Raw genomic sequence first — 51,511 nt, 5'->3', positions numbered from 1 at the left:
CGGGGGGCCCGCGGACGGCTGCCCCCCGGCGGCGGGAGCCCCGTGGGGGTATGCGGCGGGCGCGCCCGCGGGGGCGGCCTGCTGATGACCGGTGCCCGGGGGAGCGCCCTGCGGCTGGGCGTGCGGGGACGGCGCGGTCCCGGCCGGAGGTCGGGGCGCGGCGGACATGCCGTGCGGGCCGGGCGGGTGAGCGGCCGACGCCCCGGGCGTCCCCTGCGGCTGGGCGTGGGAGGCGCCTCCCGGACCGCCCGGGTGTCCGCCGGGGGCGGCGGGACCCGGTGCCGGAGAGCCCTGCGGGCCCTGCTGCGGGGGCGCGCCGTGCGCCTGCGCCGGGGGAGGCGGGGCGCCGGGCTCCTGGCCGGGCGCCGCGGGTCGGGTGCGGATGGTGACCGGGCCCTCCGCCGGGGCGCCGCCCCGGTGGGCGCCGTGGCCGTGGGCGCTGGGGCCCTCCGGTTTGGGGGCGTTGCTGTCGGGCTTGCGCACGGCCGCGAAGCGGAGGCGGACGTAGTCGGCGACCCAGCCGGACTCGCGGCGCAGGGCCGGGGCGGCCAGCTCGTTGATGCGGGCGAGCAGGGGCTCGACGATGTCCGGCGGGACCTCTTTGAGCGCGCTGGCGGCGAACACCCGGACCCAGTCGGCGGCGCCGTTGGGGCCCTCGGTCATCCGGGTGGGCCGGTCGAAGTACTCCAGCAGCCGGACGGTGAACCCGGCCTTCTCCAGCCGGGTGGCGTACTCGGCCGGTGTGGGGAAGTACCAGGGCAGTTCGGGCTCGTCCAGACCGAAGATCCGCCAGGCGGTCTGCATCGCGGCGATCAGCTCGGCGCAGTTGCCGGCCCCGCCCATCTCGGCGACGAACCGGCCGCCGGGACGCAACGCGGCGTGCACGGCCTTGAGCACCGCGTCCGGGTCGCGGGTCATCCAGTGCAGCGCGGCGTTGGAGGCCACCGCGTCGTACGGCTCGCTGGTGGTGAAGGTGTGGGCGTCACCGACCGCGAAGTTCAGGTCGGGATAGGTGGCCGACGCCTGCGCGATCATCTCCGGCGACCCGTCGATGCCCAGCACCGTGGCGCCGCGCTCGGCGATGGCGGCCGCGAGCGTCCCGGTGCCGCAGCCGAGGTCGATGATGCGCTCGTCCGGCTGCGGATCGAGCAGGTCGACCAGCGGAGCGCCGTGCGCGGAGACGTATCCGAAGGCGGAGTCGTACGTCGCAACGGCCCAGTTCACGCTCGTAACTTAGCCGACCGGAAAGCCGTTCGACCGGCGGTTGCCGCAGGGTATGCATCACTCCGCCGCAGACGTTACGCCGGGCTTCCGGACGGGAACGTTCGGTCGCCTCCACCCGGTCGGGGGGGCCTCGGGCCGGCCTCGGTACGGTGCCGGCATGGGGACGAACGGCGCAGTGTCCATCACCGGCCGGGAGGAGCCCGCCGGGCTGACGCTCCGCACCTCGGGTCTGTCGGCGCGCGGCCTGCCGGAGATCGCCGTCACCGGTCTGCCCCCGTATCTCGGCCGGGCGTGGGCGCGGATCCTCGCGGTGCTGGCCGTCCGGCTGGCCGCCGCCGTCCGCTCCGGCGGTGAGGTGCCCTCGACCCTCGCGTTCACCCCCGGGGATCTGCGAGACGTGGTGGGGGAACGGTCCACCGGGTGGAGCGAGACGGTCGTCGGCCTGCGGCGCGACGGCGAGCACCTGGCCCCCGTCCCGCCCGAGGACTTCGGTGGGACGCTCGATCAGTGGCGGCTGGACCTGGCCGTCCGGCTGTTCCCCGCCGCCCGCAGCTGACGCGCGGGCCGCCCGGCCGCCGTTTGAACGTAATCCTAGAATCGCGTTCGAGCGACGTCGGCGACACGAGGAGGGCCACGGTGACGTACACCCAGATCGACTACCAGGTGAAGGACCGGATCGCCACGGTGACCCTCAACCGGCCCGACCGGCTGAACGCCTACACGTTCACCATGCGCAACGAGCTGCTCGAGGTGTTCGACCGGATCGACGCCGACGACGAGGTGCGGGCGGTCGTGGTGACCGGGGCGGGGCGGGCGTTCTGCGCTGGCGCCGACCTGGAGGCTGGGGGCGACACCTTCAACAAGGACAAGCAGCGGGACATGTTCGCCGGCGACGACCTGCTGGAGGACGGCACCCCCCGGGACGGCGGCGGGACGGTGGCGCTGCGCATCGCCCGCTGCCTCAAGCCCGTGATCGCCGCGTTCAACGGGGCGGCCGTGGGCGTCGGGGTGACGATGACGCTGCCGATGGACATCCGGCTGGCCTCGGAGAAGGCCAAGTTCGGGTTCGTGTTCGCCCGGCGCGGCATCGTCACCGAGGCCGCCTCGAGCTGGTTCCTGCCCCGCGTGGTCGGCATCTCGCAGGCCATGGAATGGGTGGCGACCGGCCGGGTCTTCGACGCCCGGGAGGCCCTCCAGGGGCGGCTGGTCTCCAAGGTGTACGCGCCCGAGGAGCTGCTGCCCGCCGCCTATGCGCTGGCCCGGGAGATCGCCGACAACACCTCCGCGGTGTCGGTGGCGGCGATCCGGCGGCTGATGTGGTCGGGCCTGTCGGCCGCCACGCCGTGGACCGCCCACGAGGCCGACTCGCGGCTGATGGCCGCGATGGGCGCCTCCCCGGACGCCGCCGAAGGGGTCACCTCGTTCCTGGAGAAGCGCCCGGCGCGGTTCCCGATGCGGGTCAGCACCGACCTGCCGCCCCAGGTGCCCGACTGGCCGCAGCGCTGAACGGCCGATTCGTCCCGGTCGGTACGGGTACCACGGTGGCGCGAGAGCCATCGGGGGTGAGCCGTGCTGAACAGGACGACGGGGATCGCGGTGACCGCCGGGGTGGGATTGACGCTGTCGACGGCGCTGCTGTCGACGTTGTCGGCGTGCGGGCACGACCGCCATCGCGTCCACGCGGCGGCGGACCGGACCCGGCAGCCGTCCTCGGCGCGGCCCACGACCAGGGCCCCGACGCGGGCCGCCCCCTCCCGGGCGGTGGACTGCGCCGTCGCCCGATGCGTGGCGCTGACGTTCGACGACGGGCCCGGCCGGCACACCGAGCGGCTGCTGGACCTGCTGCGGCCGACCCGGGCCCGGGTCACCTTCTTCGTCGTCGGCCGCCAGGTGCGGCCGAACGCGGCGGTGGTGCGGCGGATCGTCGCCGAGGGGCACGAGATCGGCAACCACACCTGGTCGCACGCCCGGCTGCCGGGGCTGTCGGAGGAGGCGATCAGGGCGGAGATCGACCGCACCCAGGACGCCGTGCACGAGGCGGCGGGGGTGCGCCCGAGGGTGTTCCGGCCCCCGTACGCGGTCACCGACGCCCGGGTCGGCCGGGCGGCGGGCCTGCCGCAGGTGATGTGGAGCGTGGATCCGATGGACTGGCGCCCGAGCGGGCCCGGACGGCGGGAGCGGATGGTCGACGAGATCGTCCGCGACACCCGGCCCGGCGACATCGTCCTGCTGCACGACGTGCACGGGCCGACCGTCTCGGCGGCCCCCGAACTGGTGACGCGGCTGCGCCGGAAGGGCTATGAACTCGTCACCGTCTCCGACCTCTTCCGCGGCGTGCCGCTGCGGCCCGGTGCCCCCTACCGGCATCGCCGGGCGGAAGAGCCCTGAGAATCCGGCGGCCGAGGGCCCGCCGGGCGGGCCGAGGAACGCCCGGCGGCTCCGGGGAGGCCCGCTCCGCCCGGCGGGGCGGGGGGCCGCCGGCCCGGCGGGGCGGGGGGCCGCCGGCCCGGAGCCCGGATGCGACCGGGCGCTTCGGCCGCCGCCGTGCCCGGGATGCGGGAGCATGTCCTTTCATGACCGCATCGCCCGTGGAAGAGGACCCGATGCCCGCCGAAGACCCCTCGCGCACCCTGGTGCTGCGCCGCCCCGGCGGAGGACCGCTGGCCGTCTCCACCGCCCTGGCCGTGGGACTGGCCGTGCTGGGTGCGGTCCGCGGTCCGCAGACGCTGTGGCTGACGTTCCTGATGACGGCGGTCTCCGCGCTGGCGGTCGGCGTCTGGCTGCGCATGCGGATCGAGGTGCGGCCCGACGGGCTGGCGTTCCGGGGGCTGCGCGCCACGCGGCTGGTGCCCTGGTCGGCGGTGGTGGCGGCCTACCGGTCGGGGAAGGACATCGCCGTCGTGCACTCCGACGACCGGGTGGCCGTGCTGCCCGGCCGGCTGCGCCCCTCCAGCGGGACGCTCACCACCGAGGAGATCCTCGACCTGCTCCAGCGGCGGATCGCAGAGCACGGGCCCGACCCCGAGGAGGACCTGGAGCCGGAGGGGCCGGTCGCCCCGATGCGCCGACGCGGCCCGGACGAGAGGGACGAGGACGGAGCCGACGGAGACGGAGGCGGGGACGGGAGCGGGGAGTAGGCGCCGGTCGTTCCCGCCCCGATGAGGCCGCCCTTTCGGCGGGCGTGCCGCCGGAGCGGCCGGAGATCAGCGGCGGCGGGGCGGAGCGGCGGGCACGACCTTGCCGGCGACGATGTGGTCGCGGGGGAGTTCGACCAGCTCGCCGTTGCGGCGGCGGACGGTCAGCACCTCCTCCCCCCACGACTCCAGAACGCCCACCACATCGCTGAACCGCCCGTCGGGCAGACGGCTCCGCAGCGACACCCGCCGCCCCACGTCCTCCGCCGAGACGGAGACCACCAAGCGGGCGGCGAAGTGGGCGGACATCAGTCGGACCCCCTGTCGAATGAAGTGTCCCGTTCCCGCAATACTAGGGGTGCGAGCGTGCGGTGAGCCGTGGCGCACGGCGGGGCCGGAAGAACCCGAGAGGAGTCACGACGTGACCTACGTCATTGCGCAGCCCTGTGTAGACGTGCTCGACAAGGCGTGCATCGAGGAATGCCCGGTCGACTGCATCTATGAGGGCAAGCGTCAGCTCTACATCCACCCGGACGAGTGCGTCGACTGCGGTGCGTGCGAGCCCGTCTGCCCGGTCGAGGCCATCTACTACGAGGACGACGTGCCGGAGCAGTGGAAGGAATTTTACAAGGTCAACGTGGAGTTCTTCGACGACCTGGGTTCGCCCGGCGGCGCCTCCAAGGTGGGCAAGATCGACAAGGACCACCCCTACGTGGCGGCCCTTCCTCCGCAGAACACCGACGAGTGACCGGCGGCCCGGGAACGTTCCCCGAGGCGTGACCGGAGCGGGGGGACGGCCCCGCAGGTGATCGGCTCCCGTCGCGGCACGGCGGGAGAGCGCCCGCGCACGCTGACATGCGACTGTCAGGCCGTGGCCTCGCTCGGGGCCACGGCCTGAGACGTGGCGGGCCGGCGCCGTGCCGGGCCGACGACGAACGAGGAGAAAAGCGGTGCGTACGCTCCCCGACTTCCCCTGGGACCGGCTGGCCCCCTACAAGCGGCGGGCGGCCGAGCATCCCGGCGGGCTGGTGGACCTGTCGGTCGGCACGCCCGTCGACCCGACGCCCGAGCCGATCCGGCGGGCGCTGGCCGAGGCGGCGGACGCACCGGGCTATCCGCAGACCTACGGCACGCCCGCGCTGCGCGAGGCGATCGCCGGATGGCTGCGCCGCCGGCTCGGCGTGGCGGGCGCCGACCCGGCCGCGGTGCTGCCGGTGATCGGCACCAAGGAGCTGGTGGCCTGGCTGCCGACGCTGCTGGGCGTCGGACCGGGCGACCGGGTGGTGTTCCCGACGCTGGCCTACCCGACCTACGACGTGGGCGCCCGGCTGGCGGGGGCCGAGCCGGTCGCCGCCGACGGGCTGCTGACCCTGGGCCCGGTCAACCCCGCGATCATCTGGGTGAACTCGCCCTCCAACCCCACCGGCCGGGTGCTGCCCGCCGAGCATCTGCGCAAGGTGGTCTCCTGGGCCCGCGAACGCGGCGCGCTGGTGGTCAGCGACGAGTGCTACATCGAGCTGGCCTGGGAGGACGACCCCGCCAAGCAGCCGGTGTCGGTGCTGCACCCGGACGTGTGCGGCGGCTCCCACGAAGGGCTGCTGGCGGTGCACTCGCTGTCCAAGCGGTCCAACCTGGCCGGCTACCGGGCTGGCTTCGTCACCGGCGACCCCGCCGTGGTCAAGCGGCTGCTGGAGGTCCGCAAGCACGCGGGGATGATGGTCCCCGCGCCGGTGCAGGCCGCGATGATCGCCGCGTACGGCGACGACGCCCACGTGGAGGAGCAGAAGGCCCGCTACGCCAGGCGGCGGGCGGCGCTGCGGGAGGCGCTGACGGCGCACGGCTTCCGCATCGACCACTCCGAGGCGTCGCTGTACCTGTGGGCCACCCGCGACGAGCCCTGCTGGGACACCGTCGCCCACCTGGCCGAGCTGGGCATCTGCGTCGCCCCCGGAGAGTTCTACGGCACGGCCGGGGCGCGGCACGTCCGGGTCGCCTTCACCGCCACCGACGAACGGATCGACGCCGCGGTCTCCCGCCTGTAACCCTCCGGGAACCGGATCGCCCCACCCGGCGTCAGATGCGCGTTGCGTCCGATGCGTGCATGATCGGTAGGATCCGGCACGCCGGGTAACGGCCCGAATCCGTCGGTGGAGGTGGGGCATGCAGGCAGCCGTGGTCGTGCTGCTGGTCTTGATCCTGATCGCCCTGGTCGTTCTCATCGCGGTCCTGGTCCGCCGCACCGGGGAGCGGCCGCAACAGGAGCAATCGCAGCCCGCACGGCCCGTCGACCCGTTCGCCTCGGTCGGCGAGGTCGCCGGCGACCCCCGTGCGATCAAGGCCGGAGACCTGATCGAATACCTCGGCACCCGGTACTTCGTGCGCGGCTCGCTGCGGCTGCGGGAAGGCGGCTACACCTGGAGCGAGCACCTGCTCGACGCCGACACCGTCGAGGGCGCCAAGGTGTGGATCTCCGTGGAGGAGGATCCCGACCTGGAGGTCGTCTGGTGGACCGAACGCGACGTCGGCGACCTCAAGCCCGACAAGCCCACCCTGACCCTGGACGGGGTGGAGTACCGGCGCGAGGAGCACGGCACCGCCGAGTACCGCACCGAGGGCACCACCGGCCTCGGCGAGGGCGGCCGGGTCGAGTACGTCGACTACGCCGGCCCCGGCGGGCGCTACCTGTCGTTCGAACGGTTCGACGGCGGCGCCTGGGAGGCCGGAGTCGGTGAACGCGTCCCCGCCGGGACCATGACGATCTACCCGGGAAGCTGAGCGCGGTGCGCACCGCCCTCGACACCCCCTACCTGGACACCCGCGCCGACGCGCTGTCGTTCGCGCTGGGTCTGGAGCCGCTGGACGCCCTCGCCGTGCTGCCGGTGGAACGGGACGGGATCCGGGTGCAGCTGCGCCTGCTCGGAGCCTCCCACCAGATCCTCGCCGGGCCGGTCAGCGAGACCGTCGCCTGCCTCCCCGGCGACCCCGGGCCGCTGCCCGAGGAGATGCGCGCCGACGTGGACGGCTGGACCTACGGTTTCCGGGCCCGTGTGGAGGCCCATCCCACCGAGGCGGCGTTCGCCGCGGCCGTGCGGCGGCTGTGCGAACGGGTCGCCGATCGGGACGACGCGCTCACCGGGACGTTCCCCGGATCCCCGTACGCGGTGACCGCGCTCGCCGTGGACGGCGACCCGGTCGCCGGGACCCTGGGCTGGCGCACCTGGCACGCCTACCCCCAGACCAGAGAGATCGTCGTCACCCGCACCCTCCTGGAGATCACGTGAGACGACATTTCGTGGGCGGCGGCATCGTGGCCGTGCTCGGGACGATCGTGCTGGTCGCCGCGGCGTTCAGCGGGAACACCTCACCGGACCGCTGGATCAGCTCGCACTACACCCGAGTCGGCGACGGCGTCTATCGGGCGAACGGGTCGCCGCTGAGCGTGGCGGCCGCCATCTCCCGCAAGTTCAAGCCCAACGACAGGATCTATGAGCCCTCCGGGGTGTTCCTGCGCTACCCCAAGCACATCGTGGCGGTGCTCCCCGTCGCGGGCGGCAGCCAGATCCTGGTCGACGACGTCGACCGGGGTTACCGGCGGCACCACAGCTCCGTGGGCAGCCGCTGGGGCGGTTCCGGCGGGCGGGCCTCCATATTCCGCGGCGGCGGTCCGGGAGGAGGCGGCAAGTGAGCGGCTCCGGCGGCGCGCAGAAGAATGGGAACAACTGGGGCTGCATGGTGGCCATCATCGCCATCATCGCCGTGCTGACGGTGGCCGACCTGATCGACTGGGGAGGCGGGGGCGACGCCGACGTGCCGGTCGGCGGCGGGCTGTTCGGCTCCCGGGGCGCCGGACACCTGGTGGAGCGGCTCAACGACGCCACCCGGGCCCAGAAGATCTGCTACGGCTGGAAGATCGACACCGACGCCCCCGTGGATTACCGGGAGTACACCACCCCCATCCGGCCCGCGAACCCGGCCGTCCCCCCGCCCGCCGATCTCGACGACGACATCGACCGTTACGACGACAACGAGACGGACGTGGGCTCCAACCTCGGCACCGGGCTGGACCCCCGCCAGCATCCCCAGCAGTGCCCCCGGTGGGTGGTGTTCACCGCGAGCTACACCTACTCCTATTACGAGGAGAAATGGACGTCGGTCTCCATCGACATCGAGACCAACCTGCAGATCTCGATCGGCGAGGACGCTCTGCGGCGGGCCGGGATCACCCGGTCCGACCTGCTCGGCTCCCAGGCCACCGCCCGGCTCGCCGACGCCGTCGGGGTGCTGCCCATGATCGTCGCCGAGAAGGGCGCCGCCCCGCAGGTGCCGCAGCCCGCGGCCTCGGAGCCGCTGCCCGGGGACAAGCCCACTCCGCCGGGGGTCGCCCGCTATGTGTGGATGGGGATCGGCGGCGTGCTCATCGCCGCGGGCCTCACCTGGATCATCGTCGCCGCCGTACGCAGCCGTAGGAGTGCCTGATGCTGAACGAAATCATCGAGGAGGGCGGGGCCGCGCTGGCGTACGGCGCGGTCGGCATCGCCCTGCTGGCCCTGGGATACCTGGTGGTGGAGCTCACCACCCCCGGCCCGCTGGGCCGGCAGATCTGGACCGAGCACAACCGCGGCGCCGCCCTCATCCTGGCCGCCAAACTGGCCGGGGTCGGCGTCATCATCACCACCGCCATCACCACCAGCGAGGACGGCCTGGCCGAGGGCCTGGTCAGCACCGCGGTGTACGGGGTGCTCGGGATCCTCATCATGACCCTGGCGTTCTACCTGCTCGACCTGCTCACCCCGGGCAAGCTGGGCGCCACCCTGGTCGGCGAGGAGGGCGGCGCGCCCTCCGGCGGCATGGCCCCCGCCTGCTGGATCGTGGCCGTCACCGACCTGGCCATCTCCGCCATCGTCGCCGCCGCGATCTACTGAGCCGCTCCGCGGCGGCGACCACGGCTCCGCGCACGGGCGGCCTGCACCGCCCTCGGGCCCGGGGCCCCGGAGCACGCGCGGACCTCACGCCTGCCGTCGCCGGGATGCGGCGGCGGGCGTGAACCGTTCAGGCACCCGGCGGTCCGCCGCCGGACAGGAGGGGGGAATGCGGTGACCGCCGACCAGCGCGGTGAGCACGACGACGGCGTCCGGACCGGCCGCGACGAGGAGCCGTCCCGGCCGAAGGAGGCGAAAGCGGTGGGGACCGCCGAGCGGGCTCCGGACGCCGACCCCGCCCCCGAGGGCCTCCCCGGCTCCCGCAGGCGCCGGGAGCTGGCCCGGGCGCTGGTGCTGACGGCGGTGTTCGCCTGCGCCGCGTGCGGGCTGGTGTACGAGCTGGCGCTGGTGGCGCTGGGCAGCTACCTGATCGGCAACTCGGTGACCCAGGCGTCGATCGTGCTGTCGGTGATGGTGTTCGCGATGGGGGTCGGGTCGCTGGCGGCCAAACCCCTGCAGCGGCACGCGGTGGTCGCGTTCGCCGGGGTCGAGGGGGCGCTGGCGCTGCTGGGCGGGCTGTCGGTGCTGGCGCTGTACGCGGCGTACGCCTGGCTGGGGCTGTACGTGCCGGCGCTGGTCGTGGTGGCGTTCGCGGTGGGCATGCTGATCGGGGCGGAGATCCCGCTGCTGATGACGCTGCTGCAGCGGATCCGCCGGCAGGACGCGGGGAGCGCGGTGGCGGACCTGTTCGCCGCCGACTACGTGGGGGCGCTGATCGGCGGGCTGGCGTTCCCGTTCCTGCTGCTGCCGACCTTCGGGCACGTCAAGGGCGCGCTGCTGGTGGGGGCGGGCAACGCCGTCGCGGGCATGACGGTGGTGCTGTGGCTGTTCCGCGGCCAGGTGCGGCGCGGGACGCGGACAGCGCTGTGGATCGGGCTGGCGGGCGTGCTGGTGGTGCTGGGCGGCACGTACGCGCTGGCGGACCGGTTCGAGATCTCGGCGCGGCAGGCGCTGTACCGGGACCCGATCGCGCTGGCCCGGCGGACGCCGTATCAGGAGATCGTGATCACCCGGTCGCTCCGGCTGTCGGGACGGGCGGACCTGCGGCTGTTCCTGAACGGCGACCTGCAGTTCTCCTCGATCGACGAGTATCGCTACCACGAGGCGCTGGTGCATCCGGCGATGGCGGGCAGGCGGGAGAACGTGCTGATCCTCGGCGGCGGGGACGGGCTGGGGCTGCGGGAGGTGCTGCGGTACCGCGACGTGCGGCAGGTGACGCTGGTGGAGCTGGACCCGGAGATGATCCGCCTGGCGCGCACCTACCGGGAGCTGGCCGAGCTGAACCGGCACGCCTTCGACGACCCCCGGGTACGGGTGGTCAACGAGGACGCCTTCACCTGGCTGCGCCGGCGGGCGGCGCGGGAGGCGGCCGGGTTCGACGCGGTGATCGTGGACTTCCCCGACCCCGACGACGTGTCCACCGCCAAGCTGTACTCCCAGGAGTTCTACGGGATGCTGCGGCGGGCGCTGGCGCCGGGCGGCCGGGCGGTCGTGCAGTCGGGGTCGCCGTTCTTCGCCCCCAGGTCGTTCTGGTGCATCAGGAAGACCATCGAGGCGGCCGGGCTGGCGACCACCCCCTACCACCTGGACGTGCCGAGCTTCGGGGACTGGGGGTTCGTGCTGGCCGCCGAGGGGGAGCGGGCGCCGACGCCGGAGGTGGATCCGGCCGTGGCGGGCGAGCTGCGTTTCGTGGACCGGCAGGTGCTGCAGGCCTCGACGGTGTTCGCCCGGGACCTGCGGCGCACCGACGTGCAGATCAACACGCTGGTCAAGCCGGTGCTGGTGGAGTACCAGCGGCAGGAGTGGCGCGACCTGTAGGACGGCCGTCCGGCGTCTTCCGGCGCGTCGCCTGAGGGGTCTTCGGTCGGCGTCGGCCGGCGAGCCGGCACCGGGAGATCAGGCGTTCCCCTCGTCGGGGACGGTCTTGCGGAGGATCCGGTCCACCGCCTGCTGGAACGAGGTGACCAGCGACTGGATCATCACGGGCTTGAGCCGGGCGGCCACCGCCAGCAGCACCTCCCGCTCCTGCGGCCGGCGGCCCCGCTCGCGGTAGGGGCGCACCACGGTCTCCTGGAAGTTGCGGTGCAGCTCCTCGGCCAGCGCCGTGATGTGGCGCTCGACGGCCTCGTGCGAGTTCAGCAGGGTCTCCATCGGGAGGGGCAGCTCGGCGAGCTCGACGCCGACCCGCAGCAGTCCGGGGTTGATCACCCGGATCCGGTCGCCGGACAGCTCCTCCACCACGCCCAGCGCCGCCAGCCGCTTGACGGTCTCGTCGCTCAGGTGGCGCCCGACGCGGCGGTCCAGCTCGTGCCGGTCCATCTCCTCGGGGCGGCCGGGCGCCCACGGCGACAGCAGGGCGCGCTGCAGCGCCAGGTCCTCGGGGGAGGCGTCGAGGGGGATGCGCTGGAGATGGCGTTCGATGGCGGCCAGCGTCAGCCCGAGCGACTGCAGCTCGCGGACCAGTTCCAGGCGGGCCAGGTGCTCGGGCCCGTACAGCCCGGTGCGTCCGCGCAGGCGCGGCGGCGGCAGCAGGCCACGGCCGGCGTAGTAGCGCACGGTCCGGACCGACACCCCGGCGCGGGAGGCCAGCTCGTCAACCGTGAGCTCCATACGCCCCTCCCTTATGTGACAGTTCCGGTGTTACATTAACTCTGCATCAGGATTTACTTACACGGTGAGGAGACCCGCCGGATGGGAGAGATCTTTACCGAGGAGCACGAGGCCTTCCGCGACATGGTGCGGTCTTTCATCGAGAAGGAGGTCGCTCCGTACCACGAGCAGTGGGAGAAGGACGGCATCGTCTCCCGCGACGTGTGGCTGGCCGCGGGTCGCCAAGGGCTGCTCGGCATCGAGGTCCCGGAGGAGTACGGCGGCGGCGGCATCGACGACTACCGCTACTACATGATCCTCAACGAGGAGATGGCCAAGGTCGGCGCGCACGGCCCCGGGTTCGCCGTCCACAACGACATCAACGGCTCCTACCTGCTGAAGCTGTGCACCGAGGAGCAGAAGCGGCGCTGGCTGCCCGGCTACTGCTCCGGTGAGATCATCACCGCCATCGCGATGACCGAGCCCGGCGCCGGCTCCGACCTGCAGGGCATCAAGACCACCGCGATCAAGGACGGCGACCACTACGTCCTCAACGGCTCCAAGACCTTCATCTCCAACGGCATCCTCGCCGACCTGGTCATCGTGGCCGCCAAGACCGACCCCTCGGCCGGGGCGCGCGGGGTGAGCCTGCTGGTGGTCGAACGCGGCATGGAGGGCTTCACCCGCGGCCGCAACCTCGACAAGGTCGGCATGCACGCCCAGGACACCGCCGAGCTGTTCTTCGACAACGTGCGGGTGCCCGAGGAGAACCTCCTCGGCGAGGAGGGCATGGGCTTCATCTACCTGATGCAGAACCTGGCCCGCGAGCGCCTGTCCATCGGCGCCTCCGCCCTGGCCGGCGCCGAGGCCGCCTTCGAGCAGACCCTGGAGTACTGCAAGACCCGCGAGGCGTTCGGCCGTCCCATCGGCAAGTTCCAGCACAACCGCTTCCTGCTGGCGGAGATGAAGACCGAGCTGACCGTCGCCCGGGCCTTCACCGAGCAGTGCGTGCTCAAGCAGGTCGCCGGCGAGCTGACCGCCGAGGAGGCGGCCATGCTCAAGTACTGGAACACCGAGCTGTGCAAGTCGGTCGTCGACCGCTGCGTCCAGCTCCACGGCGGCTACGGCTACATGCTCGAGTACCCGATCGCCAAGGCCTACCAGGACGTCCGCATCCAGACCATCTTCGGCGGCACCACCGAGATCATGAAGGAGATCATCGGCCGTTCGCTGGGCGTGTGACGCTCCGCCCGCCGGGGACGCGTCGGCGTGCGCGCAGCGTCCCCGGCGTCGCGTCGCAGGGGCGATCGGCCGTCTCGGCCGGCGGCGCCGGGGCGCACGATCCCACGGGCACGGGCGAACGCCGCGACCCGGCGCCGCGCCGGATGCACGGGACCCGTGCGCCTCGGCGGATCTCAGCGGACGATGACGTGGGTGGCGGGGGCCTCGTCGTGCTCGGTCCAGCCGTCGTGGCCGGCCTCGGCCTCCCAGTGCAGGCCGGCGAACCGGACCTCGGAGATGCCGTGGGGCTGGGCGTGCGAGACCGCCCAGGAGGCGACCGCCCAGCCGGCCCGGCGGGTGGGGACCTTGATCCGGTACCGGTCGCCGTCCCGCGTCACCGGCAGCTTGCTCGTGCCGAACGTCTTGTGCAGGGCGCGCATCGCCTCCGGCAGCCGGGGCTCGACCCGCTTCCCGGGGGAGAACCAGCAGCGGACCGCCGCCGGGCGGCGGCCGGTGTAGGCCTCGGCGAGCTGCTTGGCGCGCGGCTCGTGCGGCGCGTACGCGGTGCCGTCCGCGCTGCGCTGCACCGCCTGGGCGGCGTCGTGCAGATCCCGGTCCAGATAGTCCTTCACCTTCACCAGCGCGTCATAGAACTTGCTGGTCGCGTACACCGGGTCGCGCAGCTGCTCCACCCGGCCCCAGCCTTGGGAGGGGCGCTGCTGGAAGATGCCGACCGAGTCCCGGTCGCCACCGGCCAGATTGCGGATGTGCGACTCCTGGATCGCCGTCGCGTAGGCGATCACCACTGCGCGTTCGGGCAGCGACTTGCGGAACGCCACACCCGCGATCGTCGCCGCGTTGGCCGCCTGTTCCAGGTCGAGCGGCACCGAGCCCTCGGCGGTGCGCACCTCGCAGTTGGACCCGTGCAGGTACGGCCGGGCATATGTCCATACCGCGTAACCGCTCGCGCCCAAGGCCGCCACAAGAGAGAGCACAACGGCGGTCGGGCGCCAGCGTCTCCAATCCCAACCCCGCACACCACGACCGTACCGGCTGATCGACCCCACTAAGCTCACCTGTCATGACCGATACGTTCACCAGCCCGATCCCCGGCGTCATCGACGAGCTGTGGGAGCGGCGGGACCAGCTCAGCCCCGACGACAGCGAGGCCCGCGCGGCCATCGTCGCCGCCGTGGACCAGATCGACACCGGCCAGGCCCGGGTCGCCTTCGTCGACCCCGCCACCGACGAGGTCGTGGTCGATGAGCGGGCCAAGCGGGCCATCCTGCTGAGCTTCAAGGTCCTCGGCATGGTGCGCGCCCAGGTCGGCGACTTCCACTACCACGACCGGATCCCGCTCAAGACCCGCATGGAGGGCGTGCGCGTCGTGCCCGGCGCCATCGCCCGTTGGGGCGCCTACCTGGCCCCCGGCGTGGTGCTGATGCCCTCGTTCACCAACATCGGCGCCTATGTCGACTCCGGCACCATGGTCGACACCTGGGCCACCGTCGGCTCCTGTGCCCAGATCGGCAAGAACGTCCACCTCTCCGGCGGCGTCGGCATCGGCGGTGTGCTCGAGCCTCCGAACGCCGTCCCGGTCGTGGTCGAGGACGACGCCTTCATCGGCTCGCGCTGCATGGTCGTGGACGGCGCCCGGGTCCGCCGCGGCGCCAAGCTGGGGGCAGGCGCCATCCTCACCAAGACCACCCGGGTCTTCGACGTGGAGACCGGCGAGGAGCTGCCGCGCGGCGAGGCCCCGGCCTGGTCGGTGTGCGTCAGCGGCACCCGGCCCAAGAAGTTCCCCGGCGGCGAGTTCGGCATGCCCTGCCTGCTCGTCCTCAAGCGCCTGGAGGAAGGCCAGCAGCACGACAAGCTGGCCCTCAACGAGATCCTCCGCGAGCACGGCGCCAACGCCTGATCTTCTTCTCGCGCTGGGGTCGGGCGGCCAGATGAGGCCGCCCGACCCCAGCTGCATGTCTTGATGAACGCCGCCGCCCCGTGCGGGCCGCTTCGGACGGGAACGACGGCTCGCTGACCGGATCCGGCCAATAACCGTCGTGCAGCGGGCGGCGGTTCTTCACTTCGCTCCTCCAGCTCGCTTGCGGCAGGTCGATCACCTGCATGGAAATGTCTGTGGTCGGCCGTGCCTCCCAGCAGGGGATGTTAGGCGTCCACTTACTGAATGCACATGGAAGTGGACGCGGTTAGGGCGTGGGTATACAGTCTGAGTTGATTCGAGTCAACTGCGCTATATGACCCTCTTGAAAAGAGTGCCGGTTCGGCATCGGCTGAATGACTCTGCAAGAGGTGTCCGGAGAGGGTCGGCCCGTGCCGGGAGGTGAGAGCGGTACGAACCGTCCGGCCAGACTGCTCAATGCGGCCACGCCATATGCGCCTATCGGCGAGGAGGAGGCTCGGGCCCGTCGTAAGGCGGCGATGTCGTGCCGCAGGCGCTTTCCCTGAAGAGGAGCGGGCAGGTGAGTTCGCAAGTCCTTCCCTAGAGGGAGGCATTGCCCCCACAGTCGGGCACGCCGAAGAGCCGTCGCCACTGCACAGCGGAGAGGAACTGTGCTCTGAACTTGACTCCCAGCGGGATCCCCAGAAGCCCGGTGAGGGATTTGAGGGCCCTGTGAAGGTTATGGATTCCTGGGGGATGAATCCGGCCTGAGCGAACCGGATCCGCTCACGGTGGACTCGTTGACGCCTGCGACCGCTCGGCTGATGTCGGAAGCCGATGAGTTGCAGCAGTGTCTCACCGTCGCATCTCCTGACCGGTCGGATACGGGTCGCCCATGGGAGGCGGAAATTCCGTGATGTGCGAGCGGAAGTCCGGTGTCGACTGTCTGCGAGCCCGTCGAGATGAGCTCGTTGAGATGATTGAGCGGACTCGGGCGAAGGCGGAGGCAGCGGAAGCGGCGATGGTGGAGGGCGACGAATTTCAACAGGGGATGCGGCGGCGAGTGCGGGAGCGGGACATTCGCCCCAGCCTTGAGGGATTGCGCATCGATTTTGCAGGCCGCCTGCATGACATGCGGTTGAATGCCCAAGAGGTGCTGCTGGAGCCATCGCCAGGTGAATCTTAGAGTGGAGATATCGAAGGATGACCTGATTATCGGCATGCTGGCGGGATCGCGCGCCTACTGGGGATGGAAAAAAGAGGCGGTAATCGCACGGGCTCGCACCCCGGCGGACCATGTGGCGGGACGGGTCTGATTTGCGTGGCGCAGAGGCTGTGCAGCAGCCGGTTGTCGGCGTGGGTGTCGGCATCCAGCGGGGATGGGGACGCCCGGGCGTCGGCGACGCGGGGTGCGGGCGGGGTGCAGGTCTCGTGCACCGACCCCGGCTCGACTCGCGAGACCCGCAGTGAGGTGTGCCGCCCGGGTGGGTCAGGAACGGAAATGTCATGACGACCGATATGCGAGGCCGCAGCGGCTACTGGGGCGAAGGAGGCGAGAGTCTCCAGAATCAGGTGAGAGTTGTCGTCGGTCAGTGCAAAGGGGTCAAACTTGAACATGGAGAGCGACCGCCGGAAATTTAGTGCCAATCTTTGTTTTATGGCTGCCATGGGGGCGTTGGCGGTGGGGTTGTCGGGGTGCGGGTCCGGTGTTTTGTTGGGTATGGGAAAGGGGGATGTCCCGACGCGGGTGATCGCCTTTGAGGATGTGGAGGCTCGTAATAGGCATTACATTGACTTGTTCAGTGAGCTGCTGGGGATCGGGCGGCTCATCCCGGATTCGACGAATCCGATGCCGTGCGGTGATGAGAATAAAGTTGAGGTCTTCCCTAATGGTGAGTTCGGTGTCAGTCCGTACCATGCGGTCACCTATGGCGATCTGAGGAATATTCCTTCGCAGCGAATCGAGCCGGCGTTCCGGCAGGCTCGAGACGCCCTGGCCGCCCGGGGATGGAGGATCCGGGGGTTCCGGGTCAATTCCGAGGCCGGATTCATAGAGTTCTCCGCCGCCAATCCCGCCGACGGCTACAGCACCAACTTCACGGGCTTGATCAATGAAGGGCGGATGTGGGTCAGCGTGGGCAGTCCGTGTGCCAAGCTGCCGCGGCGCCGGCCCAGCGGATCGCCCACGTCCTGAGGGCTCACGTCCTGGAGGCCCACCTCCTGAAGCCCGGGGAGCCGGATCGATAAGGTCAGGGGGCATGGGGCTTGACCTGGGCGCGGATGTGGCGGAGCTGACGGCGGCGGTCGTCGACATCGAGTCGGTGAGCGGATCGGAGAGGGAGCTGGCCGACGCGGTGGAGGAGGCGCTCGCGCCGCTGAGACACCTGCGGGTGGAGCGGGACGGGGACGCGGTGATCGCCCGCACCGAGCTGGGACGGGCGGAACGCGTGGTGATCGCCGGGCATCTGGACACGGTGCCGGTGAACGGGAACCTGCCCTCGAAGGTGGTGGGGGACCGGCTGTACGGGTGCGGGACCTCCGACATGAAGAGCGGGCTGGCCGTGATGCTCAAGCTCGCCGCCACCGTCACCGAGCCCCGGCGGGATGTGACGTACCTGTTCTATGAGTGCGAGGAGGTCGAGGAGGCCCGCAACGGGCTGGCCCGGCTCGCCGCCTCCCGCCCCGAGGTGCTCAAGGGCGACTTCGCGGTGCTGATGGAGCCCACCTGCGCCGCCATCGAGGGCGGCTGCCAGGGCACCATCCGCGTCGAGGTGACCGCCTCGGGCGAACGCGCCCACAGCGCACGGTCGTGGATGGGGGTGAACGCCATCCACAGGGCCGGGGAGATCCTCGACATCCTGCGCGCCTACCGGCCCCGCAAGCCCGTGGTGGACGGGCTGGAGTACCACGAGGGGCTGAACGCCGTGTTCGTCCGCGGCGGCGTCGCGGGCAACGTGATCCCCGACGAGTGCACGGTCACCGTCAACTACCGGTTCGCGCCCGACAAGACCCTCGCCGAGGCCGAGGCGTATCTGCGGGAGCTGTTCGCGGGCTTCGCCGTCGAGGTGGTCGACGCGGCCGAGGCGGCGCGGCCGGGGCTGCATCATCCGGCGGCGGCCGACTTCGTGGCGGCGGTCGGCGGGACCCCGCGCGCCAAGCTGGGGTGGACCGATGTGGCGCGGTTCTCCGCGCTGGGGGTTCCCGCCGTCAACTACGGCCCGGGCGACCCGCCGCTGGCGCACACCAAGGACGAGTACGTGGAGATTCCGCGCATCCGCGAGTGCGAGGAGCGGATGCGGGCCTGGCTCAGCTGACGGCGTCGTTCATCCGGCGAGAACGCTCGCCCGGCGGCACTGTTCGCGCGACGGGGCCGTTCACCAGGCGGCGCCCGACGGCGCCGCTCACCTGAGGGTGCCGTTCACCTGGCGGCACCGTGATTTTCACTTGAGTGCGTCAGGTCCCGGGGGGCTAACGTTGAACGCCATGAACTCCGAGAACACCAAGCGCACGCACCGGCAGGGACCCGCGATGCTGCGGGGAAAGGCCATTCCGCGGACCACCACCGACGAGCGACTGCTGGACAACCGGGGGCCGGCGGACTGGGTGCATGCCGACCCGTGGCGCGTGCTGCGCATCCAGGCGGAGTTCGTGGAGGGTTTCGGGCTGCTGGCCGAGCTGGGCCGGGCGGTCAGCGTGTTCGGCTCCGCACGCACCGCGCCGGACTCGGACGAGTACCGGCTCGGCGTGGAGATCGGCCGCCGGCTGGCCGAGGCGGGATACGCGGTGATCACCGGCGGCGGTCCCGGGATCATGGAGGCCGCCAACAAGGGCGCCGCCGAGGCCGGCGGCGTGTCAGTCGGGCTCGGCATCGAGCTGCCGTTCGAACAGCGGTTGAACGACTATCTCGATATCGGCCTGGAGTTCCGGTACTTCTTCGTCCGCAAGACGATGTTCGTCAAGTACTCCCAGGCGTTCGTGGTGCTGCCCGGCGGGTTCGGCACCATGGACGAGCTGTTCGAGGCGCTCACCCTGGTGCAGACCCGCAAGGTCACCCGGTTCCCGATCGTGCTGGTCGGCAGCGCCTTCTGGGGCGGCCTGCTGGACTGGATCAAGAGCGTGATGCTGCCCGCTGGCAAGATCCACGAGAGCGATCTGGAGCTGGTGCACCTGACCGACGACCCGGCCGAGGCCGTCCAGGTGATCCTGGACGCGCACGCCGAGCACCGACGGCGGCTGGAGGAGTCCGCGGCGGGCCGGTCGGCCGACGAGGCGGTCCGCTGATGGGCGGTCTGGCCGTCTGCGTGTTCTGCGCCTCCAGCAACCGGATCGACAGACGTTTCATCGATCTCGCCGAACGGGTCGGGACCGAACTGGCCCGGCGCGGTCACTCGCTGGTCAGCGGCGGCGCCCGGATCTCCTGCATGGGCGCGGTCGCCCGGGCCGCCCGGGCCGGCGGCGCCCGCACCGTCGGAGTCATCCCCGAGGCGCTGGTCAGCGTCGAGATCGCCGACGAGGACAACGACGAGCTGATCGTCACCCCCGACATGCGGTCCCGCAAGGGCGAGATGGACCGGCGCAGCGACGCCTTCCTGGTGCTGCCCGGCGGCATCGGCACCCTGGAGGAGCTGATGGAGGTCTGGACCTCCCGGGTGCTGGGCATGCACGACAAGCCGCTGGTCATCCTCGACCCCTACGGGGTGTACGACCCGCTGCGGGAGCTGATGATCCGGCTCACCGAGCAGGGCTTCACCCGCCCCGGGCTCTTCGACGCCATCGGCTGGACCGCCTCGCTGGAGGAGGCCTTCGACCTTCTCGAAGGCCGGCAGATCCCGTTGAAGCCCACCGCGGAGGACTACGCCGAAGCCGAGCCGTGAGCCCGGGCGTCCGCTCGGGCGCACCGGAGCGGGGGAGGGGGCGGCTAGGCCAGGCCGCGCCGGGACAGCTTGGGGGGACGGTCCCCCTTGATCGCAGCGACCATGTCGAGGACCTGCCGGACCGCCGGCACGTCCGGCGCCGTCACCGCGAACACGCGGACGCCCAGCCAGGCGTGGACGGAGATCGCGGCCAGCCGGCCGGGATCCTCCCGGACGGGCTCGTCGTCGAGGCGCACCAGGACGGCGAGCCCGTCCCCGGCGATCTCCTCGATCCGCCGCACCGAGGGCCGCGGCCCCACGTCCACGATCAGGCCGTCCGGCCGCACCCCCGCCTTCAGCGCGCGCTGCGGATCCCGGCATATCAGCCCGCTCCCGGCCCTCGCCGCCTCCTCGGCCAGCTCGTCCCCCACGTACAGATCGGGGGCGGCATAGGCTGGGACGGGGACGGTCATCGCGACCGCGGGTCCCGCCTCGGCGAGCTCGGGCCGGGTCGAGGTGACGATGTCCACGCCCTCCGGGATGTCCTCGGCCCCGTCGATCGGGCCGGTCAGCCAGATCGCCGGATCGCCGGCGCCGAGCACCCTCGAGGCAAGCCGCAACTGCATGCTCCGATCGTGGCACGATCCCCGGTGGGAGCCCGAACCGAGGGGAGCGACATCGTGCTGGTGGTCCTCGTCCTGGCCGGCCTGGCCGTGCTGGCGGCGGTCGTCGCCATCGCCGTGGGCCGGGGCGGCGAGCTGAGCGAGGCGCGTCCGGACGTCCCGCCCCTGCAGATGCCCACCGGACGGCGGCTGACCGGTTCGGACGTGCGGTACCTGCACCTGCCGCACGGGTTGTGGGGCTACCAGACCGAGATCGCCGACGAGGCGCTGCACCGGCTGGCCTATGCGCTGGACGAACGCGACGCCCGGCTGGCGGAGCTGGAGCGGGAGCTGGCGGAGCTGCGCCGCCGCTGCGCCGGCGCCGCCCGGGAGGGGCGGGAGGGGCCGGCGGAGGAGGCGCGGCCGACGGCGCGTCCGGACGAGGAGGAGGAGATCGGGACGGAGCCGACCCCGCCCGACGGGCCGGGGCCGCTCTCCTCGCCGTTCGCGGAGCGCCCGGTGGAGGAGGAGTCCCGGTGAGCCGGGTGTCGGTCGGCGCCGAGGCGGTCTGCGCCGCGCCCGCCGAGACGGTGTTCGAGGTGCTCACCGACTGGCCGCGGCACATCGAGTGGATGCCGTTCACCCGGGCCGAGGGCGGGCGCGGGGTCGGCGCCGGGCTGGTGGGGCGGACCGGCGTGGGACCCGTGGGCTTCACCGACGCCATGGTGATCACCGAGTGGGCGCCGGGTCGCCGGGTCGCGGTGCGGCACACCGGGCGGGCGGTGCGCGGCGCGGCCCGGTTCGAGATCGTTCCGCGGTCGGGCGGCGGCAGCGTCGTGCTGTGGACCGAGCGGCTGGAGTTGCCGCTGGGGCCGGTGGGCCGGCTCGGCTGGGCGCTGCTGCACCGGCCGGTGCGCGCGGTGATGCGGCTGAGCCTGCGCCGGCTGGCGCGGCTGGCGGAGGGGGCCCGATGAGCCCGGCGGTCGTGGGCGCGGACGGGCTGGCGCGCTGTCCGTGGGCGCTGTCGGCCCCCGACTACGTCGCCTACCACGATCAGGAGTGGGGGCGCCCGGTCACCGACGATCAGGGCCTGTACGAACGGCTGTGCCTGGAGGCGTTCCAGTCCGGTCTGTCGTGGCTCACCATCCTGCGCAAGCGGGAGGCGTTCCGGGCGGCGTTCGCCGGCTTCGACATGGCGACGGTCGCCGCCTACGGGCCGCGGGAGGTCGAGCGGCTGCTCGCCGACGCCGGCATCGTCCGCAACCGCGCCAAGATCGAGGCGGCGATCGCCAACGCCCGGGCCGCGCTGGAGCTGCCCGAGGGGCTGGCCGCCCTGGTGTGGCGGTACGCCGATCCGGACGCCCCCGCCCCGCGCACCTCGGCCGACGTGCCGGCCTCCACCCCCGGCTCCGCCGCGCTGGCCCGGGAGCTGAAGCGGCGCGGGTTCCGTTTCGTGGGCCCGACGACCGTGTACGCCCTCATGCAGGCGTGCGGCCTGGTCGACGACCATCTCCTCGGCTGCTGCCGGCGTGGCGCGCACCGTGCCGCGATATAGGCTTTGACATGGGAAAACGTGCTCTGGCCAGGATGTCGGGTCCCAGGATGGGAACGGTCTGGAGACTGATCGTTACCACTTCGCGTCCGGAACACGGGATAATGGACTACTACTGATGATGCGGATGCGAACGGCGGCCACGCGGCCAAAGGTGTCCGGCACGCGGCCCTACGCAGGAAGGGGATGCACGCATGGCGGCGATGAAGCCGCGGACGGGTGACGGTCCGCTCGAGGTGACCAAGGAGGGGCGCGGCATCGTGATGCGCGTTCCGCTGGAAGGCGGCGGACGCCTCGTCGTCGAGCTCTCCGCTGAAGAGGCCAGCGAGCTGGGCGACGCGCTCAAGAACGTCGTCGGCTGACGGCCGGCATCTGATCCGAGGAAGCGCAGTGGCGGCCCGGACGGGCCGCCACTGCGGCGGTGCCGTCGTTCGGGCGGCGGGTTCAGGGGGAGTGCATGCCGATCCGTACCCGGGTCAGTCCGGTGGATGACGGCCGTCCGGCCGCTGAGATCGCCCTCGCCGAGGGCGCCGAGCTGGTGGCCGTCCCGGTCCGCTCCGGCCCGGAGGCGGATGTCGCGGCCCTGGGCGTCCCGCCGCCGGTGGACCCGGCCGAGCTGCTGGCGTTCCACGACGCCAAGGGCGAGGCCGGCGAGGTGGTGGCCTGCCCCCTGCGCCTCGGCGACCGCACCGCGGAGCTGGTGCTGTACGGGGTGGGCGACGGCTCGCCGGACGGGCTGCGCCGCGCCGGCGCCGCGCTGGCCCGCCGCGCCAAGGGCCGGGAGCACCTGGTGGCCGTCCCGCCCGAGGGCGACCTGACGGCGTTCGTCGAGGGCCTGCTGCTGGGGTCGTACGAGTTCTGGATCGGCGAGGAGCCCCGCAGGCGCGCCGTCGGCGCCGTCACGGTGCGCACCGCCGACCGGGCGGCCGTGGACCGCGCCGTGATCGTCGCGGAGGCCGTCGCCCGGGCCCGCGACCTGGCCAACGAGCCCTCCACCGCCAAGGATCCGGCCTGGCTGGCCGACCGGGCCGTGGAGTTCGCCGAGGCCGCCTCCCTGGGCGTGCGGGTCCGCGACGAGGACGCCCTGCGCGCCGAGGGATTCGGCGGGCTGCTGGCGGTCGGCGCCGGATCGGTGCGTCCGCCCCGGCTGATCGAGCTGACCTATGAGCCCGCGGGCGGCGCCGATCGGCATCTGGTGCTGGTGGGCAAGGGCATCACGTTCGACAGCGGCGGGCTGTCGCTCAAGCCCACCGACAACATGAAGACGATGAAGACCGACATGGCCGCCGCCGGCGCGGTCATGGCGGTGCTGCGGGCCCTGCCCGCCCTGAACGCCCCGGTCAAGGTCACCGGCCTGGTCGCCGCCGCGGAGAACGCCTTCTCCGGCAGCGCCATGCGGCCCAGCGACGTGATCTCCCACTACGGCGGCAAGACCAGCGAGGTGCTCAACACCGACGCCGAGGGGCGGCTGGTCCTCGCCGACGCCCTGGCCTACGCCGACGCCGAGCTGGACCCCGACGCGGTGATCGACATCGCCACCCTCACCGGCGCCGCCAAGGTCGCGCTGGGGCTGCGGCACGCCGCCCTGTTCGCCACCGACGACGCCCTCGCCGCCGACCTTCTGGCCGCCGGCGAGGCCTCCGGTGAGCCGGTGTGGCGGATGCCCCTCATCGACGACTACCGTCCGGGTCTGGACTCCCAGGTCGCCGACGTGGCCAACATCGAGCGCCGCGGCTACGGCGGCGGCGCCATCATGGCCGCCCTGTTCCTCCGGGAGTTCGTCGGCAAGCGGCCCTGGGCCCATCTCGACATCGCCGGCCCCGCCCGCTCCACCTCCGACGAGGCCGAGCTCACCAAGGGCGCCACCGGCTACGGGGTCCGCCTCCTGCTGAACTTCCTCACCGCCCGCTGACCCCTCGCCGCGCCGGCCCTCGGGCCGCGGACCCGGCGGTCGCGCCCGGCCGGGGAGGGCGACGGTCCGCGACGGCCCGGCGGTGCGCGGTCCGTGCGGCCCTCGCGCAGGGGGAGGGGCCGCGTCCGGCGGGGCGGGCGTCGCGGCGCGTCCGCGGCCGCCGACCCGACGCCGTCGGTCCGGCGGCGGGAAGCTCACTCGCGCTTGAGGGCGCACAGCAGGCCGTCCCCCACCGGGAGCAGCAGGGGCACCAGGCGTTCGTCGTCGCGGACCATGCGGACGGTCTCGCGGATCGCCTCGGTCTCCGGGTCCCGGCGGCTCGGATCGGCGACGCGATGGTGCCACAGGGCGTTGTCGAACGCGACGACTCCGCCGGGCCGCAGCAGCCGCAGCGCCGCGGTCAGATAGTCGGGGTACTCCTCCTTGGCGGCGTCGCAGAACACCATGTCGTAGGCGCCGTCGGTGAGCCGGGGCAGCACGTCCAGCGCCCGGCCCACGATCATCCGGGTGCGCGAAGGGCTGAACCCGGCCGCCGCGTACGCCTCCTTGGCCAGCCGCTGGTGGGCCAGCTCCAGATCGACGCTGGTCAGCACGCCGTCCGGGCGCATGCCGCGCAGCAGCCAGATGCCGGAGACCCCGCATCCGGAGCCGATCTCCACCACGGTCCGTGCGTCCAGCATGGCGGCCAGGAAGCGCAGCGCCGCCCCGCCGGCCGGGCCGATCGGCGTCGCGCCCGCCTCCTCGCCGAGCCGGCGGGCGTTGAGCAGCGCCTCGTCCTCGGGGAGGTATTCCTCCACGAAAGCCAGGGTGGCCTGTACCGCGTCGATGGCTGCCTCCCTCAGTGCCCTGGTGTGCTGGACGAACAATATCGAGGTTCGGTCGTGGGACCGCGACCGCGCACTCGGGGACCAAACCCGCCGTTGACTGAATTGCGCAGATCTTAAAAAGCGGCGACCGCATTCGGGAACCAAACGGCGCCCTGCGACGTTGAGACCCTTGAGTCGGTTCATGAACGCCCAGCCCAGGCGTGACCGTGTCGTCTCGGCGCGGCAACTTCTGTCGGCAGAGAGGAACGGCCATGGCAGGCAGAGCGCTGGAGGTACGCCCATGAACGTCGCGGCGCTGTCGCTGACCGGGGGGGTCGCGGCGCGCGATCGCGACCATGCGCCGGAGGCCCGATGGGAACCTCCGTCATGGGACGAGGTCGTGCGGGAGCACTCTGGGCGGGTGTACCGGCTCGCTTATCGACTGACCGGCAACCCGCACGACGCCGAGGACCTCACCCAAGAGGTCTTCGTCCGGGTGTTCCGGTCGCTGTCGAACTACACCCCGGGCACCTTCGAGGGCTGGCTGCACCGGATCACCACCAACCTCTTCCTCGACATGGCGCGCCGTAGGCAGCGCATCCGCTTCGAGGGCCTGGCCGACGACGCGGCGGATCGGCTGCAGGGGCGCGAGCCCACCCCGGCGCAGGCCTATGACGACAGCAGGCTCGACGCCGACGTGCAGGCCGCGCTGGACGCCCTGGCGCCGGAGTACCGTGCGGCCGTGGTGCTGTGCGACATCGAGGGTCTGTCCTATGAGGAGATCGCCGCCACACTGGGCGTGAAGCTCGGCACGGTGCGCAGCAGGATCCATCGCGGGCGGGCGCAGCTGCGGGCCGCCCTGGAGCACCGTGCGCCGCGCCGTGCGGAGGCGTCGGAGGGCCGCCAGAGGACCTGAGGGAGGACGACGCGTGAGTTGCCTGGGGGAGCGCCTGACCGCCCTGGTCGACGGTGAGCTGGATCACGACGAGCGTGATCGCGCGCTCGCGCATCTGGCCGGCTGCGACCGGTGCCGGGAAGAGGCCGACACGCTGCGCCGGATCAAGGACCGGCTGCGCGCGCTGGCCGCTCCTCCCACGGACCCGGCCGACGCGCCGGACCTGCCCGACGACGACTTCGTGAAGCGGCTGCTGGCGCTGGGGGAGCAGGTCGACGTCACCTCACCGCCGGACGAGGGGTCGGGCTCGTCGATGTTCCCCCCGCCCTCCCCCCTGCCGCCGCGCACCGTCATGCCGCGGCCCCGCGATACCCGTCCCGCCGGCCGGGCCTTTCACCGCGGCGCCGCCGTGGTGGCGGTCGGGCGCCGCATCCGGCGCCGCTATCTGGCCGCCGGGGCCGCCGCCGTGGTGCTCGGCCTCGGCTCCGCCTCGTACCTGGCGGGCGCCGTCTCGGACGAGGAGCGCGCCCCGGTGGTCCCGGCGTTCGACCGCCTGGAGGTCGAGCACGCGCTGACCAACGGCGTCCTGCCGCTGATGGAGACCTCTCCCGCACCGGCCGCGCCGTGAGCCGGGCGTTCGTCGCGCCGCTCGCCGCGTTCGGCAGACGCGGCCCGTGGGCGGCGGGCGGGCTCGCCGCGGTCCTGCTGCTGGCCTGGACGCTGGCCGGGGACGCCCGCACGGGACGCCGCGCCGACGGCGACGACCCCGCGGCCCTGGAGCTGCTGCGCGGCACCGCCGCCGCGGCCCGCGCCACCCCCTATGAGGGGGTGCAGACCCGTGTCGCCTACCACTCCGGCACGCCGGTCCGGACGGTGGTGACCGTGCGGCACGCCCCGGGCGGCGCCGCGCTGGTCGACGACGCCCCCGCCGCCTCCCGGGAACGCTCCACCCGCTTCGGCGGCCTGGCCGGGGCCGCCGCGACCGCCGGCGGGCTCACCGGCTTCACCCCCGAGACGTTGGACCTGCTGGCCCGCAACTACACGGTGGCGCGGGCGGCCGACGAGGCGGTGTGCCGGAGACGGGCCAGGGTGGTCGAGGCCCGCCGCGCCGACGGCGGGGTCGCCGGCCGGTTCTGGATCGACGCCGAGACCGGGCTGATGCTGCACCGCGAGCTGTTCGACGAGACCGGCCGCCTGGTCGCCGCCACCGGCTTCACCGAGCTGCGGATCGCCGTGCCGCAGACCGTCCTGGCGTCCGCGGCGGCCCCGACCCGGGCCGCCCCGTGGGCCGCGGTCTCCGCCGCCGAGGTCGCCGAGCTGCGCGAGGACGGGTGGCCGGTGCCCGAGGAGCTGCCCGGCGGGTTCGCGCTGCAGGCCGTGCGGCGCTCGGGATCCGCCGACGGACACGCCCTGCATCTGGGCTACACCGACGGGTTGGCCGAGGTGTCGGTGTTCGTGCAGCGCGGCCGGCTCGACACCCGCGCCCTGGCCGGATGGCGCCGCACCCGCGGCGAGGAGGGCGTGGTCTTCCGACGCGAAGGCCGGCAACGGTGGGCCTTGTGGGGCGGCGATGGCTATGTTTATACGGTTCTGACCGACGCCCCGCGCTCTGTTGCGGACACGGTGGTGGCCGCGTTCCCGCACGGCGCCGGATGGCTCGAGCGCCTGTGGCGGGGGGCCCGGCGAATCGGCATATGGGCGAATCCCTGGAACTGATCGGCTCTTATGCTCATCACATGCCGTGACGGGCACGATGGCCTTGGACGACGACGACACGCCCGCTAGGAGAGATGGCGCAGATGACGGAAGACAGCCGCCGGTCTGTCGAGGAACCGCCGCGCGAGGAAGACGCCGCCGGTACCGGTGCCGAAAAGCCCTCCGGCGGCTCTGCCGCGCCCCCGACCGCCGATGACATCGTCCAGGTCACCGGCGGGGAGCCGGCGGGCGGGAAGGGCTCCTCCGCTCAGCCCGCCGACTCCTCCGACGCCGACCCGCCGCGCGAGGAGAAGCGCGAGGAGAAGCCGGCGGACGTCGGGTTCGCCCCGCCGGACGCCCCGGGCGAGGGCCCGGAGCCCGGCGACAAGCTGTTGGTGTCGGCTCCGTCGCAGTACGACCCCTACACGCAGCCTCCCTCGCCGTACCGGGAGCCCGGCTCGCCGGCGCGGTCCGAGCAGCCCTCCCCGCCCCCCTACCAGGAGCCCGTCGCATACGGCCAGGGGCCGGCTCCGGGCGCCCGCCCCCCGGAGGGCAGGGGCCGCCCCGAGCTCGTCCCTCCCTCCCAGGACCCGCAGGGCTGGCCGCCCCCGCCGAGCGGACCGCCGCTGTCGACCGCCCCGCCTCCCCCGGGCGCCGCGCCGCTGGGGTCGTTCGGCGGCCCCGCCGGACCGGCCGGTCCCGGCGGCCCGGGAGGCCCCGGCGGTCCGGGCGATGTGCCCAACTGGACGCCGGTCCCGGCCCCGCCGGCGGATCGGCGCGGCGGCGTCCCGCTGGGGGTGATGGCGGTCATCGTGGTGATCGTCGCGCTGGTGGCGGGCGCCCTGGGCGGCGGCATCGGCGTGATGGCCACCGACGGCTCCGGCGGCACGGTCGACCTCGGCGGCGGCAACAGCAGCGGACAGACCAAGATCCGCTCGCCGGACTCGGTCGCCGGGATCGCCCAGAAGGTCACCCCCGGCGTGGTCACCGTCCGGGTGAACGCCGGCGCCGAGCAGAGCGGCGGCACCGGGTTCATCGTCAACGGCGGCTACATCGTCACCAACAACCACGTGGTGGCCCCGGCGGCGGCCGGCGGGCAGATCGAGATCGTCTTCCACGACAAGAAGACCTCGCCCGCCCAGATCGTCGGCCGCGACCCCACCTCCGACATCGCCGTGCTCAAGCCGCAGACCACGCACAGCCTGCCGGCGCTGCAGCTGGGCGACTCCGACAGCCTGGCGGTCGGCGACCCGGTGATCGCGATCGGCTCGCCGCTGGGGCTGGACGGCTCGGTGACCGCCGGGATCGTCAGCGCGCTGAACCGGGCGGTGCCCACGCAGGGCGAGGGCGCCGACGCCGCGGTGATCCCCGCCATCCAGACCGACGCGGCGATCAACCCCGGCAACTCCGGCGGTCCGCTGGTGGACAGCTCCGGCCGGGTGGTCGGGATCAACACCGCGATCGTCACGCTCGGCGGCGGCCTGGGCGAGCAGGGCGGCAACATCGGACTGGGCTTCGCCATCCCGATCAACCACGGCCGTCGGATCGCCCAGGAGATCATCAACACCGGAAGCGCCAAGCGCACCCTGCTGGGCATCGGCATGGACCCGAACTACCCCGGCCCGGGCGTGCGGATCGCCGACCGTGAGCAGAACGGCGTGCAGCCGATCGTGCCCAACGGTCCGGCCGACAAGGCGGGGCTGCGTCCCGGCGACATCATCACCGCCATCGACGGCAAGGTGGTGGAGGACCGGATCGATCTGTCGGCGGCCATCCAGGCCAAGGCGCCCGGCACCCGGGTCAAGGTGACGTTCCAGCGCGACGGCCGGGAACGGACGGTCGAGGTGGTGCTCGCCGCCGCCAACTGAGCCGCCGACTGACCGGTGGGCGCTTCAGGGCGATCCGTGCTGCGGATACGCTGAGGGGGCCGGGCCGCTGCGGGCCCGCCCCCGGGCGCTTGTGGAGGAAGGGTGTTCGACGTCGGACTCGGCGAGATGCTGGTGCTCGTCGTGCTGGCCCTGGTGATCTTCGGGGATCGGCTGCCCGAGGCGGCCGCCCAGGCCGGCCGGGCGCTGCGGCAGCTGCGGACGATGGCCAACAACGCCAAGCGCGACCTGCAGGAAGGGCTCGGTCCGGAGTTCAAGGACTTCGACATCGCCGACCTGCACCCCAAGACCTTCGTCCGCAAGCATCTGCTCGAGGGCCTCGACGACGACCCCTACCCGGGCGCCTCCGCCCCCACGCCCGCCCGCGCCGCCTCCGGAGGCGACGAACTGGGCTACGGCGAGCGGCCCCCCTACGATCCCGAGGCCACCTGAGCCGCCGATCAGGCCCCGGATCCGGCTTCGATCCGGCCCTGTCGACGAGACGAGCCCGGCCGCGCGCGGCCGGGCTCGTGGAGTCTTCGCGGGCTTTCGAGAGGCCTTCGCGGGGTCAGCCGCGCCGGGTGGGGCTGAGCCCCAGCGAACGGCCGACCAGGCCGCGGGAGCGGCCGGCGAGGTTCTCGGCGATGGAGCGCAGCTCCTTGGCCGCGGTGGCGTCCGGATCCGACAGCACCAGCGGGACGCCCCGGTCGCCGCCCTCGCGCAGCCGCGTGTCCAACGGGATCTGCCCCAGCAGCGGCACCTTGGTGCCCAGGGTGCGGGCGAGGGCGTCGGCGACCTGCTGGCCGCCTCCGGACCCGAAGATCTCGTTGCGCTCGCCGCAGTGCGCGCACTCCAGGTACGACATGTTCTCGATGACCCCGGCCACCTGCTGGTGGGTCTGCGCGGCGATCGCGCCGGCGCGTTCGGCGACCTCGGCGGCGGCCTGCTGCGGGGTGGTCACCACCAGGATCTCGGCGGCGGGCAGCAGCTGGGCGACGGAGATGGCGACGTCCCCGGTGCCCGGGGGCAGGTCCATCAGCAGCACGTCCAGATCGCCCCAGTACACGTCGGCCAGGAACTGCTGCAGCGCCCGGTGCAGCATCGGGCCGCGCCAGACGACCGGCTGGTTGCCGGCGGTGAACATGCCGACGGAGATGACCTTCACGTCATGCGCGGACGGCGGCATGATCATGTCGTCGACCTTGGTGGGGCGGCCCTCCACGCCCAGCATCCGCGGCACCGAGTGGCCGTAGATGTCGGCGTCCACCACCCCCACCTTGCGGCCCAGGGAGGCCAGCGCCGCGGCCAGGTTGACGGTGACCGAGGACTTGCCGACCCCGCCCTTGCCGCTGGCCACCGCGTACACCTTGGTCAGCGAGGTGGGCTTGGCGAAGGGGATCTCCCTGACGGCCTCACCGCCGCGCAGCTTCTCGCGCAGCGCCTTGCGCTGCTCGTCGTTCATCACGTCCAGCTCGACCTGCACCGAGGTCACGCCGGAGACCTTGGACACCGCCTCGGTGACGTCCTTGGTGATCCGGTCGCGCATCGGACAACCGGCCACGGTCAGGTACACCTCGACGCGCACCGCTCCGTCCGGCGTCACGTCGACGCTCTTGACCATGTCGAGCTCGGTGATGGGCTTGCGGATCTCGGGATCGACCACCGTGGCCAGCGCCGCGGTCACCTGGTCGATCGTCACTGGGGAGGCCATGTCGTCCATGGTATGGACTCGGCGGACTCGTCCGCCAATCCGCCCCGGTAACCGTCCTCACGCCCGCGAGGGGAATACGATCGGGGCGTGAGGACGTCCACCCTGCCGGCGCCGACCGAACCGGCGGTATGGCGGGCCCTGCTCCGCGCGCAAGCGACCATCGCCCGGCGGCTCCAGGCCGACCTGCTGGCCGCCCACGACCTGGCGCTGGGCTCCTACGACGTGCTGCTGCACCTCAGCGAGGCGCCCGGCGGCCGGCTGCGGATGAACGACCTGGCCGACCGGGTGCTGCTGTCGCGCAGCGGACTGACCCGGCTGATCGACCGGCTGCAGGCCGCCGGGCTGGTGGCGCGCCAGTCCTGCGACAGCGACGCCCGCGGGCTGTACGCGGTGCTCACGCCGGCGGGACGGGCGCGGCTGGCCGAGGCGACCCCCACCTACCGGAGGGCGGTGCGCCGCTACATGCTGGACCGGCTCGACCCGCAGGAGCTGCGGACCCTGGAGGAGATCCTGACCCGGCTGACCGGCGAGGAGGACCGGGCGGTGCCCCTTCAGACGCCGCGGGAGACGTAGTCCCCCTCAGAGCGCCCCGCCCGGTGCCCGTCCAGCTCCTTGAGCATCTGCTGCAGCTCCGAGCGCAGGAAGTCGCGGGTGGCGACCTCGCCGATGGCCATCCGCAGCGCGGCGATCTCCCGGGTGAGGTACTCGGTGTCGGCCACGGCCCGCTCGTTGCGCGCCCGGTCCTGCTCGTACTGCACCCGGTCGCGGTCGTCCTGGCGGTTCTGCGCCAGCAGGATCAGCGGCGCGGCGTAGGAGGCCTGCAGCGACAGCATCAGCGTCAGGAAGATGAACGGGTACTCGTCGAACCGCAGCGACGGCGGGGCCATCGTGTTCCAGCCGATCCACACGGCGATGAACACCGTCATGTAGACCAGGAACCGGGCGGTGCCCAGGAACCGGGCGATGCGCTCCGACAGCCGGCCGAACGACTCGGGATCGTAGTGCGGCCGCGGCAGCAGGGCGCGACGCTGCTCCAGAGGCTGGTCCAGGCGGGACTGCCGAGGGCTCATCCGATCTCCTCCCGCTCCTGGGCGGAACGACGCAAGGCCTCCTCCTCCGGGTCGGTGGACTCGTCGGCGGCCGCCTCCAACGCCTTCTCCCGCCAGTCCTCCGGCAGCAGGTGGTCCAGCACGTCGTCGACGCTGACCGTGCCGAGCAGATGCCCCGACTCGTCCACCACGGGCGCCGCCACCAGGTTGTAGGTGGCCAGGAAGGCGGCCACCGCGTCCAGCGACAGCGTCGGCCGCAGCGGCGTCAGCTCGGCGTCCACGATCCCGCTGACCAGCGTGGACGGCGGTTCGCGCAGCAGCCGCTGGAAGTGCACGGTGCCCAGATAACGGCCGGTGGGCGGCTCGGTGGGCGGGCGGCACACATACACCTGGGCGGCCAGCGCAGGGTCCAGGTCGGGGTTGCGGATGTGCGCCAGGGCCTCGGCGACGGTGGCGTCCGGCGGGAGGATCACCGCGTCGGTGGTCATCAGCCCGCCCGCGGTGCCGGACGCGTACGCCAGCAGCCGCCGCACCGGGGCGGCCTCCTCCGGCTCCATCAGCATCAGCAGCCGTTCCCGCTGCTCGGCCGGCAGCTCCCCGAGCAGGTCGGCGGCGTCGTCGGGGTCCATGGCGTCCAGCACGTCGGCGGCCCGGTCGACGTCCAACTGCCCGAGGATCTCCACCTGCTCGTCCTCCGGCAGCTCCTCCAGCACGTCGGCCAGCCGCTCGTCGTCCAGCGCCCGGGTCACCTCGACGCGCCGCTTCTCCGGCAGCTCGTGGATGATGTTGGCCAGGTCGGCGGCCTTGAGCCGGTCGAACGCGGCGATCAGCCCGGCGGCGCCCTGCCCGTGCTCCACCGCCGACAGCCCCGACACCGCGTCCCAGTCGACCACGAACAGCTCGCCGCGGCGCCGGCGCAGCGCCCCCCGCCCGCCGGCGCGGCGCACCGCGACCTTGGTCACCAGCCAGTCCCGCGAACGGGTCGGCTCCATCGCCACGTCCACCACGGACACCGGGGAGTCGTCCTCCCGCAGCCGGACCGTGCGGTCCAGCATCTCGCCGATCACCAGGGTCTCGGCCTCCCGCTGCTGGAAGCGCCGCATGTTCAGCCGGCCGTCGAAGACCACCTGATCGGCCTCGACGGTCCTGACCCGGGTGATCGGCAGGAACACCGGGCGGCGCGGCTGCACCTCCACCACCAGCCCGAGCACCCGCGGCGGCCGCTGACCCAGCCGCAGGGCCACCACCACGTCGCGGATCCGGCCCACCTGGTCGCCGGCGGGGTCGAACACGGCCACCCCGGCCAGCCTGGCGATGAAGACCCGCGTCGGAGCGCTCACGCTTTCCCCTCTCCATCCGATCCACGGCATGCCCGCGGCCGTCTCGGCCCCGGCCGTGGACGCCTGCGCTCAGGACCGCAGGATTGGACAGAGGGTACCCGCGGCATGGTTCCCATCCCGGAGGGGATGTCACGTTCCGCGGCGCCGCCTCGTCGTTCCGTCGAAGGACGCATGAGCGAGGAGGCCGTCGATCATGACGAGGATCTCCCTGAACCCGCCGCGGCGGGCGTGGTACCGGCTGGCCGAGCGGATCGCGCGCCGTCGGTTCGGCGAGGTGCCGGACCCGGGGCGGGCCATGGGGCATCACCGAGGGGTCGTGCTCGGGTACTCGATGCTGGAGATGCAGGCGACGCGGTGGCGGACGGTGGACCGCGCCCTCAAGGACCTGGCGGTGATGGCCGCCGCCGTCAAGATCGGCTGCGCCTGGTGCGTGGACTTCGGCACCTGGGAGCTGCACATGCACGGGGTGCCGCCGGAGAAGATCCGGGCGGTGCCGCACTGGCGCGACAGCGACCTGTTCACCCCGGTGGAACGGCTGGTGATGGAGTACGCCGAGGCGATGACCGACACCCCGCCGAGCGTCACCGACGAGCTGACGGCGGCCCTGCGCGAGCACGGGTTCGACGACGCCCGGCTGGTGGAGCTGACGATGATGGTGGCGCTGGAGAACCTGCGGTCGCGGTTCAACGCCGCCGCCGGGCTGACCGGGCAGGGGTTCAAGGAGCGGTGCGAGATCCCCCCTCGCGCCGGGAAGGGAGTGCGGTGAGCGACGGCCGGAGCGGGGCCGAGGTGTTCGCCGAGCACCGGGAGCTGCTGTTCGCGGTGGCGTACCGGATGCTGGGGACGGCCGCCGACGCCGAGGACGCGGTGCAGGACGCCTGGCTGCGCTGGGACGCCGCGGACCGTTCCCAGGTGACCGACCCGAAGGGCTACCTGGTGCGGATCGTCACCAACGTCTCGCTGGACCGGCTGCGGTCGGCCCGGGCCCGGCGGGAGACCTACGTCGGCCCCTGGCTGCCGGAACCGGTGCTGACCTCCCCGGACATCGCCGAGGACGCCGAACTGGCCGAGTCGGTGTCGATGGCGATGCTGGTGGTGCTGGAGACCCTCAGCCCGCTGGAGAGGGCGGTGTTCGTGCTGCGGGAGGTGTTCGGCTACCCGTACGCGGAGATCGCGCAGGCGCTGGACCGTTCGGAGGCCTCGGTGCGGCAGCTGGGCACCCGGGCGCGCAAGCACGTGCAGGCGCGCCGTCCCCGGTTCCCCGCCGACCGGAGCGTGCGGCAGCGGGCGGTGGAGCGCTTCCTGGCGGCGGCGCTCGGCGGGGATGTGAACGCCCTGATGGAGACGCTGGCGCCGGACGTGGCGGTGTGGTCCGACGGCGGCGGCAAGGTCCGGGCGGCGCGGCGCGTCATCGTCGGCGCCGACAAGTTCGTCCGCCTGCTGGACGGCCTGCGGCGGGCCGAGACGGCCGTCGGGGTGACGGTGCTGGAGCTGGAGCTGGAACGCGCGGACATCAACGGGACGCCGGGGCTGGTCTTCCGGTACGGGACGCAGCCGGTGGTGGCGCTGACGGTGGACGTGAACGAGCAGGGCCGGGTGACGGAGATCCACCTGGTGCTCAACCCCGACAAGCTGCACGCCCTCGACAAGGGGGTGCGCCTGGAGTACTAGCGGCCCTCCGGCGGCCCCGAGGGCCCGGACTAGCGGTCGGCGGGCCTGCGGCGGGCCCCGATCAGGCGGGGGCGGGGCCCGGCCGTGGCCGCAGGGGTGGGCACCGGCCGCACCGCGGCGTACCCGTCGTCATAGCGGCCCGGGGCCTCGGGGACCTCTCCGGTCGGGGTGAGCCGGACCACGGAGGACTCCTCGGCCCAGCGTTCGATCTGTCCCTCGTGGGCGGGGGCGTTGAGCCGTTCCTTGGCCAGCAGCGGCGTGACCGTCTCCCACTCCTCGGTGCCGGGCTCGACGGGTGCGCAGGCCGCCGTCCACGACAGCAGCCGCCCGCCCTTGTCCTTGCTGCGCACGGTCACCACCACCCGGTCGGCCTCCGGCAGCCCGGGCAGCGGCTGCTCGCCCTCGCCGCCGGTGAGGACGTAGGCGGCGCCGTCGTGCCACACGTGCCAGGCGGCGCGCGGCTGCGGCAGATCGGGCAGTGCCAGCCATACCAGCGCCGACTTCTTCATCGCCTCTTCGATCAGCGCGGCCGTGACATCGCCCATGCCCGAGAGCGTACCGCCGTCCGGTTCCTCCGCAGCGGTCGGCCGTCGGGGTCGGAGAGCGCGTCAGAGCCCGGTGAGGAAACGGGCGGCGATGGGCGCCGCGGCCTCGGCGCCGGTGCCGCCGCCCTCGACGAGCACGGCGAACGCCACGTCCCCCCGGTGGCCGACGAACCAGGAGTGCGGCGGCTCCTCCCCCGATCCGTGCTCGGCGGTGCCGGTCTTGCCCGCCGTCCCAGGCGGGAGGCCGGCGCCCGCGGCGGTGCCCTCGTCGACGACGGCGGACATCAGGTCGCGCAGCGCCTCCGCCACGCCCGGCTCCAGGCGGCGCGGCGGCTCGGGCCGGCGGCCCTCGGCGTCCAGCGCTCGGGCGGCGTCGTCGGCGGACACCAGCCGCGGGGAGCGCCAGAAGCCGTCGGCAGCGGCGGCGGCGACCGCGGCCATGGTGAGCGGGCTGACCAGCACCCGGCCCTGCCCGAGCGCGGCGGCGGCCAGGGCGGCCCCGTCGTCGGCGGCGCCGACCGAGGCGCGCACCGCGGGCAGCCCGCCGATGAGGGGCGTGTCGAACCCGAACGTCCGGGCCGTCTCCCGCAGCCGCTCCGCTCCCAGCCGTTCCACGGCCAGCCGCGCGAACGCGGTGTTGCACGAGCGGGCGAACGCCTCCCGGAGCGACACGGTGCCGTGGTCCTCGTGACCGAAGTTGCGGAACTCCCGGCCCGCGACGGTGGCCCGGGCCGGGCAGGGGACCGGCGAGGACGGCGACATCCCGCCGGCCACCAGCGCCGCCGCCGTGACGATCTTGAACGTCGAGCCCGGCGGATACCGGCCCATGAGCGCCCGGTTGTAGCCGCCGGGCTTGTTGGCCACCGCCAGGACCTCCCCGGTGGAGGCCCGCACCGCCACCAGCGAGACGGGATCGGTGACGTCCTTGAGCGCCCGCACGGCCGCCTCCTGCGCCCGGAGGTCGATGGTGGTCCGCAGCGGCGCGCCCTCCTGGGCGGGGAACGTGTGCAGCGTCTTCACCGCCGTGACCGCCCCGCCCGCGTCGGTCACGATCTGCACGGCGAGTTCGGGCCTTCCGGCGAGCCGCCGCTCGTACTGGTGCTGCAGGCCCGATAACCCGGCCAGGTCGCCCTCCCGGTAGGGGGCGCCCAGCCGGCGGGCCTGCGCGGCGGACAGCGTGCCGAGCCGGCCGAGGAGCTGCTGCACCGAGCCGGAGGGGTGACCGAGCAGCGACTCCCCGGAGGCGGACAGGATGTCGGCGCGTTCGGGCCGGCGCCGCCGGGTGCGCAGCCGCTGCCCCTCCTTGAGGGCCGGGTGCAGCACCCGCGGGCTCCAGGAGACCCGCCACCGGCCGTCCCTGCGGAGCAGCGGGAGCTCGGCGCGGTAGGTCCAGACCCGCCCGCCCTCCAGGGTGATCTCGGCCCGGTAGGAGCCGACGGCCCTCCCGGCTCCGGGTTCGTCGAGGCCGGTCAGGGCGAATCGCCACCGGCTCGCCCCCAGGTCCGTGCGCGTCCGGGCGTGCCGGGCGACGAAGTCGGCGGGCGGCGCGTCCACCAGCGCCCGCATCGCCGTGTAGTCGTCGCGCGCCCAGGCGGCCAGATAGCGTTCGGCGGCGGTGCGCGGACCGGCGTCGCCGCGCAGGGACCACCACGCGCCCGCCCCCGCGAGCACCCCCGTCGCCGCCGCGGCGGCGATCAGCGCGGACTGTCGCATGCTCGCCCCCCTCGTGTTCGGCCTGCTCAGGACACCACCCGACCGGCGCCGATGTCCATGGCGACATGACCGGAAGGCCGCCGTGGCCCAGAAGATCCGCGGCCGACGTCGCGCGCCGGGCCGGCGGGCGCCCGCGCATATCGGCCCGAGGGCGGACGGATAGCATCCGGCACATGCGTTCGCGTCGATCGACACTGGCGGTCCCCGGCAGCAACCCCCGCTTCATCGAGAAGGCCCAGGGGCTGCCCGCCGACGAGGTCTTCCTGGACCTGGAGGACGCGGTGGCCCCCTCCGCCAAGGAGGAGGCCCGCAAGAACGTGATCGCCGCGCTCAACGAGGGCGACTGGGGCGGCAAGGTCCGGGTGGTGCGGGTCAACGACCTGCGGACCCACTGGGCCTACCGCGACGTCATCGAGGTCGTCGAGGGGGCGGGCGCCAATCTCGACTGCGTGATGCTGCCGAAGGTGCAGGAGCCCGACGACGTGCGGTGGCTGGACCGGCTGCTCACCCAGATCGAGACCGCCATGGGGTACGAGGTCGGCCGGATCGGCATCGAGGCGCAGATCGAGGACGCCCGCGGCATGACCAACATCGACGCGATCGCCGCGTCCTCGCCGCGTCTGGAGACCCTGGTGTTCGGGCCGGGCGACTTCATGGCCTCGATCAACATGAAGACGCTGACGGTGGGGGAGCAGCCTCCCGGGTACACCGAGGGGGACGCCTACCACTACATCCTGATGCGGATCCTGATCGCCGCCCGGGCCCACGACCTGCAGGCCATCGACGGGCCGTACTTCAACGTGCGGGACGTGGAGGCCTTCACCCGGGTCGCCCGGCGGTCGGCGGCGCTGGGCTTCGACGGCAAGTGGGTGCTGCACCCCTCGCAGATCGAGGCGGCCAACGAGGTCTTCTCCCCGGACCAGGCCGACTACGACCGCGCCGAGCTGATCCTGGAGGCCTACGAGTACCACACCACCGTGGAGGGACGGGGGGCGGCGAGGCTCGGCGACGAGATGATCGACGAGGCCTCCCGCAAGATGGCCCAGGTCATCGCCGCCAAGGGACGCGCCGCCGGGCTGCGGCGCACCACGTCCTTCCAGCCGCCCGGGAACTGACCGGGCCGCATCGTTCGTCCGACTCGACAAAGGGGGTCTGCCGGTGGCGAAGGACCAGGAGAACGAGGACTGGGCGCCGCCCGACCCGGGCATGGCGGACTCGGCCGCGTCCCGCTCCGGCGTCTCCGTCCCGCCCACCGACCCCGAATCCGCGGGATCCGCCGGAGCGGACGGGCGGGCCGAGCCCGCGGGGCCCACCGTGCCGGACGGGTCCGCGGCGCCCCTGGGGCCCGCGCCGATCCTGCCGCCCGCGCAGAGCGCGATGCCGCCGGATGCGCCGGGATGGGCGCAGCAGCCGCCGCCCTGGCCCGGGACGTACGGGGCGGCCCCCGGGCATCCCGAGCGGGGCCGTGACGGGTGGGCGGGACCGCCGCCCCCCGGGCGGCCTCCGGGCGGGGAGCCCTGGGTCGTGGAGACCCCGCCCGGGGTCCCCTACCAGCAGATGGCCCGCAACCGGGTCCAGCGGTGGTGGCGGCCGGTCGTCGGGAGCTTCGCGATCGTGCTGACCGGGCTGCTGGCGCTCGTCCCGATCGTCTTCGTCTGGATCCTGGTGCAGGTCGGACTCCTGGGGCGGGAGGCGGAGGAGCTCTTCAACCCCCAGGCGGGGCCGCTGTTCGGCGGCGTGAACGCCGAGCTGGGCTTCACCCTGGTGTCGGTGGCGGTCTTCCTGCCGCTCGTGCCGCTGGCGGCGTGGATCTTCCAACGGCGGCGACCGGGCACCGTGTCGTCGGTGGTCGGGCGGCTGCGGTGGCGCTGGCTGCTGCTGTGCCTGGGATTGGCGGTGCTGACCAGCATCGCGTCGATCCTCATCACCTGGGCGACGAGCCTGCTGGTCGACGACCCCGCCGTGATGGACGGCGAGGGGGGCTGGGTCGGCTGGGGCGCCTTCTGGGTCCCGCTGGTGCTGGTGGTGCTGCTGGTGCCGTTCCAGGCGTCCGCCGAGGAGTACTTCTTCCGCGGCTGGCTGTTGCAGGCCATCGGCAGCTGCACCCTGGAGCGGCGCACCGGGCGGGTGGGCCGCGGGCTGAGCCGGGTGTTCCGCACCCCGTGGCCGGCGATCTGCATCAGCGGCGTCGCCTTCATGTCGCTGCACGGCTATGTCGGCTGGGCGGCCGGAGCGATCTTCATGTTCGCCGTGATCACCGGCTGGTTGACGGTCCGCACCGGCGGGCTGGAGGCCGCCATCGCCGTGCACGTGGTCAACAACACGGTGGCCTTCCTGGTCCCCGCCGCGTTCGGGCAGCTGAGCCTGGAACAGGGGGCGATCCCGCTGCCCTATGTGATCGCCGACGTGCTGCCGATGGCGCTGTACGGGGCGATCGCGGCGGCGCTGGCGCGGCGGCTCCGGCTGCAGACCCGCACCCCCGTCGCCGAGCGGGTCGGCGGAGGCGAGCGGCCCGAACGGGCCGACCGCACCGACCGGGGCGAGATCGACCAGGACGGGCGGATCGACCGGGGCGACCGGGCCGACCGGGGCGATCACATCGGCCGGGAGGACCGGAACGAGCGGGCCGACGACGAGCGGGACGGCCGGGCCGACCCGCCGCGGTGAGCGGCGGCGGGCTCGCCGGAGCCGCCGCGCGGCGGGACACGGGGCGCCGACGGGCCGGCGCGCCGCCGCTCAGGCGGCGCCGGACGCGCCGGACGCGCCGGACGCGCCGGACGCCGGGCCGAGCGGATCCGCGAACGTCCAGCCCTTCGCCAGCAGCGCGTCGATCGCCCGCACGGCGGCGGCCATCCGCTCCTCGTGCGGGCCGGACACCACGATGTGCGGCAGGTCCCGGCGCTCCAGCTCCTCCCGGAACCGCCGGTTCATCGACGAGCGGATCTCCCGCCCGTCCCGCCAGCCGTCCTGCTCGAACGGCACCCCGTCGATGTCGGTGAGGATCCACAGGTGGTGCGGCGCGCGTTCGTGCAGCGCCTCCACCTGCGAGGGCCAGGACCCCACATAGCGTTCGTGCCACAGGCAGGTCGCCAGCGCGTCGGTGTCGCACACCAGCAGCGGCGACCCCGAACGCGCGGCGGCCTCCTCCAGCGCCAGATGCCGTTCGGCGATCAGCGTGAACTCCTCCGAACGCCACGACAGGTCCCCGATCCACAGCGACGGGTCCGTGCGGCGGGCCAGCGCCAGCTTCTCCTCGCAGTAGGTCCGGCCGTACTCCGGCACCCACCGCGTCGCCGCCCACACCCCGCCCCGCGCCGCATAGTGCGCCGCCAGCGCGCGGGCCAGCGTGGTCGTCCCCGAGGACTCCGCGCCCAGCACCACCACCCGCCGGGCCAGGTGCGCGCGGACCGGCGGGGACAGCCACCGCCAGCAGCCCGCCGGGTCCCGCCGCACCGCCGTGCCGCTGACCGGGAACCGCCGCCGCGGCGGATCCACCGGGACGTGCACCGCCGAGAGCCGGCGGGCCAGCTCGGGCCCGTAGTCCTCCGAGCTGAACACCGCGTCCACCGGAGGCGGCTCCACGCCCCTCCCGCGCCCCAGCGCCAGCCCCTCCCGGAACGCCGCCATGTGCATCGCCCAGATCTCGTCGGAGTCGTAGTCGATCGGGGCGTCGTCCACCACCGGGACGATCTCCACATGCGGCTGTGGATGCGCCTCCCGCAGCCAGGCCGTGCGCAGCGCCAGCGGGATCGTCTCCACCGTGGAGGCCGCCACCACCACGGTGAGGCGCTCGCATGCCCCGGCCGCCGTGTCGATCAGATGGTGGTGGCCGGCGTGCGGCGGATAGAACTTGCCGACCACCAGCCCGTGCCGGAACCTCATGCCCGTTCGGCGGTCCGGCGGGCCCGCCAGTCGCCCCGCCACGCCGCCAGGCCCAGCAGGCACAGGCTCAGGAACACCACGTACAGGACGCCGGTCAGGTACAGGCCCTTGTAGGCGTACAACGGAATGTAGATCAGGTCCACGGTGATCCACAGGTACCACGACTCCAGCCGCTTGCGGCACTGCCCGTACGTCGCCATCAGGGAGATCGCCGTGGTCAGCGCGTCCCAGAACGGCACCGTGGAGTCGGTGTGCACGGCCAGCGCCCAGGTCAGCAGCGCGGTCGCGGCCGCCCCGGCGGCGACCAGCCCGCCCCACTCGCCGCGGGAGGTGCGGGTGACGACCAGCCGGGTGCGGTCCCGTCCGCCGTACAGCCACGCCCACCAGCCGTAGGACTGCAGCGCGAGGTAGACGATCTGCAGCGCCGCGTCGGCGTACAGACCGCCCTCCAGGAACACCAGTCCCAGCAGCGACACGTTGGCGATGCCGATCGGCCAGTTCCAGATGCTCTGCCGGACCACCAGGTAGACGCAGGCCGCGCCGGTGACGAAACCGAGCAGCTCCGCCCGGCTCGTCGGCACCTGGCCGAGGTGGAAGGCGGGCCGCAGCAGGGACTGCAGCAGATCATGCAAGGACACAGGACGCTCCCGGGGGGTCGAGGGCCACGGCGACGTTACTGCGCCGGGAGCACCCCCCACTCCAGCAAGGTCTCCACCAGCGCCGTCGTCGTCGGCACGCCGCGCAGCTCGGCGACGCTCATCCAGCGGGCGTCGGCGGCGTCGTCCCCGGCGCGCAGCGTCCCGCCCGCCACGGTCGCCGTGTAGTCGTGCACCTCGTACGTCACCCCCGCCGGGCCCGGCCGGCGGACCGTCCCCGCGTGGTCGCCCACCCGCACCAGCAGTCCGGTCTCCTCCCGGACCTCCCGGGCCACCGCCTCGGCGTCGGACTCGCCGGGCTCGACCCGGCCGCCGGGGATCGACCACAGTCCCTCACCGGGCGGCCGTCCCCGCCGGACCACCAGCAGCCGGCCCTCCTCGTCCACGACGACGGCCCCTACACAGCGCACGGTGCTCATTCGTTCATTGTGGGCCCCAAGGGCCGCCCAAAGGGCTTGACTGGGCGGCGAGGGCGAACGAACGTGAGGTCTCGTGAGGGCCGAGCCCACCTGCCCGCGCTGCGGCCGGCCGGTGCGCGCGCCGGGGCTGTGGTCCAACGACTGGACCTGCCCCGTGCACGGCGCCGTCCTGCCCCTGCAGCCTGCCCGCAGGCCCTCCCGGGAGGGGCTGGCGGCGTTGCTGCAGGACGCGCGGGCCCCGGTGTGGCTGCCCTGGCCGCTGCCGGCGGGCTGGCTGGTCACCGGGTTCCTGGACGCGGGCGATGAGCGCACCGGCTCCCGGGCCTGCGCGGTGGCGCTGTCGGGGCCCAACCTGATGCACGGCCCCGCCGATCTGCTGTTGATCGCCGAGGAGCCCGGCGTGGGGCTGGGCGCCCGCTTCGCCGGCGTCCGGGAGGACGTCGCCGCCCAGACCAGCGCCGCCGGGCCGCCGAACGCCGTCATGGAGGTCCGCTCGGCGTCCACCCGTCCGCACCAGGTGCCGCTGTGGGCGGTGGACGGCGCACCCGACCGGGCCGGTTACGTCGGCGAGGCGATGGGCTGCTGGCTGTGGGCGGTGCTGTGGCCCGTCGAGGCCGGGGCCCTGCTGATGGAGGAGCTCCAGCTGCTGGACCTGCGCGATCCGGGCATGCGCCTGGACGTTCCGTTCGGCGCGTTCTGTCCGCGCCTGCGGCCGGAGCGGCTCCGTGCCGCCGAGGACGGCCGCGACGCCGCCGAGAGCGGATAAGGTCTGTCGCGTGGACGCGCGTATCGAACAGGTGGTGTCGAAGGGCAAGTGCACCTTCGAGGACACCCAGTACGAGGTCGAGAGCAACACCTACATCGTCGGGGACGACGACGAGGTCATCGTGATCGACCCGGCGCACGACGCCGAGGCCATCCTCAAGAAGGTCGGCGACCGGGAGGTCATGGCGGTCATCTGCACCGACGGCCTCGACGCCCACCTGAACTCCGTGCTGGAGGTGGCGGCCGCCGGGGAAGAGGACGAGGACAACTGGGCGCCGATCGCCCTGCACCGCAACGACCGGATCCTGTGGCGCGACTACTTCGGGCGTCTCGCCTCGGAGGAGGACGACCCGGAGGACCAGAAGGCCCTGCGGTCGCTGGAGCCCGACATCTGGCTGGAGGACGGCGGCGTCTTCGAGATCGCCGGGGTGCAGCTGGAGGTCCATCACACGCCGGGGCACACGCCCGGCAGCGTGAGCATCTACTGCGAGCAGCTCGGCGTGCTGTTCTCCGGGGACACCCTGCACCGCGGCAGGCCGGGTTCGATCGGCGGCAACTTCGCCGACCTGCGCCAGCAGCTCAACTCCATCGGCTCGCTGCTGACCCCGCTGCCCAACGACACCCGCGTGCTCCCCGGCCAGGGCCCGGAGACCACGGTCGGCGACGAGGACGCCCGCTGGGAGAGCTGGGGCGCGCTGGCCACGGAATCCGCCGACTGACCCGAGGACGCCCTCATCGAACAGCTCGGTTTCGCAGACATGCCGCGGCGGCGGTACTCCTGCACGCCGTCCAGGCTGAACGCCTGGCTGGAGTGCCCCCGGCGCTACCGGATGACCTATCTGGACCGGCCGGCGCCGCCCAGGGGGCCGCGGTGGGCGCACATCAGCCTCGGCCTCAGCGTGCACAACGCGCTGGCGGCCTGGTGGCGGCTGCCGTCGTCCGACCGCACCCCTCGGGCGGCGGGCGCGCTGGTGGGCCGGTACTGGATCGCCGACGGGTTCCGCGACGCCGAACACTCCGCCGCATGGCGCGAGCGCGCCCGCGCGATGGTCGAACGGTATGCGGCGGGTCTGGACCCGGGCCTGGAGCCGGTCGGGGTGGAACGCACCGTCGCCGCCAAGACCGCCCGGATCACCGTGCAGGGCCGCATCGACCGGCTCGACGCACGGGACGGCGAGCTGGTGGTGGTGGACTACAAGACCGGGCGGCGCGAGCCGGGCCCCGACGACGCGCGTTCCTCGCTCGCGCTGGCGATCTACGCGATCGCCGCCGCCCAGGTGCTGCGCCGCCCCTGCCGCCGGGTCGAGCTGCACCATCTGCCCAGCGGGACGGTCGCCTCCTGGGAGCACACCGCCGAATCGCTGGAGGAGCACCTCCGCCGCGTCGAGCGGGTCGCCGCGGAGGCGGCCGAGGCCGACGAGGCGTACCGGGAGCGGCTGCGCCCCGCCGCCTCGCCCGCCCCGGACCCGGAGGGGGAGATCGACCACGCCCCGTTCGACGAGGCGTTCCCGCCGCGTCCGGGCGGCCTGTGCGCCTGGTGCGACTTCAACCGGGTGTGCCCGGAGGGCAGACGGGCCGCCCCGGCCAAGGAGCCCTGGGCGGCGCTGGCCGCCGCCGAGGAGGGCTCGGCCTGAGCGGACCCGGCCCGGACGCGGTCAGCGGGCGGAGCGGCATTCGGCCGCGCGCCAGAAGTCGCACAGGGCGCCGGCGGTGGTCTCCGGGGCCTCCACGGCGGGGGAGTGCGCGGCGCCGGGGATGACCACCTTGGCGGCGCCGAGGCGTTCGGCCATCTCCGCCTGGATCTGCGGCGACCAGGCGTTGTCGTTCTCGCCGTAGAGCACCAGCAGCGGCAGATCGGCCTCGTCGCACACCTTGGCCAGCTCGTCCACCCGGTCCGGGGCGTTGAGGATCTCCCGGGCCATGGTGAGCAGGCTGGTGACCGAAGTGGCCAGCATCCGGCTGCGCAGGAAGCCGATGATCTCCTCGGGCACCCCGTTCGCCCGGGCGTCGGGCTCCATGTGCTCGGTCCAGATCCGGTGGATCCCCACCCGCGGCAGCGCATCGATCAGCGCCTCGGCGTCCCGGCGGCGCGGGCCGGTGATCGCGCTCGGACCCGAGCTCATCAGCGTGTACGACAGCGGACGGGCGCCCGCGTCCAGGATCGCCTCGCGGGTGACCAGGCCGCCGAACGAGTGCCCCACCAGATGGGCGGGCTCGGGGCCCAGCGCCTCCAGCAGCGCCCGGATGTCCGCGGCCAGCGCGCCCAGGGTGTAGGCGGACTCCTCCTCCGGGCCGTCGCTCTCGTACTGGCCGCGCATGTCGATCGCCACCACCCGCCGGCCCGGCCGCGCCAGGCTCTGCAGGACGGCGAGATAGTCCTCCTTGCTGCCGGTGAACCCGGGCACCAGCAGCGCCGGACAGCGTTCGGGTACCCCCGATCCGGGCAGCGCCTCCAGGGCGGCGAACGCGCCGCGGGAGGTTTCGATCTCCGTCCGGCGCACACCGGGCGGCAGGGACAAAAACCGGGGCGTACTCACAGGCCGTCAGCATAACCGAGGGGTCGGAAGGCCCCCGTCGCGCTTCACCGGGGCTTCACCGGCCCGTCCGGGCCGGTCCCGGCGTTCTTCGGCGGACGGCGGACGGCGCTCCCTACCGTGGGAGCGTGCAGAGCATCGCTGCGACCGCCGTCTCCGCGCACCGCCGTGATCACCACGGCGATCTCGAGGGGGCGGTCGATTCCGGAGCCGAGTATGTGGAGATCGACGTCCGCCGTGTCGGCGACGGCCGGCTGGTGGTCCACCACGGCCTCACCGTGGGACGGCTGCCGCTGGCGCGCTGCACCTACGAGCGGATCTGCGCCGCGGCCGCCCGTCCCGTGCCGTTGCTGCACGAGGCGCTGGACGCCATCGCCGGGCGCGCCCTGGGCCATCTCGATCTGAAAGAACGCGGCTGTGAGCACGAGACGGTCGAACTGGCGCTGGATCGGCTCGGTCCGGGCCGGTTCGTGGTCACCAGCCGCGATCCGGAGTCGATCCGTGTGATCAAACGGGACTTTCCCGAGGTCGTCACGGCGCTGTCGGTGGGGCGGGCGCCCTGGGAGCGCGGCGCGGTCCGCGACCTGTCCCCGCTGTCGACGGTGCGCCGGTGCGGGGCCGACATGGTCGCGCTCAACCACCGGCTGGCCAGGATCGGCGTCCTGGCCGCCTGCGCCCGTGCCGGCTTCCCGGCCATGGTGTGGACGGTCAACGCCGAATCGCTGATGCGCCGTTTCCTGGCCGATCCGCGGGTGGCCGTCCTGGTGACCGACCATCCGCGCCGGGCCCTCGCCCTCCGCGACGCCGGCGCGGGGAACCGTCCCGCACACCCCTCGCCCGCGCTTCCGGGCGTCTTTGCCGGCTCGTCCGCCGCCCGCCCGGCGGCGCGCTGCGGGCGGGGCGGCCGTGACGCCCGGGCCGCGGCAGACGGACCGCAGGCTCGTCAGCGCGCCGGCCCGGTCCGCCCCGCGCCGCCTTCGACCGAGGGCTCCGTGGGCCCCGAACCGGACCCGCGGGGGCGGATCGCCTGATCCGCGGAGGTCACAGCGTCCGGTCGCCGGCGGCGCGTCCGCCTCGGCTGCGGCGACGGGAACGGGACGAGCGCCGCTTGGGGGCCGGCGGTTCGGGCAGCGGGTCCGGCTCGACGCCGTTGGACGGCGGGGGCAGGAAGGTGACCAGCGGGATCCCGGCCTCGGTGATCGGCGGGATGATCGGCTCGGGCTCCGGCACGGGGCGCGGGGCGGGGGCGTCGGCCTCCTCCCGCTCGGCGGAGTCCTCCTCCCAGGCCGGCTCCGGCTCGGAAACCTCGTCCCGCTCGACCGGTTCGTCTCGATCGACCGCCTCGTCCCGCTCGGCCGGCTCAGGCCGCTCGGTCTGCCCGGTCTCGCCGGGCCGGTCGGTCTGCTCGACCTGCTCGGCCTGCTCGATCGGCCGGCCGCCGCGGGTCCGCCGGCGGGTGCGAGTGCGCTTGCGCCTGGGACGTTCGCGCTCGCCGTCCTCGGCGGTCTCGCGGGACCTGACGCGGCCGGTCTCGCCGATGTCCTCCAGCTCCTCGGCCGCCAGGCCCTCCCGCTCGCGCCGCTCCTTGGGCAGCGTCCCGGTGACGCCCTCCGGGATGTTCAGCGCCTCGTACAGGTGCGGAGAGGTGGAGTAGGTCTCCTGGGGCTGGGCGAACGACAGGGACAGCGCGTTGTTGATGAGCTTCCAGCGCGGCAGGTCGCTCCAGTCCACCAGCGTGACCGCGGTGCCCGCCCGGCCGGCCCGGCCGGTGCGGCCGATGCGGTGCACATAGGTCTCGGCCGAGTCGGGGCACTCGTAGTTGACCACGTGGGTGACGTCCTCGACGTCCAGCCCCCGGGCCGCCACGTCGGTGGCCACCAGCACGTCGATCTTGCCGTGCCGGAACGCTCGCAGCGCTCGCTCGCGCTGGCCCTGCCCCAGGTCGCCGTGCACCGCGGCGGCGGCGAAGCCGCGCTTGGTCAGGTCGGCGGCGATCCGGTCGCAGGCCCGCTTGGTCTGGCAGAACACCATGGTGAGCCCGCGGCCCTCGGCCTGCAGCACCCGCGCCAGCACCTCCGGCTTGTCCAGCGGGTGGGTCTGGAAGACGTGCTGGGCGACCTGCGGGGCGGCCTCGGACTCGGTGTGCGCCTCGGCCCGCACGTTGGTCGGCCGGCGCAGATAGCGCCGCGACAGCGCCACGATCTCGCCGGGCATGGTGGCCGAGAACAGCATGGTCTGCCGCTCGGACGGGACCAGCTCGATGATCCGCTCGATGTCGGGCAGGAAGCCCAGGTCGAGCATCCGGTCGGCCTCGTCCAGCACCATCACCTGGATCTGCGACAGGTCCAGGTGTCCCTGCCGGGCCAGGTCCAGCAGCCGGCCCGGGGTGCCGACCACCACGTCCACGCCGTCGCGCAGCGCCTGGATCTGCGGCTCATAGGCCCGGCCGCCGTACACCGACAGCACGCGGGTGCCGAGCTTGCCTCCGGCCACCAGCAGGTCGTCGGTGACCTGCAGGGCCAGTTCGCGGGTCGGGGCGAGCACCAGCCCGCGCGGGGCCTTGCCGCCGTGCTCGATGCGCTGCAGCAGCGGGATGCCGAATGCCAGGGTCTTGCCCGTGCCGGTTCGGGCCTGAGCGATGATGTCGTACCCGCCGAGCCCGATGGGCAGGGCGAGTTCCTGAATGGGGAACGCGTCGACGATGCCCTCGGTCTCGAGGGCGTCGCATATCTCGGAACGGACTCCGAGTTCACGGAACGTAGTCAGGGCTTTCAGCCTCCGTCGTGCGGTGTCCTCACTCCCGGATCAGCACTCGGGCCGCGCCCGGGCGGGCGCGCTCCCTCGCCTTCCCCCACCTGGTGCGGTACCGCCGGAAGCTCGGTTCCCATCGTCGTGCGCGGCAGGACTCCGGTCCTGCCGTCCGCTTCCGGTGGCCGCGCCGATGCGCGGGAGGGACCATCCGTCAATCAGTACCTCGGCGACCGCTGTCAGGGGTATGCGCAATCACTCTGCGTGGCTGCGCGCGGTCACACTTCGCGACGCATGGTACCGGTTGCGGGTTCCTGACACCAATAGCCTTTCGAATGTGATAACGCGGTGAGACCGATGTGCATTCCCGTTCCCCGCCCGGGGCGCCCGTGATATTCCGGCATTGACCGCAGGCGGCGGGGCGATGACGGGGGACGGGCGGCGATGACCGACTGGAGACTGCCGGGGTACGTCGAGCTGGGCGAGCTCGGGCGGGGCGCGCAGGGGCGGGTGGTGCTGGCCCGCGGCGAGACCGACGGCGGGCTCGTCGCGATCAAGTACCTGGACCCGCGAGGGCTCGCCGACGAACGCGCCCTGGAACGCTTCCGGAACGAGGCGCGTGCGCTGGCCCAGGTCCGGGACCGGCACGTGGTGCGGCTGCATGGGCTGGTGGAGACCGCCGAAGGCGCGGCACTGGTGATGGAGGCGGTGCACGGGGCGTCGCTGCGCACCCTGCTGGACCGGTACGAGCCCATGTCCCCGGAGTCGGCGCTGGCNGGTGCACGGGGCGTCGCTGCGCACCCTGCTGGACCGGTACGAGCCCATGTCCCCGGAGTCGGCGCTGGCGGTGCTCAAGGGCTCGCTGCTGGGACTGGCCGCCGCGCACGCCGTGGGGGTGATCCACCGCGACTACAAGCCCGCCAACGTGATCGTGCAGCCCGACGGGCTCAGCAAGCTCATCGACTTCGGCGTGGCGGGGCTGATCGGGGAACGGTTCGGCGGCGGCACCCCCGCCTACATGGCCCCCGAGCGGTGGAGGGGGCGGCCGGCCTCCCCGGCCGCCGACGTGTACGCGGCCACCTGCGTGTTCTTCGAATGCGTGACCGGTGCGCGGCCGTATCCGGGCACGGACCGGGCCGAGCTGCGGCGTCGGCACCTGGAGGACCCGGTGCCGGTCGAGGCCGTCCCCGAGCCGCTGCGCCCGCTGCTGGAGCGCGGCCTGGCCAAGGAGCCGGCCGCCCGTCCGCCGGGCGCGGCGGCGTTCGTGGCGGAGCTGGAGCGGGCGGCGTCCGCCGCGTACGGGCCGGACTGGGAGGCCCGCGGCTGGGGCGCGCTCGGCGTGGCCACGGCGGCGGTGCTCCCGCTCGCCGCGGCGGCGCTGGCGACCGGGGGAGCGGCCGGGGCGGCGACGGCCGCCGGGACCGGAACCGGCGCCGGGGCGGGAGCCGGCGCCGGGGCGGCGGGACAGGGGATCGCGGCGACCACCGCCGCCAAGGTCGCCATCACGGCGACCACCGCCACCGTGGTCGCCACAGCGGGGGTGGGCGCCTACTCGGTGATCGCCGGAGAGGAGCCGCCCGCCCCGACCGCCTCGCCCGCCCCGCCCCTCGAGCGGGTCTCGCTCACCACGCCGGCGCTGGAGCAGACGATCACGCTGCCGGGCAGGCCCGCGCTGCGCATCCGCGACGCCCGCTACGTCCAGGTCTCCGGCCTGGCCGACCGGGCGGTCCAGGAGCGGGTCAACGCCGCGCTGCGCGCCCCGCTGGAGGAGGCGGTCACCGGGTTCCGCCGGTACCTGGTCGGCGAGCACCCGCCGGGCTCTGCGCCGCAGTGCGCCGAGCTGGGCGCCGAGCCGAGGGTCCGGCTGGGCGGCCCCCGGCTGGTGTCGGTGCTCTACCGGTTCACCACCCGGACCTGTTCCGTGGCCGACGAGGACCCGCCGGGTGCCGACGCCGTCACCGTCGATCTGTCCACCGGGCGGGCGCTGACCGTCGACGACCTGTTCCCCGACGCCGCGTCGCTCGACCGGCTCTCCGACCGGTTGCCGCCGCCCGACGCCGCCCGCCGGGAGTGCGGATACAGTCCGCCGCTGCGGCCCGCCCTGTTCCGCCCCCAGCGGTTCGACGACGGCCGCACCGCCGCGCCGCAGATCCTGTTCGCGCTCACCTCGACGGGACTGGAGCTGCAGTTCCAGCGCAGCCTGCCCTGTCCGCAAGGTCTGGTGCTGACCGCACCCTATGACCGGATTCGTGATGTGATACGGCCCGAGATCCTGAAGAAGATCACCCTCACTCCGACTCCGGAAAGGTCATGATGGGCGACCAATGGCGGCTTGCGGACTTCACGGAGATCCGTGAGCTGGGCTCCGGTGCGCAGGGCCGGGTGGTGCTGGCCCGGCACACCGAGTCCGGCACCCCCGTGGCGATCAAGTACCTGGTCCGCAGCGAAGGCGATGCCGAGGCCATCGAGCGGCTCCGCCGAGAGGCCCTCATGCTCGCCAAGGTCACCGACCCCCACGTGGTGCGGCTGTACCGGTTCGCGGTGGGGGAGCGGGGCGCCGCCCTGGTGATGGAGGCGGTCGACGGCGTCTCCCTCAAGGAGCTGCTGGCCCGGCACGGCGCGATGCCCCCCGAGGCGGCCCTGACGGTGCTCAAGGGCTCGCTGCTGGGGCTGGCCGCCGCGCACGCGGTGGGCGTGGTGCACCGCGACTACAAGCCCGCCAACGTGGTGGTGCGGGCCGACGGGCTCAGCAAGCTCATCGACTTCGGGATCGCGGCCCTCAGCGGGGTCGGCTCCCGGGAGGGCAGCCCCGCCTACATGGCCCCCGAGCAGTGGCGCGGCGAGCCCGCCGTCCCCGCCACCGACGTGTACGCCGCCACCTGCGTGTTCTTCGAGTGCGTGACGGGCGCCAAGCCCTACCCCGCCTCCGATCCGGCGACGCTGATGCACCGGCACCTGAACGACCCGGTGCCGGTCGAGGCCGTCCCCGAGCCGCTGCGCCCGCTGCTGGAGCGCGGCATGGCCAAGGACACGACGCGACGGCCGGACGGCGCGGCGGCGTTCGTGGCGGAGCTGGAGCAGGCGGCGTCCGCCGCGTACGGGCCGGACTGGGAGCAGCGCGGGATCCGGGCGCTGGCGGCCGGGGCGGCGGCGCTGGCGTCGCTGTTCCCGCTGACCGCCGCGCTCTCCGGCGGTGCGGCGGGGGCCGGTGCGGCGGGCGGCGCCGGAGCCGCCGGAGCCGGAGCGGCGGGCAC

56 protein-coding genes and 1 pseudogene are annotated in these 51,511 nt (G+C 73.5%); 41 read left to right on the top strand and 16 right to left on the bottom strand.

The window, feature by feature from the left end:
- The coding region (locus EIO00_RS25830; protein WP_338325944.1) for a methyltransferase domain-containing protein at positions 1 to 1,224 on the bottom strand (1,224 nt) is incomplete at its 3' end.
- Between the two features lie 157 nt (positions 1,225 to 1,381).
- Between EIO00_RS25830 and EIO00_RS19960 the strand changes: the two genes are divergently transcribed.
- From EIO00_RS19960 to EIO00_RS19945, 4 genes are all read left to right on the top strand, one after another.
- Positions 1,382 to 1,780 carry a hypothetical protein gene (locus EIO00_RS19960; protein WP_140181224.1) on the top strand — a complete coding sequence of 133 codons (399 nt, stop codon included), beginning with the start codon at positions 1,382 to 1,384 and terminating at the stop codon, positions 1,778 to 1,780.
- Positions 1,781 to 1,860: 80 nt separating this feature from the next.
- Positions 1,861 to 2,730, top strand: a complete 870-nt coding sequence (locus EIO00_RS19955; protein ID WP_140181222.1) for a crotonase/enoyl-CoA hydratase family protein — start codon at positions 1,861 to 1,863, stop codon at positions 2,728 to 2,730.
- A gap of 63 nt (positions 2,731 to 2,793) precedes the next feature.
- Positions 2,794 to 3,612: a polysaccharide deacetylase family protein gene (locus EIO00_RS19950; protein WP_241661479.1), complete on the top strand. Its 819-nt coding sequence runs from the start codon at positions 2,794 to 2,796 to the stop codon at positions 3,610 to 3,612.
- A 185-nt stretch (positions 3,613 to 3,797) separates the two neighbouring features.
- Positions 3,798 to 4,361: a PH domain-containing protein gene (locus EIO00_RS19945; protein WP_140181220.1), complete on the top strand. Its 564-nt coding sequence runs from the start codon at positions 3,798 to 3,800 to the stop codon at positions 4,359 to 4,361.
- A gap of 66 nt (positions 4,362 to 4,427) precedes the next feature.
- Here the strand turns inward: EIO00_RS19945 and EIO00_RS19940 are convergent, their stop codons facing one another.
- Complete coding sequence (locus EIO00_RS19940) at positions 4,428 to 4,667, bottom strand: putative acetyltransferase (RefSeq protein ID WP_140181218.1); 240 nt, start codon at positions 4,665 to 4,667, stop codon at positions 4,428 to 4,430.
- A gap of 112 nt (positions 4,668 to 4,779) precedes the next feature.
- Here EIO00_RS19940 and fdxA point away from each other — a divergent pair, with 112 nt between their 5' ends.
- The 8 genes from fdxA to EIO00_RS19900 all read left to right on the top strand — a co-directional run bounded on the left by fdxA (position 4,780) and on the right by EIO00_RS19900 (position 11,155).
- The gene (gene fdxA / locus EIO00_RS19935) at positions 4,780 to 5,106 is read left to right on the top strand and encodes a ferredoxin (protein ID WP_140181216.1); all 327 of its coding nucleotides are present in this window, start codon (positions 4,780 to 4,782) and stop codon (positions 5,104 to 5,106) included.
- 202 nt (positions 5,107 to 5,308) lie between these two features.
- Positions 5,309 to 6,400, top strand: coding sequence for a succinyldiaminopimelate transaminase (gene dapC, locus EIO00_RS19930; protein ID WP_140181214.1), 1,092 nt, complete (start codon positions 5,309 to 5,311; stop codon positions 6,398 to 6,400).
- A gap of 118 nt (positions 6,401 to 6,518) precedes the next feature.
- Positions 6,519 to 7,133 (top strand): DUF4178 domain-containing protein, encoded by a 615-nt coding sequence (locus EIO00_RS19925; protein WP_140181211.1) that lies wholly within the window; start codon positions 6,519 to 6,521, stop codon positions 7,131 to 7,133.
- Positions 7,134 to 7,138: 5 nt separating this feature from the next.
- Entirely contained in the window at positions 7,139 to 7,639 is a 501-nt protein-coding gene (locus EIO00_RS19920) for a DUF2617 family protein (protein ID WP_140181209.1), read from the top strand.
- Complete coding sequence (locus EIO00_RS19915; protein ID WP_140181207.1) at positions 7,636 to 8,043, top strand: DUF4247 domain-containing protein; 408 nt, start codon at positions 7,636 to 7,638, stop codon at positions 8,041 to 8,043. Before EIO00_RS19920 ends, EIO00_RS19915 begins: the two co-directional genes overlap by 4 nt.
- Complete coding sequence (locus EIO00_RS19910; RefSeq protein WP_140181205.1) at positions 8,040 to 8,834, top strand: hypothetical protein; 795 nt, start codon at positions 8,040 to 8,042, stop codon at positions 8,832 to 8,834. Before EIO00_RS19915 ends, EIO00_RS19910 begins: the two co-directional genes overlap by 4 nt.
- The gene (locus EIO00_RS19905) at positions 8,834 to 9,280 is read left to right on the top strand and encodes a DUF350 domain-containing protein (RefSeq protein ID WP_140181203.1); all 447 of its coding nucleotides are present in this window, start codon (positions 8,834 to 8,836) and stop codon (positions 9,278 to 9,280) included. The genes EIO00_RS19910 and EIO00_RS19905 overlap by 1 nt, the downstream gene beginning before the upstream one ends.
- 333 nt (positions 9,281 to 9,613) lie before the next feature.
- Positions 9,614 to 11,155 carry a polyamine aminopropyltransferase gene (locus EIO00_RS19900; RefSeq protein WP_175596289.1) on the top strand — a complete coding sequence of 514 codons (1,542 nt, stop codon included), beginning with the start codon at positions 9,614 to 9,616 and terminating at the stop codon, positions 11,153 to 11,155.
- 78 nt (positions 11,156 to 11,233) lie between these two features.
- On the opposite strand, the gene EIO00_RS19895 is transcribed toward EIO00_RS19900, so the two are convergent.
- Positions 11,234 to 11,947: a MerR family transcriptional regulator gene (locus tag EIO00_RS19895; RefSeq protein ID WP_140181201.1), complete on the bottom strand. Its 714-nt coding sequence runs from the start codon at positions 11,945 to 11,947 to the stop codon at positions 11,234 to 11,236.
- 81 nt (positions 11,948 to 12,028) lie between these two features.
- Here EIO00_RS19895 and EIO00_RS19890 point away from each other — a divergent pair, with 81 nt between their 5' ends.
- A complete protein-coding gene (locus EIO00_RS19890; RefSeq protein WP_140181199.1) occupies positions 12,029 to 13,168 on the top strand; it encodes an acyl-CoA dehydrogenase family protein in 1,140 nt (379 codons plus the stop codon).
- Positions 13,169 to 13,341: 173 nt separating this feature from the next.
- Here the strand turns inward: EIO00_RS19890 and EIO00_RS19885 are convergent, their stop codons facing one another.
- Positions 13,342 to 14,130 carry a hypothetical protein gene (locus EIO00_RS19885; RefSeq protein WP_241661478.1) on the bottom strand — a complete coding sequence of 263 codons (789 nt, stop codon included), beginning with the start codon at positions 14,128 to 14,130 and terminating at the stop codon, positions 13,342 to 13,344.
- Positions 14,131 to 14,228: 98 nt separating this feature from the next.
- Between EIO00_RS19885 and EIO00_RS19880 the strand changes: the two genes are divergently transcribed.
- The 6 genes from EIO00_RS19880 to EIO00_RS19855 all read left to right on the top strand — a co-directional run bounded on the left by EIO00_RS19880 (position 14,229) and on the right by EIO00_RS19855 (position 19,918).
- Entirely contained in the window at positions 14,229 to 15,065 is an 837-nt protein-coding gene (locus EIO00_RS19880) for a 2,3,4,5-tetrahydropyridine-2,6-dicarboxylate N-succinyltransferase (protein ID WP_140181195.1), read from the top strand.
- 955 nt (positions 15,066 to 16,020) lie between these two features.
- Positions 16,021 to 16,230 carry a hypothetical protein gene (locus EIO00_RS19875; RefSeq protein WP_140181193.1) on the top strand — a complete coding sequence of 70 codons (210 nt, stop codon included), beginning with the start codon at positions 16,021 to 16,023 and terminating at the stop codon, positions 16,228 to 16,230.
- A 423-nt stretch (positions 16,231 to 16,653) separates the two neighbouring features.
- The gene (locus tag EIO00_RS19870) at positions 16,654 to 17,238 is read left to right on the top strand and encodes a hypothetical protein (protein WP_140181191.1); all 585 of its coding nucleotides are present in this window, start codon (positions 16,654 to 16,656) and stop codon (positions 17,236 to 17,238) included.
- 64 nt (positions 17,239 to 17,302) lie between these two features.
- Entirely contained in the window at positions 17,303 to 18,358 is a 1,056-nt protein-coding gene (dapE, locus tag EIO00_RS19865) for a succinyl-diaminopimelate desuccinylase (RefSeq protein ID WP_140181189.1), read from the top strand.
- A gap of 169 nt (positions 18,359 to 18,527) precedes the next feature.
- On the top strand, positions 18,528 to 19,325 hold the full coding sequence (locus tag EIO00_RS19860; protein WP_140181187.1) for an LOG family protein: 798 nt from the start codon (positions 18,528 to 18,530) through the stop codon (positions 19,323 to 19,325).
- The gene (locus EIO00_RS19855; protein ID WP_140181185.1) at positions 19,325 to 19,918 is read left to right on the top strand and encodes an LOG family protein; all 594 of its coding nucleotides are present in this window, start codon (positions 19,325 to 19,327) and stop codon (positions 19,916 to 19,918) included. Before EIO00_RS19860 ends, EIO00_RS19855 begins: the two co-directional genes overlap by 1 nt.
- 44 nt (positions 19,919 to 19,962) lie before the next feature.
- Here the strand turns inward: EIO00_RS19855 and EIO00_RS19850 are convergent, their stop codons facing one another.
- Positions 19,963 to 20,523, bottom strand: coding sequence for a hypothetical protein (locus tag EIO00_RS19850; RefSeq protein WP_140181183.1), 561 nt, complete (start codon positions 20,521 to 20,523; stop codon positions 19,963 to 19,965).
- A gap of 9 nt (positions 20,524 to 20,532) precedes the next feature.
- Between EIO00_RS19850 and EIO00_RS19845 the strand changes: the two genes are divergently transcribed.
- From EIO00_RS19845 to EIO00_RS19825, 5 genes are all read left to right on the top strand, one after another.
- Positions 20,533 to 21,039, top strand: coding sequence for a hypothetical protein (locus EIO00_RS19845; protein ID WP_206664208.1), 507 nt, complete (start codon positions 20,533 to 20,535; stop codon positions 21,037 to 21,039).
- A complete protein-coding gene (locus tag EIO00_RS19840) occupies positions 21,036 to 21,473 on the top strand; it encodes an SRPBCC family protein (protein WP_140181179.1) in 438 nt (145 codons plus the stop codon). Before EIO00_RS19845 ends, EIO00_RS19840 begins: the two co-directional genes overlap by 4 nt.
- Positions 21,470 to 22,054, top strand: coding sequence for a DNA-3-methyladenine glycosylase I (locus EIO00_RS19835; RefSeq protein ID WP_140181177.1), 585 nt, complete (start codon positions 21,470 to 21,472; stop codon positions 22,052 to 22,054). The genes EIO00_RS19840 and EIO00_RS19835 overlap by 4 nt, the downstream gene beginning before the upstream one ends.
- A gap of 191 nt (positions 22,055 to 22,245) precedes the next feature.
- Positions 22,246 to 22,413 (top strand): DUF3117 domain-containing protein, encoded by a 168-nt coding sequence (locus tag EIO00_RS19830; protein WP_103938117.1) that lies wholly within the window; start codon positions 22,246 to 22,248, stop codon positions 22,411 to 22,413.
- A gap of 95 nt (positions 22,414 to 22,508) precedes the next feature.
- On the top strand, positions 22,509 to 23,963 hold the full coding sequence (locus EIO00_RS19825; protein ID WP_140181175.1) for a leucyl aminopeptidase: 1,455 nt from the start codon (positions 22,509 to 22,511) through the stop codon (positions 23,961 to 23,963).
- 194 nt (positions 23,964 to 24,157) lie between these two features.
- On the opposite strand, the gene EIO00_RS19820 is transcribed toward EIO00_RS19825, so the two are convergent.
- Positions 24,158 to 24,760, bottom strand: coding sequence for an O-methyltransferase (locus EIO00_RS19820; RefSeq protein WP_140181173.1), 603 nt, complete (start codon positions 24,758 to 24,760; stop codon positions 24,158 to 24,160).
- 310 nt (positions 24,761 to 25,070) lie between these two features.
- Here EIO00_RS19820 and sigE point away from each other — a divergent pair, with 310 nt between their 5' ends.
- From sigE to EIO00_RS19795, 5 genes are all read left to right on the top strand, one after another.
- A complete protein-coding gene (gene sigE, locus EIO00_RS19815; protein ID WP_175596288.1) occupies positions 25,071 to 25,685 on the top strand; it encodes an RNA polymerase sigma factor SigE in 615 nt (204 codons plus the stop codon).
- A gap of 13 nt (positions 25,686 to 25,698) precedes the next feature.
- The gene (locus EIO00_RS19810) at positions 25,699 to 26,292 is read left to right on the top strand and encodes an anti-sigma factor family protein (protein ID WP_140181171.1); all 594 of its coding nucleotides are present in this window, start codon (positions 25,699 to 25,701) and stop codon (positions 26,290 to 26,292) included.
- Entirely contained in the window at positions 26,289 to 27,380 is a 1,092-nt protein-coding gene (locus EIO00_RS19805) for a sigma-E factor regulatory protein RseB domain-containing protein (RefSeq protein ID WP_140181169.1), read from the top strand. The genes EIO00_RS19810 and EIO00_RS19805 overlap by 4 nt, the downstream gene beginning before the upstream one ends.
- A gap of 83 nt (positions 27,381 to 27,463) precedes the next feature.
- Positions 27,464 to 29,227: a S1C family serine protease gene (locus tag EIO00_RS19800; protein ID WP_140181167.1), complete on the top strand. Its 1,764-nt coding sequence runs from the start codon at positions 27,464 to 27,466 to the stop codon at positions 29,225 to 29,227.
- A gap of 102 nt (positions 29,228 to 29,329) precedes the next feature.
- A complete protein-coding gene (locus EIO00_RS19795) occupies positions 29,330 to 29,677 on the top strand; it encodes a sec-independent translocase (protein ID WP_140181165.1) in 348 nt (115 codons plus the stop codon).
- A 115-nt stretch (positions 29,678 to 29,792) separates the two neighbouring features.
- On the opposite strand, the gene EIO00_RS19790 is transcribed toward EIO00_RS19795, so the two are convergent.
- Positions 29,793 to 30,935: an Mrp/NBP35 family ATP-binding protein gene (locus EIO00_RS19790; protein WP_140181163.1), complete on the bottom strand. Its 1,143-nt coding sequence runs from the start codon at positions 30,933 to 30,935 to the stop codon at positions 29,793 to 29,795.
- Positions 30,936 to 31,022: 87 nt separating this feature from the next.
- Here EIO00_RS19790 and EIO00_RS25695 point away from each other — a divergent pair, with 87 nt between their 5' ends.
- Entirely contained in the window at positions 31,023 to 31,508 is a 486-nt protein-coding gene (locus EIO00_RS25695) for a MarR family winged helix-turn-helix transcriptional regulator (protein WP_206664207.1), read from the top strand.
- On the opposite strand, the gene EIO00_RS19780 is transcribed toward EIO00_RS25695, so the two are convergent.
- Both EIO00_RS19780 and EIO00_RS19775 read right to left on the bottom strand, forming a co-directional pair.
- Positions 31,487 to 32,005 carry a DUF1003 domain-containing protein gene (locus tag EIO00_RS19780; RefSeq protein ID WP_175596287.1) on the bottom strand — a complete coding sequence of 173 codons (519 nt, stop codon included), beginning with the start codon at positions 32,003 to 32,005 and terminating at the stop codon, positions 31,487 to 31,489. The two genes, EIO00_RS25695 and EIO00_RS19780, sit on opposite strands and share 22 nt — an antisense overlap.
- Entirely contained in the window at positions 32,002 to 33,324 is a 1,323-nt protein-coding gene (locus EIO00_RS19775; protein WP_422100060.1) for a magnesium transporter MgtE N-terminal domain-containing protein, read from the bottom strand. Before EIO00_RS19775 ends, EIO00_RS19780 begins: the two co-directional genes overlap by 4 nt.
- A gap of 193 nt (positions 33,325 to 33,517) precedes the next feature.
- On the opposite strand from EIO00_RS19775, the gene EIO00_RS24875 reads away from it, so the two are divergent.
- Together EIO00_RS24875 and EIO00_RS24870 are read left to right on the top strand one after the other, a co-directional pair.
- Positions 33,518 to 34,090 carry a carboxymuconolactone decarboxylase family protein gene (locus tag EIO00_RS24875; RefSeq protein ID WP_206664206.1) on the top strand — a complete coding sequence of 191 codons (573 nt, stop codon included), beginning with the start codon at positions 33,518 to 33,520 and terminating at the stop codon, positions 34,088 to 34,090.
- Positions 34,087 to 34,995, top strand: a complete 909-nt coding sequence (locus EIO00_RS24870; RefSeq protein ID WP_206664205.1) for an RNA polymerase sigma-70 factor — start codon at positions 34,087 to 34,089, stop codon at positions 34,993 to 34,995. Before EIO00_RS24875 ends, EIO00_RS24870 begins: the two co-directional genes overlap by 4 nt.
- Positions 34,996 to 35,024: 29 nt before the next feature.
- Here EIO00_RS24870 and EIO00_RS19765 read toward each other — a convergent pair whose 3' ends face one another.
- Both EIO00_RS19765 and EIO00_RS19760 read right to left on the bottom strand, forming a co-directional pair.
- Entirely contained in the window at positions 35,025 to 35,540 is a 516-nt protein-coding gene (locus EIO00_RS19765; protein WP_140181157.1) for a hypothetical protein, read from the bottom strand.
- 63 nt (positions 35,541 to 35,603) lie between these two features.
- Positions 35,604 to 37,253, bottom strand: coding sequence for a penicillin-binding transpeptidase domain-containing protein (locus tag EIO00_RS19760; protein ID WP_140181154.1), 1,650 nt, complete (start codon positions 37,251 to 37,253; stop codon positions 35,604 to 35,606).
- 173 nt (positions 37,254 to 37,426) lie between these two features.
- Between EIO00_RS19760 and EIO00_RS19755 the strand changes: the two genes are divergently transcribed.
- The gene (locus tag EIO00_RS19755; protein WP_140181152.1) at positions 37,427 to 38,368 is read left to right on the top strand and encodes an HpcH/HpaI aldolase/citrate lyase family protein; all 942 of its coding nucleotides are present in this window, start codon (positions 37,427 to 37,429) and stop codon (positions 38,366 to 38,368) included.
- Positions 38,369 to 38,411: 43 nt separating this feature from the next.
- On the top strand, positions 38,412 to 39,920 hold the full coding sequence (locus EIO00_RS19750) for a CPBP family intramembrane glutamic endopeptidase (RefSeq protein WP_140181150.1): 1,509 nt from the start codon (positions 38,412 to 38,414) through the stop codon (positions 39,918 to 39,920).
- A gap of 69 nt (positions 39,921 to 39,989) precedes the next feature.
- Here EIO00_RS19750 and EIO00_RS19745 read toward each other — a convergent pair whose 3' ends face one another.
- From EIO00_RS19745 to EIO00_RS19735, 3 genes are read right to left on the bottom strand one after another with little or no spacing between them, the layout of a single operon-like run.
- The gene (locus EIO00_RS19745; RefSeq protein WP_140181148.1) at positions 39,990 to 41,135 is read right to left on the bottom strand and encodes an AAA family ATPase; all 1,146 of its coding nucleotides are present in this window, start codon (positions 41,133 to 41,135) and stop codon (positions 39,990 to 39,992) included.
- The gene (pnuC, locus tag EIO00_RS19740; protein ID WP_140181145.1) at positions 41,132 to 41,773 is read right to left on the bottom strand and encodes a nicotinamide riboside transporter PnuC; all 642 of its coding nucleotides are present in this window, start codon (positions 41,771 to 41,773) and stop codon (positions 41,132 to 41,134) included. The genes EIO00_RS19745 and pnuC overlap by 4 nt, the downstream gene beginning before the upstream one ends.
- A gap of 35 nt (positions 41,774 to 41,808) precedes the next feature.
- Positions 41,809 to 42,210, bottom strand: a complete 402-nt coding sequence (locus EIO00_RS19735) for an NUDIX hydrolase (protein ID WP_140181143.1) — start codon at positions 42,208 to 42,210, stop codon at positions 41,809 to 41,811.
- Between the two features lie 73 nt (positions 42,211 to 42,283).
- On the opposite strand from EIO00_RS19735, the gene EIO00_RS19730 reads away from it, so the two are divergent.
- From EIO00_RS19730 to EIO00_RS19720, 3 genes are read left to right on the top strand one after another with little or no spacing between them, the layout of a single operon-like run.
- Entirely contained in the window at positions 42,284 to 42,976 is a 693-nt protein-coding gene (locus EIO00_RS19730) for a DUF6758 family protein (protein ID WP_140181141.1), read from the top strand.
- A 10-nt stretch (positions 42,977 to 42,986) separates the two neighbouring features.
- Complete coding sequence (locus EIO00_RS19725; protein WP_140181139.1) at positions 42,987 to 43,694, top strand: MBL fold metallo-hydrolase; 708 nt, start codon at positions 42,987 to 42,989, stop codon at positions 43,692 to 43,694.
- Between the two features lie 39 nt (positions 43,695 to 43,733).
- A complete protein-coding gene (locus EIO00_RS19720) occupies positions 43,734 to 44,609 on the top strand; it encodes a RecB family exonuclease (protein ID WP_206664204.1) in 876 nt (291 codons plus the stop codon).
- Between the two features lie 21 nt (positions 44,610 to 44,630).
- Here the strand turns inward: EIO00_RS19720 and EIO00_RS19715 are convergent, their stop codons facing one another.
- The gene (locus EIO00_RS19715; RefSeq protein WP_140181135.1) at positions 44,631 to 45,512 is read right to left on the bottom strand and encodes an alpha/beta fold hydrolase; all 882 of its coding nucleotides are present in this window, start codon (positions 45,510 to 45,512) and stop codon (positions 44,631 to 44,633) included.
- A 125-nt stretch (positions 45,513 to 45,637) separates the two neighbouring features.
- On the opposite strand from EIO00_RS19715, the gene EIO00_RS19710 reads away from it, so the two are divergent.
- On the top strand, positions 45,638 to 46,540 hold the full coding sequence (locus tag EIO00_RS19710) for a glycerophosphodiester phosphodiesterase (protein ID WP_175596286.1): 903 nt from the start codon (positions 45,638 to 45,640) through the stop codon (positions 46,538 to 46,540).
- 10 nt (positions 46,541 to 46,550) lie between these two features.
- On the opposite strand, the gene EIO00_RS19705 is transcribed toward EIO00_RS19710, so the two are convergent.
- Positions 46,551 to 48,149, bottom strand: a complete 1,599-nt coding sequence (locus tag EIO00_RS19705; RefSeq protein ID WP_422100061.1) for a DEAD/DEAH box helicase — start codon at positions 48,147 to 48,149, stop codon at positions 46,551 to 46,553.
- Positions 48,150 to 48,701: 552 nt separating this feature from the next.
- On the opposite strand from EIO00_RS19705, the pseudogene EIO00_RS24865 reads away from it, so the two are divergent.
- From EIO00_RS24865 to EIO00_RS19695, 3 genes and pseudogenes are all read left to right on the top strand, one after another.
- A pseudogene (locus tag EIO00_RS24865) lies at positions 48,702 to 49,019 on the top strand (protein kinase domain-containing protein); the annotation flags it as partial.
- Positions 49,020 to 49,035: 16 nt separating this feature from the next.
- Positions 49,036 to 50,571, top strand: a complete 1,536-nt coding sequence (locus EIO00_RS19700; protein WP_206664203.1) for a protein kinase domain-containing protein — start codon at positions 49,036 to 49,038, stop codon at positions 50,569 to 50,571.
- The coding region (locus tag EIO00_RS19695) for a serine/threonine-protein kinase (RefSeq protein WP_206664202.1) at positions 50,568 to 51,511 on the top strand (944 nt) is incomplete at its 3' end. The genes EIO00_RS19700 and EIO00_RS19695, both read left to right, overlap by 4 nt.

The sequence above is a fragment of the Thermomonospora catenispora genome (assembly GCF_006363815.1).
GTDB classification, from domain to species: domain Bacteria; phylum Actinomycetota; class Actinomycetes; order Streptosporangiales; family Streptosporangiaceae; genus Thermomonospora; species Thermomonospora catenispora.
Note: the sequence above shows the minus strand (reverse complement) of the source record. Positions and strands in the feature narration are given on the sequence as shown.

Coding starts and splice junctions, on each gene's coding strand:
- EIO00_RS19835 (WP_140181177.1), top strand. CDS start 21,470: ATGAGCCCGGCGGTCGTGGGCGCGGACGGGCTGGCGCGCTGTCCGTGG.
- EIO00_RS19780 (WP_175596287.1), bottom strand. CDS start 32,005: ATGAGCCCTCGGCAGTCCCGCCTGGACCAGCCTCTGGAGCAGCGTCGC.
- EIO00_RS19960 (WP_140181224.1), top strand. CDS start 1,382: ATGGGGACGAACGGCGCAGTGTCCATCACCGGCCGGGAGGAGCCCGCC.
- EIO00_RS19860 (WP_140181187.1), top strand. CDS start 18,528: ATGAACTCCGAGAACACCAAGCGCACGCACCGGCAGGGACCCGCGATG.
- sigE (WP_175596288.1), top strand. CDS start 25,071: ATGAACGTCGCGGCGCTGTCGCTGACCGGGGGGGTCGCGGCGCGCGAT.
- EIO00_RS19735 (WP_140181143.1), bottom strand. CDS start 42,210: ATGAGCACCGTGCGCTGTGTAGGGGCCGTCGTCGTGGACGAGGAGGGC.
- EIO00_RS19765 (WP_140181157.1), bottom strand. CDS start 35,540: ATGGGCGATGTCACGGCCGCGCTGATCGAAGAGGCGATGAAGAAGTCG.
- EIO00_RS19940 (WP_140181218.1), bottom strand. CDS start 4,667: ATGTCCGCCCACTTCGCCGCCCGCTTGGTGGTCTCCGTCTCGGCGGAG.
- EIO00_RS19760 (WP_140181154.1), bottom strand. CDS start 37,253: ATGCGACAGTCCGCGCTGATCGCCGCCGCGGCGGCGACGGGGGTGCTC.
- EIO00_RS19945 (WP_140181220.1), top strand. CDS start 3,798: ATGACCGCATCGCCCGTGGAAGAGGACCCGATGCCCGCCGAAGACCCC.
- EIO00_RS19875 (WP_140181193.1), top strand. CDS start 16,021: ATGATTGAGCGGACTCGGGCGAAGGCGGAGGCAGCGGAAGCGGCGATG.
- EIO00_RS19880 (WP_140181195.1), top strand. CDS start 14,229: ATGACCGATACGTTCACCAGCCCGATCCCCGGCGTCATCGACGAGCTG.
- EIO00_RS19755 (WP_140181152.1), top strand. CDS start 37,427: ATGCGTTCGCGTCGATCGACACTGGCGGTCCCCGGCAGCAACCCCCGC.
- EIO00_RS19830 (WP_103938117.1), top strand. CDS start 22,246: ATGGCGGCGATGAAGCCGCGGACGGGTGACGGTCCGCTCGAGGTGACC.
- EIO00_RS19800 (WP_140181167.1), top strand. CDS start 27,464: ATGACGGAAGACAGCCGCCGGTCTGTCGAGGAACCGCCGCGCGAGGAA.
- EIO00_RS19895 (WP_140181201.1), bottom strand. CDS start 11,947: ATGGAGCTCACGGTTGACGAGCTGGCCTCCCGCGCCGGGGTGTCGGTC.
- EIO00_RS19745 (WP_140181148.1), bottom strand. CDS start 41,135: ATGAGGTTCCGGCACGGGCTGGTGGTCGGCAAGTTCTATCCGCCGCAC.
- EIO00_RS19850 (WP_140181183.1), bottom strand. CDS start 20,523: ATGCAGTTGCGGCTTGCCTCGAGGGTGCTCGGCGCCGGCGATCCGGCG.
- EIO00_RS19925 (WP_140181211.1), top strand. CDS start 6,519: ATGCAGGCAGCCGTGGTCGTGCTGCTGGTCTTGATCCTGATCGCCCTG.
- EIO00_RS19905 (WP_140181203.1), top strand. CDS start 8,834: ATGCTGAACGAAATCATCGAGGAGGGCGGGGCCGCGCTGGCGTACGGC.
- EIO00_RS19790 (WP_140181163.1), bottom strand. CDS start 30,935: ATGGCCTCCCCAGTGACGATCGACCAGGTGACCGCGGCGCTGGCCACG.
- EIO00_RS19890 (WP_140181199.1), top strand. CDS start 12,029: ATGGGAGAGATCTTTACCGAGGAGCACGAGGCCTTCCGCGACATGGTG.
- EIO00_RS24875 (WP_206664206.1), top strand. CDS start 33,518: ATGACGAGGATCTCCCTGAACCCGCCGCGGCGGGCGTGGTACCGGCTG.
- EIO00_RS19720 (WP_206664204.1), top strand. CDS start 43,734: ATGCCGCGGCGGCGGTACTCCTGCACGCCGTCCAGGCTGAACGCCTGG.
- EIO00_RS19855 (WP_140181185.1), top strand. CDS start 19,325: ATGGGCGGTCTGGCCGTCTGCGTGTTCTGCGCCTCCAGCAACCGGATC.
- EIO00_RS19825 (WP_140181175.1), top strand. CDS start 22,509: ATGCCGATCCGTACCCGGGTCAGTCCGGTGGATGACGGCCGTCCGGCC.
- dapE (WP_140181189.1), top strand. CDS start 17,303: ATGGGGCTTGACCTGGGCGCGGATGTGGCGGAGCTGACGGCGGCGGTC.